Raw genomic sequence first — 56,471 nt, 5'->3', positions numbered from 1 at the left:
GCTGACCGTATGGTGTGGACTGCCCGGCACTGTAGAAGTTGCGCCGGCGCAGCTCCGCCGGATCGAGGCCGAGCAGCGGCGCACAGCGGCCCAGGATGTCCTCGATGACCAGCATGCCCTGCGGTCCGCCGAACCCGCGGAACGCCGTGCTGGACGTCTTGTGGGTGCGCGCGATCCGGCCCGTGAACCGCGCGTGTGGCACCCAGTACGCGTTGTCGGTGTGGCACAGCGCCCGCGCGAGCACCGGCTCGGACAGGTCGAGGCTCCAGCCCCCGTCGGCGGTCAGCGTCGCGTCGAGCGCCCGCAGATGGCCGGAGCCGTCGAAGCCCACCCGCCAGTCGACGTGGAAGCCGTGGCGCTTGCCCGACATCGTCAGGTCCTGCGTGCGGGTGAGGCGTACCCGTACCGGTCGACCGGTGAGCGTGGCACCCAGCGCCGCGATGGCGGCGAAGCCGTGCGGCTGCATCTCCTTGCCGCCGAACCCGCCACCCATGCGCAGGCACTGGACGGTCACCTCGTGCGCGGGCCGGCCGAGCACGTGCGCGACGATCTCCTGCGTCTCGGTCGGATGCTGGGTGCTGCTCTGCACGAAGATCTGCCCGGCCTCGTCCACGGAGGCCAGCGCGCAGTGCGTCTCCAGGTAGAAGTGCTCCTGACCGGCGAACTCGAACTCGCCGCTGAAGACGTGGTCGGCGCCGGCCAGCCCGGCCTCGACGTCGCCCCGCACGATCTGCGGCGTGGCGCCCTGGAAGCTCTCGGCGGCGATCGCGTCGCGCAGGCTGACATGGGACGGCAGCGGCTCCACGTCGACCTCTACGGCCTCCGCACCCAGCCGTGCCGCCTCGAACGTCTCGGCGAGCACCCAGCAGACGGCGTGCCCGAAGAACATCACCTCGTCCGGGAACAGCGGCTCGTCGTGCTTGACCCCGGCGTCGTTGACCCCGGGCACGTCGGCGGCCGTGAGGACGCGGACGACACCCGGCACCCGCAGCGCCGATGCCACGCGCATCCCGGTCACCCGGGCGTGGGCGAACGGCACCTGCACGGGGTGGGCGTGGAGCACGTCCTTGGTGCGGTGGATCAGGTCGTCGGTGTACAGGGCCGCGCCCGTCACGTGCAGCGTCGCGCTCTCGTGCGGAACGGTCCGGCCGACGGCGGGGTTCTCCGGCCGCTCGGACAGCGCGCTCATCCGGGCACCTCCTGCGGGCTCGGGTTCTCGGCGTACAGCTTGCGCAGGCTCTGCCCGAGCATCGCCGCCCGGTATGCCGCGCTGGCGCGGTGGTCGTCCAGCGGCGTGCCCTCCGCGGCCAGCACCCGGGCGGCGGCCTCCGCGGTCTCCGCCGACCAGCGGCGCCCCACCAGCGCCGACTCGGTGTCGCGCGCACGGACCGGTGTGCTCGCCACCCCGCCGAGGCCGATGCGCGCGCGCACGACCGACCCGTCCGCGACATCCAGGGCGAACGCGACGGCGACGCTGGAGATGTCGTCGAAGCGCCGCTTCGCGATCTTGTGGAACGCCGCGAGGCGGGCCAACGGCAGGGGGATCCGGACCGCGGTGATCAGTTCATCGGTACGCCGGACGCTGCTGCGGTAGCCGGTGAAGTACTCCGCCAGGGGCACCCGCCGCTCACCGTCGGCGTCGGCGAGGGTCACGTCGGCGTCGAGCGCGAGCAGGGCCGGCGAGGTGTCGCCGATCGGCGAGCCGGTGCCCAGGTTGCCGCCGATGGTCGCGCTGTTGCGGATCAGGCGGGACGCGAACTGGGGGAACAGCTCGGCCAGCAGCGGCACCCGGCCGGCGAGCCTCCGCTCGATCTCGGTGAGGGTGAGCCCGGCGCCGATCTCGATGTGGTCGCTCCCGATCACCAGGTCGCGCAGCTCGGGTACGCGGTCGACCGCGATGACGCACCGGGCCCGCGCGCCGCGCAGGTTGACGTCGACACCCCAGTCGGTCGAGCCCGCGACGACGGTCGCGGACGGCCGCTGCCGCAGCAGCCCGAGCGCGTCGGCGAGGGTGGCCGGCCGGAGGAACTCGGCTTCTCCCGTACGGACCTGGGTCGGCCGGGCCGGCGCCGCGGGCGCGTCCCGGCGCCGGGCGAGGGGGTCGTCGGGCGACGGCGGCCCGAGCGCGTGGGCAGCGTCGCGGATGGGCCGGTATCCGGTGCACCGGCACAGGTTGCCGCTGAGGGCGTGCAGGTCGAACCCGTCGGGGCCCGCCTCCCGGCCGGGGCGGTAGAACTCGGCGGCCATGCTGCAGACGAAGCCCGGCGTGCAGTACCCGCATTGGGAGCCGCCCCGGACCGCCATCTCGTACTGGACCGGATGCAGCCGCTCGGGGCTGCCCAGCCCCTCGGCCGTCACGATCTCCTGGCCGTCCAGGCCGAGCACGGGCATCAGGCAGGCGTTGACCGCGACCCATTCGGTGCCGGAGTCGGTCCCGGGCCGGGCGACCAGGACGGCGCAGGCGCCGCACTCGCCCTCGGCGCAGCCCTCCTTGCACCCGGTGAGGCCCTGCTCCCGCAGCCATTCGAGCACCGTGGTGTGGGGTGCGACCTCGCCGAACACGACGTCCCGCCCGTTGACCCGAACTCCGGCAGCGCCCATGTCGAGCTCCCGTCAGCCGTCCTCAGCCATACCTGTTTCCACATGGTTGACGGCGACGCAGGGGCGGTTGGTTATCCATGCGAACAACCGCCCGAGCCGGTGACGACTTTACCGCGAACCGGCGTGGCGCACGCCACCCTGGACGTTCTGACATTCTGTGCAATGATTGTCAGCATGTCAGATGAGCGAGTCGAGCGGATCCTGGACGCCGCGTACGCCTGCTTCGCCAAGCACGGGCTGCGCCGCACCACGATGGACGACATCGCGGTCGCCGCGGGGATGTCCCGGCCGGCGGTCTACCAGTACGTGCGCAACAAGGACGACGCGTTCCGCCGCCTCGCCGACCGCATGTTCACCACGGCCCTCACCGCCGCCCGGGACGCGGCCGCCACCCCCGGAGCGCCGGCGACGCGGCTCACGGCGATCTGCACGGTCAAGCTCGAGCTGACGCTCAAGATCTGGGCCGACAGCCCGCACGCCGCGGAACTGCTGGCCACCAACACGCGCCTCGCCGCCGACGCCGCCTTCACCGGCGCCATGCACGACCTGCTCACCGAGGTCCTCACCACCGCGGCCGACGCCGGCGAGCTGGACCTCTCCCCCGTCGGCGGCGACGCCGGCGAGACGGCCGAGCTGCTGCTGGCGCTGACCCGCGGCCTCGAGGCCGACCCCACCCGCCCCGACCTGCCGCACCGGCGGCTCCGTGACGGCATAGCGCTGCTCACCGCCGGTCTCACCCCTCGCTGAACCACCACCTGGAGGCTTCGTCATGTCCGTCGTCCTGATCACCGGCTGCTCGTCCGGCATCGGCCGCGCCACCGCGCTGCGCCTGGTGCGCGGCGGCCACACCGTCTACGCCACCGCCCGCCGCCTCGACGCGATCGCCGACCTCGCCGCGGCCGGCTGCCACACCCTGGCCCTCGACGTCACCGACGAGAGGTCCATGACCGAGGCCGTGACCCTGGTCGAGGACCGCCACGGCGCGATCGACGTGCTGGTCAACAACGCCGGCTACGGCGAGTACGGCGCCATCGAGGAGGCCGACCTCGACCGGGTACGCCGGCAGTTCGAGACCAACGTGTTCGGCCTCGCCCGGCTCACCCAGCTGGTGCTGCCCCGCATGCGCGCCGGCGGGTCGGGGCGCATCATCAACGTCGGCTCCATGGGTGGCCGCCTGGTGTTCCCGGGCGGCGGCTACTACCACGCCTCCAAGTACGCGGTGGAGGCCATCAGCGACGCGCTGCGGTTCGAGGCGGCTCCGTTCGGCGTCCAGGTGAGCGTCATCGAGCCGGGCCTGATCCGTACGGGCTTCGGCGACACCGCGGCCGGCACGCTCGCCGGGTCCGCGGTGCACGCCGGCCCGTACGCGGCTCTCAACCGGGCGGTCGACGAGTCCATGGCCCGCGGCTACGCCAACCGGACGATGTCCGCGACGGCCGACGCCGTCGCCAAGGTCATCGAGCACGCCGCCGTCAGCCGCCGCCCCCGCCCCCGGTACGTCGTCACCCCGGCGGCGAAGCTCCTGGTGCACGCCCGCCGGCTGCTCGGCACCCGGGTGTGGGACCTCGTCCTGCGCACCCAGTTCCGGGTCGCCTGACGCCCAGGCGACGGGAACCGTCCCCGACGACGGCTGCGCCGCGGCCTCGCACGAGACCTTCGGGCAGGTGTGACAGCCGGGGGGACATCCACCGGCGTCGACCGGCTCCGGCGGCCACCGATGGCTGTACGGTCCGGACCATGCGACTGCATCGTCCCGACCCGTCCGGGGTCACGCCGGAGAGCTCCGGCCGGCTGATCAGTCTGGCCGACCACTGCTAGAGCCGGCCCTGCGACCGGGTGACCCACGCTCGCTGGGTGGGTACTCGCTGGTCGAGCGGCTCGGCGAGGGCGGCATGGGCACCGTCTTCCTGGGCCTCGACCGCGACGGCCGGGAGGTCGCCGTCAAGGTGGTCCGGCGGGAGTTCCTGGCGGACGAGGAGGTCCGGAACAGGTTCCGCAGCGAGGTCAGCCGGGCGCGGCAGGTGCCGTCCTTCTCGACGGCGGAGGTGCTCGACGCCGACCCGGACCACGATCCGCCGTACCTGGTCGTCGAGTTCGTCGACGGGCCGTCCCTGGCGTACGTTCTGCGGCGGGAGGGCCCGCTGCCCCCGGCCGCCCTGCACAGCGTCGCGGTCGGGATCGCCACCGCGCTGACCGCCATCCACAGCGCCGGCGTCGTGCACCGGGATCTCAAGCCGGAGAACGTGCTGCTCGCCCGCGGCGGTCCCAAGGTCATCGACTTCGGGATCGCCCGGCCGTTCGAGATGACGAGCCGGCACACCCGTACCAACCACATGGTCGGGACGGTCGCCTACATGGCTCCGGAGCGCTTCGAGGACGACGCGAGTCACCAGGTCACCCCGGCGATGGACATCTTCGCGTGGGGTGCCCTGGTGACGTACGCGGGCACCGGCCGTACCCCGTTCGCGGCGGACTCGGCACCCGCGACGGCCGCCCGCATTCTCACCCAGCCGCCGCAGCTCGGCAGTCTGGCCGAGCCGCTGCGCAGCATCGTCGCGCTGACGCTGGCCAAGGACCCGGCCGCCCGCCCGGACGCGCACGAGCTGTTGTCGATGCTGCTCTCCGGCCGGATGCCACCGTCGCGCCAGACGGCCGAGGAGGCGCCGTGGCGCGAGTCGGGCGACGTCCCGTGGCAGGGGCAGTCCACCGACGCGCCGAAGGGCCGCCGACCGGCCGGCCGGACCCGGATGGCGCTCGTGTCGGCCACGGTGGTCGCCGTCGCCGTCGCCGCCGGGCTCACTGTGCAGCAGAACTTCCGTGGCCGCACGGACTCGCCCCGCCCGACGAGCCTCACGGAGAGCCCGGTGGCGCCGAAGAAGCCGGGCCTGGCCACCGGCATCTTCAGCGGCGAGCGGCGCACGGTCGTCCATCTCGTCGAGGTCGACCGGGAGCTCACCGCCGGCTCGGGTGCGCCGCGCGCCGCGGCGCCCGCCGGGAAGGAGGGCCTGGAGATCACCGGTACGCCGGAGGAGATGTTCGCGCTGGTGCCGTACGGGAACGATCATCTCGTCCGGGCGGTGGGACCGGCCGCCGCGCCCGGTCGTGAATGCCTGCACGTCGAGGAGCCGGTGCTCGGCACGTCGGCGGTGAGCGTGAAGGACTGCACGCCCGGTCCCGCCACCCTGTTCACCCTCGTCCCCACGGGACACAGTGACGGCGGACCCACGTTCCTGATCAGCAGTCAGGGCCGCGGCGAGCTGCAGTGGAGCACCGTCCGCAAGGAGCTCTACGTGCAGCCGGTCGGCAGCGGCCCGATCACCACCACCTTCCGCTTCGTGGACCAGGGGCCCTTGCGATGAGGTTCGCCGCGCTCGCCGTCGTGGTCCTGGCGGTCCTCGGCACCGGCACGGCGGCGTCGGCCCGGCCGCGGGACAAGGAGTCCTTCGAGGTCCACGGCGAGACCACGTGCACCGACGGCAGCGGCCGCTGGATGGTCCGGTGGACCATCGACAACAAGACCACCGAAGAGGCCAGGATCGTGGAGGCCAGGGTGGCGGCGGACGGACGAGACGCCGACGGGGCCGAGCTGCCCGGGTTCACGGACGGCTTCGCCCCCGCCCGGGGAAGCGGGCACATCTTCGACGAGCTGGTGGTGAGCGCCGACCAGGACGCGGCCCGGATCAGCGTGACACTGCGCTGGGAGGAGCCGGAGGCGACGTACGACATCAACCGGCTTTCCGACTACGTCGAACGGCCGGAGCCGTGCACGGTACGCCCTGAGGTGCCCGTACCCGCCGACCGGCCCGCGGGGCTCCTGCCGCTGGCGAAGTCCACCTGCACCGAGCTGCTCATCGCGATCACCACTCCGATCGACTCCGACATCACGGCCGCGGAGCTGCGGTCGAGCGTCACCAGGGCGCGCCAGGTGCTCACCCTGACGCGCGGCCGGGAGTCCATCGCCCGGTTCCCGGGGCGCGACGGTCTCGCCGTGGACGTCACCCTCGTCGGCGGCGCCGGCTGGGCCCGTACGGTGACCTGGCAACCGCCGGTCACCTGCGCCTCCGCGTCGGCATCGGCGCAGGCGCAGGCGCAGACCGGCCGGTCGTCACCGGCCACACGGGACATCCGCGTCACGGTGGCCGCGGTGACGGGCGCTGCTGTGCTGGCTGTGGCCGGCCTCGCCCTGCTCGCCTTCCGGCGTCGAAGCCGTCGCCGCTGAGGTCCGGCGCGGGCGCCACCTCGGCTGACGCCCGCGCGTGAACATGCCGCTATTTGAGGCCGGGGCCCTTCGCCTTGCCCTGCGCCCGGACCCACGGCGGGATCACGTCGGGACCGAGTTTCGTGGGATCGGCCCGGTACGGATTCGCGACGCCCCTGCCCCTGGTCGTCTCGATCCGGGCCGCGGCCGCCGCCCGGCTGTCGCGTACCCGGTGCGCGTGCGCGGCGGCGTATTTCTCCGTGGCCTCCCGGTTCATCGGGATCTTCGTCTTCGCCGCGGCCTCGGCGACCAGCGCGCTGTGCCGCTGCTTGCTCTCCCGCAGCTGCCCGTAGGTCTCCATCATGCCGTCGAAGGTTCTGTCCTTCGGCGGCCGGGGATACGGCGCCGAGAACGCCTCCCCGAGGGAGCCGTAGGTCCGCGGCGCGCTCGTGTGCCCGGACGAGGAGCCGAAGGGCTGACCGCCGCTCCGCGGCGCGTACACCGACGAACGCCGACTCAGCCCCGGGCTCTCGGAATACGAGGACCAGTCGGTGTTCGTGCCGTACGAGTACTGCTGTGCGGGTTGATCGTTCGGCATGGCGTTCTTCCTTTCGCTACCCGCCCGTCCCGGTCGGCCGGACGTCACGCCAGAGGGACGGATGGCGACCCGGCCCCGTTCACGATCAGACCTTTCTCCAGTTGACGCTTGATAAAGCAGATGCTTTAGTAAGGCCATGGGAACCACCCTCGAGGACCAGCGGCTCGACGCTCTGTTCACGGCGCTCAGCGATCGCACCAGGCGCGACATCGTGGCCCGGCTCAGCACCGGCGAGGCGACCGTCAAGGAGCTGGCGGAGCGGTACGCCATGACGATGCAGGCCGTCTCCCAGCACATCCAGGTGCTCGAACGCTCCGGCCTGGTCAGCCGCGGCCGGCACCGGCAGACCCGGCCCTGCCGGCTCGAGCCCGCGGCCCTGGAGGTCGCCGGCTCCTGGATCGAGCAGAGCCGGCGTACGTGGTCCGAGCGCATGGACCGGCTGGAGACGCACCTCGCCCGCCTGCAGGACGAGGCGGGGCGATGAGCGGCGACGAGCTCGTCTACCGCCGGGTCTTCCGCGCGTCCCGCGAGCTGGTCTGGCGCTGCCTCACCGAGCCCGCCGAGCTCGCACAGTTCTGGGGCCCCCGGGGCATGGTCACCCCGGTCGACGGCATCGTCGTCGAGCTCCGGCCCGGCGGCCGCTTCGAGACGTTGATGGTCGGCGGGCACGGCAGCCACCGGATGGTCGCCACGTTCACCGAGGTCGTTCCCCCCGAGCGGCTCGCCTGGGTCGAGCCGGCGAGCGGGATGCACACCACCAGCACCCTCGACGACCTCGGCGACGGCAGCACCGCCGTCGTCATCCGGCAGCGGCACGTGCCCGAGGCGATGCGGACGCCCGAGGCCCGCGCCGGCTTCCTCACCTCCCTCGACAAGCTCGAGGAACACCTCGCTCAGCTCACGCAAGGAGACCGAGAATGACCGACCTGCAGTCCTGGGTGGCGCCGACCTGCAACCGGCTCGCCGACCTGCTCGCCAGCGCGGGCGCCGAGACGTGGGACGCCCCGTCGCTGTGCGACAAGTGGCTGGTGCGCCACGTCGTCGCCCACATGACGATGCCGGCACGGCTGACCCCCGAGCAGTTCGGCGCCGAGATGGCAGCGGCCGGCGGCGACTTCGCCGTCCTCTCCGACACCGTGGCCGCGCGCGACGCCTCGCTGCCGGTCGCCGACCTTCTCGACCAGCTCCGCTCCCCCGCGCTGCACGCGTGGCAGCCGCCGGGCGGCGGTGCGGCCGGCGCGCTGAGCCACGCCGTCATCCACTCATTGGACGTGACGGTCGCGCTCGACCGGCCCGCGGCGGCGCCGGCGGAGGCGGTCATCGCGATCCTCGACCAGCTCACCGCCGCGAACGGCGCCTGGTTCGGGGTCGACCTGACCGATGTCCGGCTCGAGGCCGAGGACACCGCCTGGAGCTGGGGAAGCGGCCGGCCCCTTCGCGCCGGCAGCGGCTCGCTGGTCGCCCTGCTGAGCGGCCGGACACTGCCCGACGGCCGAGCCCTGCCCCGCCGCTGATCCGGTCGCAGGGCGCTCGGGACGGCGGCAGTCGCGCACCGCTGCTACGGTGCCTCCTCGAACATCGATCAAGATCACGGGGAGGCACCATGCGTACACTCAGGGTCGCTCTCGGCGCCGCCATGCTCGCCGCAGTGACCGCCACGGCGGGCTGCGGCGGCGGAAGCGACGACAAGGCCGCCTGCGACGCCATCAAGGCCGAGCTCACGAGCATCACCACCAAGGGCATGCAGCAGATCTCCGACCCGCAAGGGCTCGCCAAGACGTACGCCGACGGCGCGGCCAAGGTCCGCGCGGAGGGCAAGAAGGCCGGCGGCGACGTGCAGAACAACGCCGACGCCCTGGCGACCGTCATGGAGGAGTTCGGCAAGACGCTCACCGCCGGCAACGGTCAGATCCCGGACGCCTCGGCGTTCACCACCGCGAGCGTGAAGGTCAACGAGGCCTGCAGCTGAGACGCCGGCTCAGCGGTTCAGGTACGCGGCCAGACCACCGAGCTCCTCGCTGGCGATGAAGACCGAGCGCACGTTGAGGATGGCCTCCTCGACGTGCGCCGGGCAGCCCCATGCCGCATCGCCCCACGAGTCCGCGACCTTGATCTCGGCCGGTTCCGGACAGCCCAGGGTGCCGCCGAGCTGGCAGCGCTCGGGGTGCGGCGCGGCGGCCTGCGCGGCGGCGGCGGCGCGCATCTTCGCGGCCAGCTCCGCGGCGGCGGTCGCGCGCTGCTCCGCCTCGGCCCGCAGCTCCCGTTCGACGCGCACCAGCTTCTCCAGCTCGTCATGGGCGGACTTGGCGCGTGCCTCGGCCGCCCGTCGCGCCTGCTCACTGTGGTGGCGTTCGATGGCCAGCCCCGCGGTGCCGGTGAAGACCCGGGCGAGCGCGAGGTCGGCGTCCTGCGGCACCCGCGGCGTGCGGTGATACATGGCGAAGGTGCCCAGCAGGCCGCCGTCGCGGGCCAGGATCGGCGTGGACCAGCAGGCGGCCAGCCCGGCCCGCCCGGCCAGGTCCCGGAAGTCGGCCCAGAACGGGTCGGTCGCGATGTCGGTGACGACGACCGGTTCGCGCCGGTGGGCGGCGGTGCCGCAGGAGCCGACCCCCTCACCGGTGGCGATACCGTCGATGGCCTCGTTGTAGAAGCTCGGCAGGCTCGGCGCGGCCCCGTGGCGCAGGTGCAGGCCGTCGGGATCGGCGAGCAGCACCGAGACGAGCACCTCCTGGGGTGCCAGGTTCTCGATGCAGCGCGCCATCCCGTCGAGCACCTCGGCGAGCGGCGCCTGGCGGGCGATCTGCTCCAGCAGGGCGCGGTGCTCGGCCATCAGCCGCTGGGCGTGCTTGACCTGGGTGGTCTCCACGCCGAGCACCCGGATCCCGGTCACGTCGCCGCCGGCGTCGCGGCGCGGCTCGTACGTGAAGTCGAAGAAGGCCTCCCTCGCGTCCGGGCCGGTGCCCAGCACGACCCGGACGTCGCGGCCGGTGTACGGCTCGCCCGTCCGGTAGACGTCGTCCAGCAGCGCGATGAAGCCCTGCCCGGCCAGCTCGGGCATCAGCTCGGCGAGCGCGACCCCGGTGCGCGCCCGGTCCTCGCCGATGGTGGCGAGGAACGCCGGGTTCGCCGTCTCCAGCAGGTGCTCCGGCCCGGCCAGGGACGCGAAGACGGCGGTGGACTGCCCGAACAACGCGCGCAGGTCCTCCTCCGGTCCTTGCCGGCTGGGAGGCGTCGACAGGCCACGCTCGGAGGCTGGAGAGATCTGCACGCCCGCACCCTACGCGGCCGGGCACCTGACCGCACGAGCCACGGTACGCCCCGGTCAGGCGCGTACCATCTCCGGGCCGAACACCTCGTAGGCGATCCGGTCACCCGGCACACCGCGGCGCAGCAGGCCACTGCGGACGTGGTTCATGAACGGCACCGGCCCGCACAGGTGGACGTGCGCGCCGGACGGTACGGGGATCCGGTCGATGTCGACGCGCCCGGTGTTCACCCGGACCCGGTCGTCGCCGGCCGCCTGGTCACCCGAGGCGTGCTCGTACCAGAGCAGAGCTCGGTCCGCAGGGTCGGCAGAGCCCGCCGGAGCCGCGGCAGGTGACGGCGCAACGCGTGGGTGGAGCCCGCCCGGTCGGCGTGCACCAGCACCACCGGCCGGCCGGCGTCGTGTTCGGCGAGGTGTTCCAGGGCCGACATCGCCGGCGTCACCCCGATCCCGGCGCTGACCAGGAGCAGCGGGCCGCTCCCGTGGACGCTGCTCACGTCGCCGAACGGCGCGCTCAGCCGCACCTCGGCGCCGATGCCGACGTGCTCGTGCACGAAGGTCGACACCACGCCGGCGGGGCTGCCCGGGGTGGCGCGTACCCGTTTGACGGTGACCTGCCAGGCGGCGGCGCCCGGCGCTCCGGAGAGGCTGTACTGGCGGATCTGCCGGCCGCGGCCGCCGCCGAGCTCCACCGCGAGGGAGACGTACTGGCCCGGCACGAACGAACCGGCGGCCCGCCCGTCGGCGGGGGTGAGGACCAGGGAGACGACGTCGTCGGTCTCCTGGATCCGGTCCGCCACCCGCCAGGCGCGCCACACCTCGGCCGGATCCGTGACGCCGGCCCGCTGGTAGAGCCGTGCCTCGCGGGCGACGAGCTCGCAGGCGAACAACCAGTAGACCTCGTCCCAGGCCTGGGCCACCTCCGGTGTGACGGCGTCGCCGAGGACCTCGGCCACGGCTGCCAGCAGATGCCGGCCGACCATCGGATACTGCGCCGGGGTGATCCCGAGCGAGGCGTGCTTGTGCGCGATCCGCTCGAAGAGGGGCGCCCAAGCCGCGCCGGACGGGTTCACGAGCTGCTCGGCGTACCCGACGACCGCCCCGGCGAGGGCTTGGCGCTGCCGGCCGGTGGCCTGGTTGCCCCGGTTGAAGAGGTCGAGCAGCTCCGGGTGGGCGGCGAACATCCGCCGGTAGAAGGCACCGGTGATCGCCTCCCCATGGCGGCGGACGGCGGGCAGGGTCGAGGTCACCATGGCTGCCGACGACGGTGTGAGCACGAATCTCCTCCAAGCGGACGCGACGGCGAGGGCTGCCCGCCGGATCCCGACGCTAGGGGTGCACAATCGCCGGTTGAAGGGCCGAAGGTCCCGATGAGACCAGGAGGGCACGTGCGCTTCGCTCTGCCCGCACTCTTCGTCGACCTGCCCCGGGAGCAGGTCGACGAGGCTCGCGGCTTCTACGCGTCGAGAGTGGCCGGTCGTGGCCCCGCGAGCCGGGAGGAGCTGACGGCGGCACGGGCGGGCAGGCCCGCTCCACGGGCGGCCGAGCCGCCCGCCGTCGAAGCGGTGGAAGCGGGGGTGCCGATCCGCATCTTCACCCCCCGGACCGGTCCGCCTCGCGGCGTGTACCTGGACATACCCGGCGGCGGGTTCTATCTGGACTCCGCGGCGCGAGATGACGTCCGCAACCGCGGGCTGGCCGACGCCCTGCAGGTCGCCGTGGTCAGCGTCGACTACCGGCTGGCGCCCGAGCACCCGTGGCCGGCAGCCCCGGACGACTGCGCCGCGGTCGCGCTGTGGCTCGTCGAGGAGGCCGGCGCCCGCTTCGGAACGCCCCGGCTGGCGATCGGCGGCAGCTCCGCCGGAGCGAACCTCGCCCTGACGACCCTGTTGCGGCTGCGTGACCGGGGTGCCGCCGATCGTTTCACCGGCGCCGCCCTCCGGTTCGGCGCCTATGACCTCAGCGCACAGACTCCGGCGGGTCGCCGCATCGCCGACGAGTACTTCATCCAGGCGTACGCCGGCCACGTGGAGGACCGCACGGTTCCCGACATCTCCCCCGTCTTCGCAGACCTCGGCGGGCTTCCGCCGACGCTGGTCGTCGTCGGCGGCGACGACGTGCTGCTGGAGGACAACCTGGCGCTGGCCGGCCGGCTCGCGGCGGCCGGCAACGACGTCGAGGTCCGGATCTACCCCGGGGTGCCCCACGGCTTCACGGGTCACCCCACGGCACTGGCCCGGACGGCGCTCGACGGCATCGGCTCCTGGCTGAGCGACCGCATCAGGGGATGACGGCCTGCTTGCGCCAGGCCTCGGTCACACGGTCGAGGGCGTCGTGGTCGAGGCTCATGCCGCCGAAGTTGGCGAGCGTACTCATCGGCATCGTCCCGATGACCTGGATCAGCTCGTCCTGCAGCACCGCGGCCGGCTGGCCGTTGCGCACCTCCTCCTCGACGAGCCGCCGGCCGGCCGGGTCGCTCATCCACTCCTGCAGAGTGGAGTCGCGATCGAGCGGAGCGGCGAGGGTGGGCGCCTCGACGGTGACCGTCCTCGACACCAGATCGCGGGAGTGGCGGCCGACGGCGATGACGAAGTCGCCCGCCTCGACCACCCACCTGCGGTGCCGGGCCGACCAGAACGCGAAGGCCCGCTGGTCCAGCTCGATGGACACCTCCTGCGACGCTCCCGCGGCCAGGCGTACCTTGGCGAACCCCTTCAGCTCCCGGACCGGGCGCGTCACGCTCGACTCGACGTCCCCGACGTAGACCTGCACCACCTCCGCGCCGTCGACGGTGCCCGTGTTGCTGACGGTGACCGAGACCGTGACGCCGAAGGTTCCCTCGGCGACGGAACCGTGGATGGTCACGGCCGGATCCGAGATCTCGAAGCTGGTGTACGACAGCCCGAAGCCGAACGGGTACGCGACGTCCTGGTGGCACTTGTCGTAGCCCCGGTAGCCGATGAACAGGCCCTCCCCGTAGCGCACCACGTGGGAGTCGCCCGGGAAGTTGAGGTAGGACGAGTTGTCCTCGAGGCGATGCGGGATGCTCTCGGCCAGCCGGCCGGAGGGGTTGACGGTGCCGCGGAGCACGTCGGCGATCGCGCCGCCGGCGGCCTGACCGCCGAGCCAGGCCTCCACCAGCGCCCGGGCGTAAGGGACGACGTCGCCGAGGAGCACCGTCGAGCCGTTGACCAGGACGACCACCACGTCGGGGTTGGCGGCGGCCACCGCTCGCAGCGCCTCGAGCTGGTTGGCCGGCAGGTTCATGTGGGTCCGGTCGAAGCCCTCGGACTCGTCCGCCGCGGGCAGCCCGATCACCATGACGACGGTGTCCGCCGCACCGGCCACCCGCTCGGCCTCGGCGCGCAGGGCGGCGTCGTCGGCGGTCCCGCCGATGCCGTACCCGGCCGCGAAGGGCACGTCGGCGTGGACGGCGCGCAGCTCGTCGAGCAGCGAGTCGACGCGGGTCGGGTTGACCTGCGACGACCCGGCGCCCTGGAAGCGCGGGGTGCGGGCGAACTCGCCGATCACCGCGATCCGGGCATCGGCGGCCAGGGGCAGGACGCCGTCGTTCTTCAGCAGCACGATCGACTCGGCGGCCGCCTCGCGGGCCAGCGCGTGGTGGGCTTCCGCGTCGAACGACTCGTCGAGCTCGAGGACGGGCATGCCCTTGGCGACCAGCTCCAGCACCTTGCGGACCCGCGCGTCGAGCACGTCGGCGGGCACCTCGCCCGCCTCGACCGCCGCGACGACCGACTCGGGGCTGCGGCCCAGGGCGGGCGGCATCTCCAGGTCCAGCCCGGCCAGCAGCGCCGGGACACGGTGGTAGACGGCACCCCAGTCGGAGACGATCACGCCTTCGAACCCGAACTCCTCCCGCAGCACGGTCGTGAGCAGCCACGCGTTCTCCGACGCCGACCGGCCGTTGACCTTGTTGTACGCGCACATCACCGTCCACGGCTGGGCGGCCGTGACGACGCGTTCGAAGGCGGGCAGGTAGATCTCGCGCAGCGTACGCTCGTCGACCTGGGCGTCCACCCGCAACCGGTCGGTCTCCTGGTTGTTGGCGGCGTAGTGCTTCACCGAGGTGCCGACGCCCCCGGACTGGATGCCCTCGACGATGCCGACGGCGAGCTCACCGGCCAGGTACGGGTCCTCGGAGAAGTACTCGAAGTTGCGCCCGCACAGCGGCGACCGCTTCATGTTGATGCCGGGGCCGAGGATCACCGACAGGTGGCAGGCGCGGGCCTCCTGGGCCAGCGCCCGGCCGATGCGGCGCAGCAGCTCCGGGTTCCAGGCGCTCGCGACGGCCGAGGCGGTGGGGAAGCAGGTCGCCGGCACGGATCCGCCCAGGCCGAGGTGGTCGCCCTCCCCCGGCTGGGCGCGCAGCCCGTGCGGGCCGTCGGACACCATGATCCGCGGAATGCCCAGGCGCTCGACGGGCGCGGTGTACCAGAACGAGGAGCCGCTGGTCAGCGCGGCCTTCTCGGCGACGGTGAGCTCGATCAGCAGGCGATCGACGTCCAGCATGGCGGGTCACCGCACCTTCTTGATCGGCAGGACGACCAGGGCGCCGACCAGCGCCGCCACGCCTGCGGTGTAGAGCAGCAGGTTGTAGTTCTGGTTGTCCACGCTGGAGACCGCGAGCAGCGCGGCACCGAACACCGGGGCGACGGTCTGCGGCAGGGCGTTGGCCATGTTGAACACGCCCAGGTCCTTGCCGGAGTCGTCGGGGTTGGGCAGCACGTCGACGACCAGCGCCAGGTCGACGCCGACGTAGATGCCGTACGCGACGCCCATCAACGCCTCGACCAGGTAGAACTGGGTCACCGTGGTGACGTGCGCCAGCGCGACGATGCCGATCCCGAACAGCAGGGTCGAGCCGGCCACCAGGAACTTCCGGCGGCCCGTACGGTCGGAGATCTTGCCGGCGACCCAGCCGGACGCGATCAGGGCGACCGTGTAGACCAGCACGCCGATGGTGACCGCCGCGGGTGCGTCGTCCTCGGACAGGCCCAGCTCGTCCTGGAGGAAGAACAGCCGGAACGTGGTGAACATGAAGGTGGCCAGCGTGATCAGGAACCGCGACCACCAGGCGAGCGCGAAGTCGGGATACTTGCGCGGGCTGAGCCAGAACGTGGTGACCCACTCGTGGAGATCCATCCGGGGCGGCCGGGTCCGCAGGTGCTGGTCCGGCAGGATGACCGCGAACAGCAGCATCGCGCCGATCGACAGGATGGACGGGACCACGAACAGGATCACCATGTGGTGCTGGAACAGCTGCGCGACGTAGGTGCCACCGAGGATGCCGACGTTCTGCGCGATGCCCAGCAGCGACGACACGCTGCCGCGCTGGAACTTGGGAACCTGGTCGGAGATGGTGGCGATGAACGGCGCCAGGGTCGCGTTCGCGCCCAGCTGCGCGAGGCACCAGCCGGCGGTGACGGTGGCGACGTTCTGGCCCAGGGCCATCACGAGGAACGCCAGGGTCATGACGACGGTGCCGCCGACGATCCACGGGCGGCGCCGGCCCCAGCGTGAGGTGGTGCGGTCGGAGAACCGGCCGAACAGCACGTTGCCGATCACGGCGAACAGCGCGCCGAAGCCGGCCACGGTGCCCAGCGCCGAGGTCTTCTGGTCGTCGGGGACGATCTGCTGGACCTTCACGCCGATCCCGATGATCGCCGGACCCAGCAGCGCGACGAAGAAGACGAACTGGGCGAAGACCAGGCCCGTCACGTACTTCCAGGTGACCGGCTCGGTGGGTTCGGCGAACCAGTGGTGTTCGTGCGGATCCTTGACGTCGAGTGCGACGGCCGCCTCATCGGTCGGCGGCAGTTCGCCGTACGGGCTACCCGGAGTGCTCATCGCCACCTCACGCGGATGATCGCTAAATCGATTACCTTCTCTCTCTTCGCTGTCTACTGCGCCTTCCCCGGGTACACCCGGCCGGGGCGCCAAAACAGTCGATATCTGACTTCACGCTCATGAGGAGCGCGGCCGAACGGCTACCATCAAGCCCATGCCACGTCCCGAAGCAGCGGAGGCGCTCGCGCAGCAGCATGCGGACATGCTGCGGCTGGCCCGCACCCTGCACGACCTCGCATCGAACGCCGACCGCAGCGACGTGGTGGGTCTCGCCGACGAGATCATCCTCGCGCTCGACGGCGCCCCGGAAGCCGCCGGCTCACCCGACACGGACCGCGAGGACCGGGGCCCCGCCGCCCTGCGGCTCATCGACCGGGTGCTGCAGGGCATTCCCCTCTGATCCCGGCCTGGTTCGGCTACCCGGTCCCGACGGTACGCAGGGTGGCCAGCACCAGCGTCCGCGTCACGGCGATGACGTCGCTGAAGCGGACCTGCTCCTGAGGGCCGTGGGCGTGGCGTACATCGCCGGGGCCGTACTGCAGGGTCGGGATGCCCGCACCGGCATACAGCCGCAGGTCGCTGCCGTAGGGGGCGCCTCGCTCGAGCGGCCGGGCACTTCCGGTGGCGTCCGCGTGCGCGGCGCCGACCAGGGCTGCCAGCGGGTGCCCGGCCGGGAGCCGTCCGCTGGCGAACTGTCCTCCCGGCCACGTGACGGTGGCAGGGTGGGCGCGCAGCCAAGGGTCGTCCGCGCAGGCTTCAGCCACGCACTGCTCCAGGTCGGCGCGGGCCAGGGCGGGATCCTCACCGAGCCGGACGCCCAGCCGCCCCTCGGCCACCAGCAGGTCCGGCACGCTGCTGGCCCAGTCGCCGGCCCGGACCGTGCCGACCGACAGCGGGTACGGCACGGGGTACTCGGACATGAGCGGATCGGCGTCGGCGTTCCGCCGGGCTTCCAGGCGCGCCAGGGCGCGGTGGATGGGCAGGTACGCGTCGATCGCGCTCACGCCCGCGTACCGGGTGCTGCCGTGGGTGGCCTTGCCCGGAACGTCGATGCGGAAGGTGAGGGCGCCGGCGTTCGCCACCATGAGCGCGCCGCTGGTCGGCTCGGGGATGATGCAGGCGTCACCGGTGTGGCCGCGCGCCAGGGTGCCGAACGCGCCGAGCCCGCCGTCCTCCTCGCTGACGACGAAGTGGGCGGCCACCCGGCCGCGCAGCCGCACGCCGGCCGCCCGCACCGCGGCCAGCGCGGCGAGGATCGCCACCACGCCGGCTTTCATGTCGCACGCTCCTCGGGCGTGCACCACGTCGCCGTCGACCCGGGGGCGGAACGGGTCCCCTCGCCACTGAGCGGGGTCGCCGGGCGGGACGACGTCGACGTGGCCCTGAAGGATCAGGGCCGGCCCGTCGTCGCGGTGCGCGGTGCCGCCGACCAGGCCCCACGCCTCGGTACGTGGGGCCTCGCCGCCGGGGAAGCCGGGGTCCGCGTGCAGCTCGGGCAGGTTCATCGACCACAGGTCGACGTCGAGGCCCATCCGCTCCAGGCGCCGCGCAAGGTCGTGCTGCAGCTCGGACTCCGCGGCGCTGCCCGTGACGCTCGGCACCTCGAGAAGCTCGAGCAGCATCCGGGAGGCGGCCGCCTCGTCCACGGCGGCCAGCGCGGACGCTTCGACATCACTGAGGTTCGCGGGCATGGGCGGAGACTACGGTCGCCCGGACACCGCAACAATCACCGTTTCGTTCAGGCGCCCCGCCTGGCTGCCGGATAGAGCGCGAAGCGCAGCAGCTGCGAGACGTCCACGGCGCCGCCCATCGCGAGGAAGCCCGCGCGGTTCGGGTGCAGGTGGTCGCCCGGCCCGCCGACGCTGCTGTTCGTGTCGTACGCCGGCAGCAGGTGCCCGGGGTTGGCCGGGTCCTCGGTCACCGCGGCGAAGTCGGCGACCCCGTCGAACCTCCCGCTCGTCCGGATGAAGTCGTTGATCGCCCGCCGTTCGGCGTCGGTCTCCGGGGTGCCGTACAGGCCGAAAGCCGTGCCCGCGGAGGGCGTCAGCGTGGCACCGATGATCTTGATGCCGCGGGCGTGCACCCGGCGGATGATCTCCTGGTAGCCGGCGATGACCTGCTCCGCGGTGGCCCCGCCGCCGCCCAGGTCGTTGATGCCCTCCAGGAGGATGACGACCCGTACGCCGGGCCGGTCGAGGACGTCGCGCTCCAGCCGGTCGACGGCGGGCGGCCCGTCGCAGGGCGTGCAGCCGCCGGGCAGGCGCCCGATCCGGGTGACCATGTTGCCGCCGATCGCCTCCGTGACGACGGAGACCTCGCGGCCGGTCGGTGTGCGCTCGTCCAGCCGGCGCTGCACGACGTCGGGCCACCGGTCCCGGCCGTTGATGGTGGAGAAGAAGCCGTCCGTGATGGAGTCGCCGAAGGCCACCACCGTGGCGCCGCCGGAGCGCTGGACCCGGACCTCCGAGACGAAGAACCACGAGGTGGTCGAGTGCGGGTACGCCGTCTCGGCGACATCGCCGGTGTGGTCGCCGGCGTTCGGGGCGGACGCGTACGAGGTGGTGAACGCGGCCGCGTGCCAGGTCATCGGCCCGCTGTCGCCGGCGACGTACAGGCTAACGGCGAGGTTCTGGGACGGGGCGTCGGTGACCTTGACCGACACCGGGTCGCTCAGGGCCGTCCGCCCGGCCGGGACGGTGACCGACCGCCGGCCGGAGAAGGTGAGCGCCCGGTTCGTGCCCGGGACGAGGTTCCCGCCGATGCGCTGCAGGCCCACGGACGCCCGGCCGAAGGTCACCGGCCGGGTGCCGAACTCGTTGGTCACCCGGACCCGCCAGCTCGTGCCCTCGGCGCCGGGCGGGACGATCATCCGTACCGTCTGGTTGTGGGCCTGGTTGTCCGGGAAGGCCGCGGTCAGCAGCGGCGCCGTGTTCCCGGGGCCGGCCGGCCCGGTCGGCCCGGGCTGACCGACGGAGTAACCGACCGGATAGACACCTTGCGCGGACCCGGTCCATCCGTCGATCCAGGCGTGCGACGCCCCGGTCGCGGCCGCGACGGGTTCCTGCGACACGGCGACCGCCGGCGCCAGCAGTACCCAAGTGAACGCCGCGACGGCGGCTCGGCTCGGACGTGTGACTCGCATGTCGGCTCCTTTGCGGACGTGGAGGTCACGATGCGGCTATTCATCGATAGTCATCGTCACCACGCGCAAGGTGCGCGTGTCACCGGCTGCGCGGCACCCGGCCGGTGACCCGCTGCCACAGCCAGCCCGAGGGGACGGTCCGGCCGGTGAGGACGTACTCGCTGACGGCGAGGTGGGTGGTGGTGTCGAGCAGGGCCCGGCGCGCCGACGGGCGGCCGGCGAACAGGAGCTGGTCGCCGGGCGCCAGGGTGACGTCCTCGTCCGGGCCGAGGATGTCCTCGGTCTCCCGGTGCAGCAGCAGGGGCACGGCGGCGATGGCCTGCCCCCGGTCCTGCGGGCTGCGCAGGAGGTCGCCGACGGTGGCGTCACCGGTTCGCAGGTACGGCTGGAGAGCCGGCGCGTCGCGACGGGTCAGCTCGATCTTCCACACGCTGCCCAGGCGGTGGCCGCAGTGCCGGGTCAGACGGTCGATCATACCGGCGGCCCAGGCGTCGCCCCGGCCCGGCATGTCCTGCAGGAACCGCCACAGCAGCGGTGTGCTCAGCTGCGCGTAGATCTCGCGCGCCACCGTCTCCGCGGGCACCAGGAGACGGTCGGTCTCCATTGCCGCGAACAGGGGCGCACTGGCCGGACCATTCTGCCGTGAGGCGATGAACAACGAAGGGTTGATCCTGCGGGCGGCGGCGATGAGGGACAGGTTCGTCGTGTCGTTGTCGGTGCCGGCGACGAAACCGACCGCGTGCTCCAGCCCCGCGCGGGCCATCACGGCCGGCTCGGAGGCGTCCCCCACGACGACCCCCGGCTCGGGCCCGGCGTCCGGCCGCAGGTCGATGATGACGACGTCCAGGCCCTCCGCGCGCAGGTCCTCCGCGAGTTTCCGGCCGAAGCGGCCATAGCCGCAGATGACCCAGCGCCCGGCGGTCGGCGGCCGGCCCTGGGCCGGCAGCTCCGCGCCCGGGCCGCTCTCCAGCCAGGACATCAGCTGGTACGAGGCGGGTGCGCGCAGGGCGAGCCGCAGATGGTCGCCGAAGCGGTCGAAGGGGTTGACCACGGCCGGGGCGCCGAAGTCCCGCATCCGCTGCTCGATCGCCGGGGACACGGTGCGGGCGATGACCGGCAGGCCGGGCCGCAGCAGCGCGGCCGTCATCGCGACGATCAGGTTGACCTCGTCGTCGTCGGTCAGCGCCAGGACACCCTCGCAGCGCGGATGCTCGAGGCCGGCCACGCCCAGGGTGTGCGGGTCGCTGCCGTCGGCGGCCAGGCCCGGGACGTCGGCGTGGTACGAGTCGATGTCCAGCACGTCGACGCGCTCCCCCGCGACGTCCAGCACGACGAAGCGCCGGCCGATGGCGTCCAGCGAGCGGCCGAGCAGCTGTCCCGTCTGCCCGTACCCGACGACCAGCAGGAACGGCTCCCGCAGCCGGGCCACCGTGCGGGTGAAGCGTTGCAGGCCGAGGGCCTGCCGGAACGCGCGGTCCTGCAACAGGGTGAGCAGCGACCCGATCGCGTACGCCCACCCGATGACCGTCAGGTAGATGGTCGCCGTCACCCACAGCCGCTGGGCGCCGGTGAACGGCTGCGGGATCTCGCCGTACCCGATGGTGGTCGCCGTGTAGCTCATGAAGTAGAACGCGTCGAAGAAGCCCATCCGGGTGGCCTGCCCGGCCTCGTCCCGACCGGGGATCAGCGTCAGTCCCAGCACGCTGACCGCGAAGATCGTGATGAGGACGATCAGGGGCGCCCGCATCCGGCGGAGGATCAGGAAGATCGTGGAGGACGTCTCCGCCGACCGGGCGCGCCACGCCCGCAGTGCCGAACCAGCCACGGCCCCTCCCTGTCAGCGGCGGTGGAAGGACACGGTCTCGATCACCAGCAGCACGACGGACACGAGGTTGGCCAGCAGCGCACCGCCGGACAGCGACACCACGCTGGCCATCTCCGCCCCCTCCAGGCCGCCCGACGAGATCTGCGTGGCGTACGCCCACGTCAGCGCGGCGGCGATGAGCTGCAGGTCGGCGACGAGGCTGGTGGCCAGGTGCACCGCGCCGATCTGGGTACGGTCGCCGAACTTCAGCACGGTCGCGATGAGACTCACCACCACGGCGGCGAACAGCTCGTAGACGTTGTGCAGCGAGGGGTCGGACAGGTCGCCGATGAAGAACCCGAAGTTGAGCGTCGCCGCCAGCAGCACGAAGAAGCCGAAGATCACCTTCTCGAGACTCATGAGCCCAGTATTTCGACGTAGCCGGCGTTTCCGTGCACCCGGATGCGCTGACCGTCGCGGATCCGGGTGGTGGCGTCCGGCACGCCGATGACAGCCGGCAGGCCGTACTCACGGGCGACGACCGCCCCGTGCGTCATCAGGCCGCCCACCTCCGTCACCAGTCCCGCGATGGCGACGAACAGCGGCGACCAGCTGGGATCGGTGTAGGCGGTGACGAGGATGTCGCCGGGTTCCAGGTCGGCGTCGGCCATGTCGAGCACGACGCGCGCCCGCCCCTCCACGGTGCCGGCCGAGACCGGGAGCCCGACCAGCGCGCCGGGCGGCGCGTCGTCGCGGTGGTACGCCCCGGAGATGCACTCGCCGTCCGACGTGAGCAGCCGGGGCGGCGTGAGCGCCTGGTAGGCCCGGAACTCGTCCTTGCGCCGGCGGATGAGCCGGTCGTCGGCCCGCTGCGTCAGCACGGCCTCGCGCAGCTCCTCGAACGTGAGGTAGAAGGCGTCCTCCCGATCCCCCAGCACGCCGGCCCGCACGAGCTGGTCGGCCTCCTCGAGCAGCGCCCGCTTGTAGACGAAGTACCGGCTGATGATGGCGTACTTCGGGTACTCCCGGTAGCCGATGAAGGTCCGGACCCGGTCGATCATCCGCTTGATCTCGTCGGCCTTGCGCTCGCCGTCCGGCAGCGCCCGCAGGCGCTCCAGGACGTCGCGTTCCTTCTCCTCCGCCCGCTGCCTGCCCTGCTCGAAGCGCAGCCGCCCGGCGCCGGGCCCGAAGTTCCGGACGTGGTCGAGGATCACGGGTACGAGCGTGGCCGGCTCCTCGCTCCACCGTGGCCTCGTGATGTCGATCTCGCCAGGGCAGCGCATGCCGTACGTGTCGAGGTACGCCCCGATGGCGTCGCGCGCCTCCGGACCGCCCGGCAGCTTGGCCAGCTCGTCCAGGAAGTCGTCGTCGCGTACGGTCCGCAGGAAGGCGACCACCTCCGGATGCGGGCGGACCACGTCCGCGACGTCCAGCAGCGCCAGCCCCATCTCCGAGGTGACGTTGCCGGGCGCGGACAGGGTGAGCGTGTCGGCAGCGTTCTTCTCCCCCAGCCACTCCTGCAGCCGCTCGTTGAGCCACCACGTGGCTTCCATCCCGGCCATGATCGCCTGCATGCTGAGCGGCTCGGCCAGGAACCGCTTGTGCTCCTGGAACGCCGCCTCGAGGAACTCGAACCGGGCCGGTCCCGACGTCTTCCAGATGTCGCGCTGCAGGGCGGCGATGGACGCCCGGCTGCGATCGACCAGGTCGGTCACGATCGCCGGATCGGTCTCGATCGGACTCGGCGCGCCGCCCGGCAGATGAGGGGCCGCAGCCTCGTCCGTCGGGGCCGGCAGGAAGTCGCTCGCGAGGACCGTCTCCAGCGCGTCCCTGGTCAGCGGATCGGACCGCCCCGACAGGGCGAGCAGACCCGCGCGGCCCGACGACGACGCCAGATGCCGGGTGGCGTCGACGAACAGCCGCCCACCGGCGTGGCACATCGGCGCGAGCGCGGTCAGCTGCCACACGGACAGCCCCAGCGGCTTCATGGCGTCCGTCATCATCTGCTGATGGCCGACGGAGAGGTACACGTGGTTCCCGCCGTCGTGCGACTCCGGCACGGGGAACAGCGTCGTGATCGGCCGGCTCTGGACGATCGAGAAATCGTCACCGGCCAGGCACCACTCGATGTCCTGCGGCCGGCCGAAGTGCGCCTCGATCCGCCGGCCCAGCCCCACCAGCCGGAGAACCTGGGTCTCCGTCAGCACCGGCCGCCCCGGCGCCCGTTCCACGATCTCACCGTCGCGAACCTTGAACCCGTCGGCGTTCACGAGACCCGAGACCAGCGCCTCGCCGAGGCCGGCGGTGGCCTCCACGGCCGCGACCTTCCGGTTGCCCGTGACGGGATCGGCCGTGAACAGCACGCCGGACGCCTCCGGAACCACCATCCGCTGCACGACGACGGCCATGCTCACCGCCCGGTGGTCGATGCCGTGGCGCCGGCGGTACGCGACGGCCCGCTCGGTGAACAGCGAGGCCCAGCACCGGCTGACGGCCGTCAGCACCGCCTCGGCACCGATGACGTTCAGGAAGCTGTCCTGCTGGCCCGCGAAGGAGGCGGTGGGCAGGTCCTCGGCCGTCGCGCTGGACCGGACGGCGTAGGCGGCCTGATCGCTCTCACCGAGCTGCGTGAGGGCCCCGGTGATCGCCGCCGCGACGTCATCCGGAATGGCGGTCTCTTCGATGATCCGGCGGATCTGTGCGCTGACCTTGTCGCCGGATTCCGCTCGCGACAGCTCCTCGAGCAGGTCGTCGATCCCCGCCGCTTCCGCGAGAATCCGCCGGAAGGCATCCGTCGTCACGCAGAAGCCGGCCGGCACGGTGACGCCGTCCATTCGTGACAGCACCCCCAGGTTCGCACCCTTGCCACCGACGAGCGCCACGTCCTCCTCGCCGGCTTCCACGAGGTCGCACACGTACGTCTCACTCATCCGACACCCTCGTCCCTCGGTCCGACCGACGATTCTGCGGGACGACCCGGGCCTTGCGGCAAGCCCTCCAGCTCGATATACATTCAAGTGGGCGAGGAGAGCGATCTCCTTGCCTTTCGTCTTCTGGCCCCCCTTCGCGTAGCCGACCGCCCCGTCGCACTCACTCTTCGGGGGCGTCTCCCGTTCGCACCAAGCGCTCGCGACTCAGATACCGAACCGGCAGCTGGTCGAGCCGCAGCGTGACAACTTTCGCCTCCCCGGCCGACTGCGGCGCCTGCTGTTCCACGTGCGTCAGCCCGGCTCCAACTGGCCGTACCTCTTCGACGGCCCTGCTCGACACCGTCCACTTGGCGCCCGGCCTGGTTCCCCGGGGGCGACGATCGAGTACGGCCAGCCCTGATCATGCGGTGTTCGTCCTTGCCGCGGCCGCAAGGGGGCGGAAGGAGCGTTGCGGGCTGTAGTTCCAGTGCGGGCGCAGACACGGCAAGACGTCCACGTCGAGCACCAGCCGAGATGAGTTCACCATCAACAGTCCCACGGAGGGTCTCGTTCACCTTTCCGCCGTGATCGGCGGCAGCCATTTCGCTGGTTCGACAGGACCATGGCCGCTGCTTCGATGACGCCGCCGTATTCGCGCGCAGGGAAGCGGCGGTCAGGTTTTGATCGAGCCCGTTTTCGGGTCGCAAGAATTACCCGGCACGATGCGCGGCTGTCGCGTCCGGCGGGAGGTGGCGGGCCGGCGGCCAGCACCCGCTGCGCGACCACCGCCTCGAGTCGGTGGTCTGCTGCGCCGGTGCTTCGCGCACTGCCGTTCTCAGGTGCGGCGCGTCGCCCCCGCTCGTCGTCTTGTGCCGGGCTGTCCGGCTGGTCCGGGTGATCAGTTGGGTCACCCGAATCCGTCAGGCTGCTCGGCGCTCCGGGGCGCCGATCACCGGGGCGGGAGTCACCGGGGCGGAGGTGATGAGGGCCGAGCTGCGGCTTCGTGGACTGGTCCGCGGTCTCGCGCGGCCGGCGCAAGCGCCGGGAATGACGTCGCACCAAGCCCCACGAGCGGTGCCGCTCATGCTCGCGCCGGAACTCCTCAGCGGCCGGCGAGTAATTGCGACGCAGCGTCCGGTCCCGCACATTCTTCGTGGGGAACAATGCGAGCTGCGCCATTCCCCTATTGTCTCAGACGCCCCACACGCTGCACGAAGACGACCGCCCGTATTTCATATCAAGAAATCATCCGCGGTCACCTGGATGATCCGCTGATCCACCCTCCGCCCGCCCTCCACGCACTCTCGAACTCGGCTTCCGTGATCTCGAAGTCGCTCCACTCATCGCCAGAGTCGTAGAGGCTTGCTTCGCCCAGACCGCCGTAGCGGTCCTTTTGATGACTGGGGCCGTAGCGCAGGATGCGGCCGGCGTCGTACACCTCGATCTGCCGAACGGGCCAGCCGTCATCACCGACCTCGAAGTACCAGACTGAATGGCCCCAGCCGTCGAATCCATCGCCTCGGGACTCGTTCCAGCGACGGCGATAGAAGCGATTCGGCACAGCGGAAGGGTACCTTTGCGTGACGCCGTCTTCTGCCGGGTGTCCGAGCAGCGACGGATCAGGCATCCGCTCCTCTACGAGCAGGGTCCACCCCCCAGGTCGGTACCTCCTGCGGCGCCGGGCGTCCGGCCGCTTCTTCCAAAGCGAGGACCAGACGACGACATCCGGCTCGCCGACGTCGACCAGCTTCGGTGACTGCTCATCGTCCACGAGCAACAGCCGTCGTCGAGCTGAATCCCGGCCGGGTTCGGGCAACACCTCGAAGGCGACACGGGGTGGTGCCGGCTGATGACGCTGCCGGCTGCCCGCTACAAGCATCCCTCCAAGGGGGGGCGCTCTCTCATGCCACCGACAAGGCGTGGCCGACCCTCGCACATCACATGGCAAGAACTGTCGCGCATCACCTGCCCCGGCGGGTATCTTCCCCACCCGCACGGGCCGGTCCATCGGCGCTCACCGTGGCCGGCAGCGACGCAGCGTTCGAGCCGGAGATTGAATCACAAGCTAAGACCGGTCGGCCGGGGTGATCAGCTCCACATTGTTCGCGGCGAGGGCCTTCCTCAGGCCGGGCGGGGGCGCGGCGTCGGTCACCAGGTAGTCCGCGCTGCTCAGGTCCGACACCTGGGCGAAGAGCCGGCGGCCGAACTTCGAGGAGTCGGCGAGGATGGCGACGCGGGTGGCGCGCGAGATCATCTCTTTCATCATCGCGGCCTCGGCGAGGTTGCTCGTCGTGTAGCCGGCGTCCTCGGCGACCGCGCCGACGCCGATCAGTGCCAGGTCGCAGCTGATGTCCAGGTCGGCGCCGCCGGTGACCCGGAAGCTGACGGGCCCGACCGTGGCGAGGGTGAGTGAGCGGACGGCGCCGCCGAAGAGGTAGATGTCGCGGATCGCCGTGGGCGCCAGCGCACCGGGGACCAGCAGGTTGTTCGTCGCCACCGTGAGATCGCGGTGCCGGCGGAGCTCGCGGGCCAGAGCGAGGGTCGTCGTCCCGCCGTTGATCATGATCGTCGAGCCGTCCTGGACCAGCGCCGCGGCGAGCGCCGCGATCTTCTCCTTCTCCTGCTCCTGGATGGTGAGCCGCTGGTCGACGGCGCGGTCGGTGCGGGAGATCGTCGCGAGGCTGACGGCGCCGCCGTACGTCCGCACGAGAACACCCTCGGCGCTCAGCTGGTCGAGATCGCGCCGGACCGTGTCGATGGAGACGCCGAACCGGTCGGCCAGCTCGCCGACCGTGACCTGCCCGGCCTCGGCGACGTACGCGGCCAGCTGGGCCTTGCGCCCCGCGGGCAGGTGGCGCGGCCGCTCCTCCTTGTCGACGCTCACGTATCCCCCTCCGTAGGTGCGGCAGTATGCCACGACCTCGCGAAGAGCCGCATCACACGCACCGGTGTATTGCTCCCTTCTTCCGGATGCCGCAAGAGTCTGCCGTACTGCACAGCTCTTTGCTGTTCTTTGCTGCTAGCGTGACGCGACCACGGCAGAGAACAGGTGAATGTGTCGATAGAAGGAGCTCGCCATGGCGGTGCAAGCAACTCGACGGAGACGACTGACAGGGGCCGTGACAGCGGCCGCGATGGCTGCGGTCGTGGCGGCCTGCGGCTCGGGTGACTCGGGTGGCGCCGCTTCGGACGGCACCGTGACGCTCGAGTTCGCCCAGTGGTGGGGAGCCGAGCTCCCGGCCGGGGACTTCGACAAGATGATCTCCGACTTCACGGCCCAGAACCCGAAGATCAAGGTCAAGCTGCTCAGTGCGCCGTACGCCTCGACCAAGCAGCAGCTCGTGACCGGCGCGGCGTCCAAGACCCTGCCCGACGTGGTGGGCCTGGACGGCGCCTGGGTCAACGACTTCGCCAAGCAGGGTGCCATCACCGACCTGTCGCAGCTGATGAGCGACGCCAAGTACGACACCAGCCAGCTCGCCAGCCAGGTGCAGGTCAAGGGCAAGACGTACATGATCCCCGTGGTCAATTTCGTCTACCCGCTCTTCGTCAACAAGGACCTGCTGACCAAGGCGGGCGTCGGCAGCGTGCCGGCCACGCGTACCGAGTTCCTCGACGCCGCCAAGAAGATCAGCGCGTCCGGCGGCGACGTCAAGGGCTGGGCCCTTCCGCTCGACACCGCCGTGCCCAACGGCATCCAGAACGACGTCATGTCGTGGCTCTGGGCGTCCGGCGGCAGCATGCTCGCCGACGGCAGGCCCAACCTCACCAGCCCGCAGGTGAAGAGCACGGTCGAGTACGTGAAGAGCCTGAACGACGCCGGCGTCGTCGCGCCCGGCTCGCTCACCATGAAGGAGCAGGACAAGGTCGAGAAGTTCACCAACGGCCAGGTCGGCATGATGATCGACTCGCTCGCGCACATCAACCTCATCAAGAAGAGCAAGCCCGACCTGAAGTTCGAGGTGGCGGCCATCCCGGCCGAGGACGGCTACACCGGCAAGCGCGGCCTGCCGTACGCGTCCTGGGGCATCGGCATCTCCAACTCCACGAAGCACAAGGCCGAGGCCTTCAAGCTCGTGCAGTACCTGATGAGCCAGGAGACCAACGCCAAGCTGAGCACGATCGCGAACGGCTTCCCCGGCAACAAGAACGCGAAGCCGGACTTCAGCAAGAGCGACCCGCTGTTCAAGACCGCGTTCGACATCTACTCCAAGGGCTACCCGGCCAACGAGTTCGTCGGCCTGCCCAAGTCCGAGGACCTGATGCGCAGCTTCGACGAGCAGCTGCAGCTGGTGCTGACCGGCAAGGCGACCGTCGACGAAGCCCTGGCCAAGGCGCAGGAGTCCTGGTCCTCGGTGATCGAGTAGGCAAGCGATGACCTCCCTGCTCGCCTCGAAGACCGCCACGCCGGTGAAGCACGCGGCGCCGCCGCGGAGATCGCCGGCCCGGCACCTGGTCCCGTTCGGCTACCTGTCCCCCACGGTGCTGCTCATCGTCGTCCTGATGGTCGTCCCGATCGTCATGGTCATCGGCTACTCGTTCCGGGACAACGTGATCGTGCAGGAGAACTCGGTGTTCGCCGGGTTCGCCAACTACACGAAGGTGCTCACCGACGCGGACTTCCTGGCCGCGCTGAAGAACACCGCCGTCTTCATCTCGGTCAGCACCGCGGCCCACCTGGTCCTCGGCCTCGCGTTCGCGATGATGCTCAACACCCGGCTGCTGAGCGGGGTCACCAAGGCCGTCTTCCGGATCGTGTACATCCTCCCGTGGCTGTTCACGATCGCGGTGATCGCCGTCATCTGGCGGCTGCTGCTCGACCCGTCCGGAGTCGTCAACTACGTGCTGCACACCCTGGGCCTCATCCAGGACGGCGTGAACTGGCTCGGCGACCCGGGCACCGCGCTCTGGGCGGTGACCTTCGCCAACATCTGGTCCGGCTACCCGTTCTTCATGATCAGCCTGCTGGCCGGGCTGCAGGGCATCTCCGCGGACCTGTACGAGGCGGCCGCCGTGGACGGGGCGAACCCGGTCCAGCGGTTCCTGCACGTGACCCTGCCCCAGCTGCGGCCGGTGATCGTCAGCATGGCGGTGCTGGACCTCATCTGGACGTCCCAGCAGTTCGCGCTGATCTGGATGATGACCGGCGGCGGGCCGCTGAACACCACCGAGATGCTCAGCACCTTCACCTACAAGCAGGCGTTCAGCGAGTACGAGTTCGCGACCGCCTCCGCCGCCGCCGTGATCGTCCTGCTCATCACGATGGTCCTGGCCTTCTTCTACGTACGCCAGCAAAGGGAACGCGCATGACCACCGTCAGGACGCGACACCGTCTCGCGAAGGCCGGCGTCCTCACCGGGCTGGCCCTCGGTGCGCTCTTCGCCGGCCTGCCGGTCGTGTGGATGCTCTCCACCTCGTTCAAGAGCAACGGGGAGGTGTTCCAGAACCCGCCGAGGCTCATCACCGGCAGCTTCTCGTTCGACGCCTACCGCGAGATCCTGGGCAATGCCGCCCAGCTGCGGTTCTTCCTCAACAGCTACATCGTCGCCTTCGCGGTGACCATCCTGACGCTGCTGGTGGCACTGCTGGCCGCGTACGCGTTCAGCCGCTTCACGTTCCCGCTGCAGCGCACCATCAACGCCGTGATCGTCAGCGTGCAGGCCGTGCCGCCGATCACGCTCGTCATCCCGTACTTCGGGCTCGTCGTCGCGCTCGGCCTGTACAACACCTATCCCGGCCTGATCCTCACGCACATGGTGTTCACCCTCCCGTACGCGATCATCATGACCACCGCCTACCTGAACACGCTCCCGCGGGAGCTGGACGAGTCCGTCAAGGTCGACGGCGGTACGAGCTGGACCGCGCTGTGGCGGATCCTCGTGCCGATCTCGGTGCCCGGCCTCATCGCGGTCGGGGTCTACACGTTCATGATCTCGTGGAACGAGTACCTGTTCGCGCTCACGCTGACCCGCACCGACGACATGCGCATGGTGCCCATCGGCATCCAGCTGCTCATGGGCCAGCACTCGTACGAGTGGAACCAGATGATGGCGATGAGCATCCTCGGATCCATCCCCGTCCTGGTCCTCTTCCTGCTCTTCCAGCGACGGTTCATCGGCGGCCTGACGGCCGGCGCCGTCAAAGCCTGAAACCCAAGGAGAAACACCGACATGCTGACGACCGGCAAGGCGATCCTGGACGTCGCCAACGAACACAGCTTCGCCGTGCCCGCCTTCAACATCAGTGACTGGGCGATGTTCAAGGGCATCGTGGAGATCAGCGAGGAGACGAACGCGCCGCTCATGGTGGCGATCCACCCGGACGAGGTCCGGCACATCGGCCCCGAGATGATCACCGGGATCATCGAGCGGTCGCACCGCTCGAGCGTCCCGATCGCGATCCACTGGGACCACGGCGCCGGCTACGACCAGGTCCTGCAGGGAATCCGGTACGGCTTCACGTCCGTGATGATCGACGCCTCGATGCAGCCGTTCGAGGAGAACGTGGCGATCTCCAGGCGGGTCAGCGACTCCGCCCACGTCGTCGGCGTCTCGGTGGAGGGCGAGCTGGGCACCATCGGCGCGAACGACAGCTACGCGGAGGCGGGCGCCGCCGAGATCATCTACACCGACCCCGACGACGCGGTCACCTTCGTCGAGCAGACCGGTGTGGACAGCCTCGCCATCGCGATCGGCACCTTCCACGGCTTCTACCCGGCTCACCTGAAGCCGGAGCTGAAGCTCGACCTGCTCAAGGAGATCAAGAGCCGAGTGCAGATCCCGCTGGTGCTGCACGGCGGGTCCAACAACCCGGACGACGAGATCGCCGAGGCATCGCGGACCGGCATCAACAAGATCAATATCTCCACCGACATCAAGGTGGCGTACCACAACAAGATGCGCGAGGTGCTGGGCAGTGACCCGAAGGTGCGCGAGCCCAACGCCATCCAGCCGGCCTGCATCGAGGCCATGCAGGTGGTCGCGGCGCAGAAGATCGAGCTGTTCGGCGCTGCCGGCAAGGCGTCGCTCTACTGACATGGGGGACGCGTCCCGTGTCGTCCTGGGCCTCGGCGGCTGCGTCGACTACGAGCTGAAGCTCACCGCCACCGCCGCCGTGCTGGAGAAGCTCGTCACCGCGTACCGGATCCGGGCCGCCGAACTGACCACGCCGGCGGCGGTGACGAGCGAGCGAGACCTCGTGGTGTCGATCCTCGCGTACGTGGCCCGGGGCGGTGGCGGCGAGCACTTCGTCGCCGGCGCCCCGGCGCTGGAGACCTTCGCCGGCCGGTTCCCGCACCGGACGGCCCTGGGCGGCACCTCCGTGCGGGCCGGCATCATGATGAGCCGGCTGGGCGTGCCGTCCACCCTGCACCTGGTCAGCGTGAACGACACCGTACGCCGGTTGCTGCCACCGGACGGCGACTACATCTCCAGCGGCGCCGAGGACACGCTCTACCCGCACCTGATCGTCCAGTACGACCGGGGCCTGCGGGTACGGGCCGGCGACATCGACGTCACCGCGCCGTTCCCCAACCGGCTGATCTACGTCAACGACCCTGCCAACGGCGCCATGGTCCTCACCGGCGACCTCGGCGAGCGGCTGAGCAAGGCGGCGGTGTTCCTGATCTCGGGTTTCAACGCCATGCGTTCGCGGGACCAGCTCGACCGGCGCCTCGCCGACCTGCGGTCGCACCTGCGCCAGCTACCGGCCGAGGCCCTGGTGTACTTCGAGGACGCGGCCTACCACGTGCCGGCCTTCAGCTTCCGGGTCCGCGACGCGCTTCTCGACGAGATCGACGTGTACGGGCTCAACGAGGACGAGATGCAGGCGTACGTCGGACACCAGGTCGACCTGCTCTCGCCACGTGAGGTCGCGGACGCCCTCACGGCGCTGCGGGTGCTGATCCCGGCGCCGACGCTGGTGCTGCACACGAAGTACTGGGCCGCGGCGCTCGGCGAGGGTGCCGGACGATACGCCGACGCCCTCGGCACGGGCACCCTGATGGCCGCCACCCGCTACTGCCACGGCGACGACTTCACCGATCAGGACGTCGACCGCATGCGCCGGCGACCGCGACGGGCCGAATCCGTCACCTTCGCCGCGGCCCTGGGCCGTCGGATGGGTGATGTGGTCTGCTGTGTTCCCGGCTTCGCGCTGGACGTCGAGGACCCCACCACCGTGGGGCTCGGTGACACCTTCGTCGGCGGCTTCCTCGCCGAGATAGCGCACGAGGACCAACCATGACCGTCCAAGCTCTGCCCGCCAACCAGCCCGAGACGTTCTACCGTGGCGCCGGCCGGATCGCCGAGTTCCGCACCGTGGCGGCGCTGCCGGACCGCCCCGAGGACTGGGTCGCCTCCGTGACGAGCCGGTTCGAGCTCGCCCCGTCCGGACTGTCCACCCTGCCCGACGGCCGCGAGCTGGCCGAGGCCGTCGCCGCCGACCCGCACTGGTGGCTCGGTCCCGAGCGCACCGACACCGGCGTCCTCGTGAAGCTGCTCGACGCCGGCCAGCGGCTGCCGTTGCACGTGCACCCGGACCGCCGCTTCGCGACCGCACACCTGGCCTCGCCGTACGGAAAGACCGAGGCCTGGGTGATCGTCTCGGCCCGCCCCGGCGCGTACGTCCATCTCGGCTTCTCCCGGGACGTGGCGGCCGACGAGCTGTCCGGGTGGGTCGCCGGGCAGCGGACGGAGGAGATGCTGGCGGCCACCAACAGGATCCCGGTGGCGGCCGGCGACGGCATCCTCTGCCCGGCCGGCCTGCCGCACGCGATCGGCGACGGGATCCTGCTGGTCGAGGTCCAGGAGCCGACCGACTTCTCCGTGCTGCTCGAGTACGAGGGCTTCGGCCTGCCCGACGGCCACCTGGGGCTCGGCTACGACCTCGCCCTGCAGTGCGTCGACCGCGCGGCCTGGACGCCGGAGCGCCTCGACGGGTTGCGGGGCTCCGGGCGGCTCCTGCCCGCCGCCGCGGACGAGTTCTTCTCCGCCCACCGCCTGCACGGCGACGACCGTCTGCCGGAGGGCTTCAGCGTCCTCGTCGTGGTGGCCGGCGAGGGCCGGCTGGTCGGCGAGCGGGACGACCTGTCCGTGCGGCGGGGCGACACGCTGCTGATCCCGTACGCCGCCGGCCCGCTCCGCCTGCTCGGTGCCGTCGAGGCGATCCGCCTGGCCGGTCAGGGCCAGGCGGTGTCCTCCTGGTCGAAGAGCTCCTGCTCGGCCAGCGCCCGGTAGTCGACGTACATCTGCCGGTAGCGTGCCGACGCGCCTCGCGTGTCGCCGGCGTCGAGCAGGCGCAGGATGTCGTCGTGGGCCTCGATCACGGTGTTCCACAGGCTGTCCGCGATGATCGGCGTGATCCGCATGGTGCGCGACACCACGAGGTCGATCATCGACTGCAGCTCGCGGTTGCCGCTCGCCAGGACCACGATGGTGCCGAAGTCGGCCCCCGCCGCCCCGGCGGCCAGCACGTTGTCGGCGCGCACGGCGTCGACGAACTCCCGCTGGCGCTGCCGCATCAGCTCGATGTTCGCGGGCGTGAGGTTGCCGACGCCCCGGTCGAAGCCGGCGCAGGCGAGAACGCTCATCACGTCGATCAGCTCGAGCGCCTTCTTCTGCGTCACCCGGGTGACCTGACGGGTACGGTTGGGCGCGATGTCGATGAGGCCCTCGACGGAGAGCTGCGCGATCGCCTCACGGACCGGGGTGATGCTGACCCCCAGCCGGGCGGCCAGCTCCGCATCCTTGATCAGCGTCCCGGGGGGCAGCTCACCGGTGACGATCTCGGAGCGCAGCTGGCGGACGACCGCCGCCGTCCGGTTGGGCGGGACTGCGTGCGACATACCGGAAGCGTACTCAGGGTCACCGATGCTGTCCCCGCGCTCACCCCGGCGTGCGACGGCGGCGGGTACCGTGGGCGGGTGTTCTCCCCTCAAGGTCCGTCCCTGCGCGAACTGTGCGTCCAGGCGCTGTCCTCGGTCGAACGCGGCTACGACCTGCTCGCTCCCAAGTTCGACCACACGCCTTTCCGGACGCCGGACACCATCCTCGACGCGACCGCCCAGGCACTGGCCGAGCAGGGCCCTTTCGACCGGGGACTCGACGTGTGCTGCGGCACCGGGGCTGGCCTCACGGTCCTCCGGCGAGTGTGTGAGCAGGGGATCACCGGCGTCGACTTCAGTGCGGGCATGCTCGAGCAGGCGCGCCGGGCGGACCCGCAGGCCACGCTGGTGCGGGCGGACGCGCGCGCTCTCCCCTTCACCGGTGACTTCGACCTGGCAGTGACGCTCGGAGCCCTCGGGCACTTCCTTCCCGCGGAACGGCCGGCCCTCTTCGAGGGGGTGCACCGGGCGCTGCGCCCCGGCGGGCTCTTCGCCCTGCCGATCGGCGCGCCGGCGCCCCTGACCTCGCTCTGGCACTGGGCCGAGCTCGGGTTCGACCTGGCGATGGTGGTCCGCAACGCCGTGCTGCGGCCCCCGTTCGTCATGTACTACCGCACGGCCCCGCTGCCCGCCCTCCGGCGCGACCTGACGGCGGCCGGGTTCACCGTGGACACCGTGCCCCTGACCGCCGTCGGCCGGCACCGGGACGGCAGCGCCCGGTGCTGGCTGGTCCTCGCGCGCAAGCCCTACTGAGCGCGGAGCTTGCCCCAGACGTGCCAGCGTTCGATCTCGACCTGGGCGCTCACCCGGGGACGCTCCCGGTTCGGGTACTCCTTGCCGGTGTAGTGCCGTGCCAGGCGGTCGATGTCCCGCAGGCCGACGTCGTCGGTGAGGGAGACGACCCGGCCCTGCAGGCTCACGTGGGTGTACCAGTCGTCGTTTGCCAGCACGGTCAGCGAGACGCGCGGGTCGGCGTGCAGGTGCTTGAGCCGGGCTCGCTTCGCGTCGAGGCCCAGCAGCACGTGGCCGTCGTCCTCGAACAGGTACCAGGTGGCCACGGTGACCGGGCGGCCATCGGCGGCGACGGTGGCCATCACGGCGGGGTTCGGGCGCCGCAGCAGCTCGGCGACCTGCTCGGGCAGGGGCGTTGTGGGCATGCGGGAAGCCTAGTGGACCCTCCTTTTACTTGACACGATAGGTGTTCGTGTAAAGCATTGCGGCATGGACGTTGCCGCACCCGTATGGCGGGACACCAAGCGCCCGCTCTGGCCGCTCGCCCTCGTGGTGCCGGCCCTCCCGTTCGCCGCCCTCGCCCTGGCCGCCGCGACCGGCTCCGGCTGGGCCTGGTGGCTCACCCCCGTCGTCGTCCTCGGCGTCGTCCCGCTCATCGACGTGCTCGTCGGCGAGGACCGGGAGAACCCACCGGAGGAGGCCGTGCCGGCGCTGCAGGCGTCGTCGTACTACCGGTGGATCACCTACCTGTTCCTGCCCGCCCAGTTCGCGGCACTGGTGGTGGCCTGCGCGGTCTGGAACGGCGGGCCCGGGCCGGTCGGCGGTGCGGGCCTGGTCCTGACCGCCGGCCTCGTCAACGGGATCGCCATCAACACGGCCCACGAGCTGGGCCACAAGCGCGAGAGCGTGGAACGGTGGCTGTCCAAGATCGCCCTGGCGCCCACCGGGTACGGACACTTCTTCGTCGAGCACAACCGCGGTCATCACGTACGGGTCGCCACGCCCGAGGACCCGGCCAGCTCCCGGCTCGGCGAGTCGTACTACCGGTTCTGGCCGCGTACCGTCGTCGGCAGCCTCCGGTCGGCGTGGCGGCTGGAGACCTCCCGGCACCGGTTGCGCGGTCGCACGCCGTGGACCGTACGCAACGAGATCCTGCACGCGTGGGCCATGACGGCCGCGCTCTTCGCGATCCTGACGCTGGTCTTCGGTCCCGAGGTCCTGCCGTTCCTGGCCCTGCAGGCCGTCGTCGGCTTCTCGGTCCTCGAGGCCGTCAACTACCTCGAGCACTACGGCCTGCTGCGGCAGCGCAACCCGGCCGGCCGGTACGAGAAGGTCGACGCCCGGCACAGCTGGAACAGCGACCGGCTGACCACCAACGTCCTCCTCTTCCAGCTGCAGCGGCACAGCGACCACCACGCGAACCCGCTGCGGCGCTACCAGACCCTGCGCAGCTTCGACGTCTCACCGCAGCTCCCCGCCGGGTACGCCACGATGCTGCTGCTCGCGTTCATCCCACCCCTGTGGCGGCGGGTGATGGACCACCGCGTGCTCGCCCACTACGGCGGCGACGCGACGCTGGCCAACACCGCGCCCGGCCGATACCCCCGCACCGGCGGCATCTCCTCCCCCTAAGCGCCGGCACGGCCGGCGAACGTGCCGCCACATAGGCGCCGACAGGTCCGGACTACGCTGGCCCTGCCATGACATCCGCACCGTCGTCGCGCGAGGCCAACCGGGCCCGGCTCCGCGACTCGCTCATCGCCGCGGCCCGCGAGCTGACCATCGCGCACGGGTGGGACCAGGTGCGCATGGTGGACGTCGCCAAGGCCGTGGGTGTCAGCCGGCAGACCGTCTACAACGAGTTCGAGGGACGCTCGGGCCTGGGCGAGGCGCTCGCCTCCGCCGAGATCGAGCAGTTCGTCGCCGCGGTGCGCAAGGAGCTGTTCGCCCACGGCGCCGACGTCCGCGCGGCGGCGTACGCCGCGATCCTGCACACGCTGCAAGAGGCGGCCGGGAACCCGCTGGTCCGCGCCATCCTCACCAGCGCGCGCGGCGGTGCGGACGAGCTGCTGCCATATCTGACCACCCGCTCGGACCTCGTCCTGCAGGCCGCCGGCGCGGTGGTGCAGGAGTGGGCCGAGGCTCATCTCCCGGACACCGGTCCCGGCGTGATCGAGCTGGCGAGCGAGTCGATCGTCCGCCTCACGGTGAGCCACGTCGTGTTCCCGCTCGCCTCCCCCGCCACGTCGGCCACGGCGCTGGCGGAGGTCTTCGTCCGGCTCCTGCGCTGAGCCGACTGCTCAATCGGCCTCGAGCAGCTTGGCGCGTTCGGCGGCCACGTCGAAGTCCGGCTGGGGATACTGCGGGTCGATGTCGGCGAAGGCATGGCGCAGCAGGGTGGCGACGGCCCAGTTGCGATACCACTTGCGGTCCGCGGGCACGACGTACCAGGGCGCGGCGGCGGTGCTGCACCTGTTCAGGGCGTCCTCGTACGCCTGCTGGTACTCGTCCCACAGGCTGCGCTCGGTCAGGTCCCCGGGGTTGTACTTCCAGTGCTTGGTGGGGTCGTCCAGCCGGGCCAGCAGGCGCTCCTTCTGCTCTGCCCGGGAGATGTGCAGCATTACCTTGACGATGGTCAGGCCGTCGGCCGCCTGTTCGGCCTCGAACTCGTTGATGAGGTCGTAACGCTGCGACCAGACGTCCTCGCCCACGAGGTTGTGGACCCGTACGACGAGCACGTCCTCGTAGTGCGAACGGTTGAAGACACCCACATAGCCGGCGCCCGGCAGGGCCCTGCGGATGCGCCACAGGAAGTCGTGGCTGCGTTCCTCGTCGGTGGGCGGGCCGAAGCTGACCGCCTTGATCCCCGCCGGGCTCAGACCCTGGGTGACGGCCCGGACGGTGCCGTCCTTGCCGCCGCAGTCCATGGCCTGCAGCAGCAGCAGGACACGCTTGGTGGTGGCTCCCTCCTTGGCCGAGGCGAACAGCTTCTCCTGGTACGCGGCCAGCTCCTGCGAGATGGCGGCGACCTCGTCCCTCGACCACTGCTTCGCGTGCTTGCCGGCCCGGCCCTCGGGCAGCCCCGGCGTGCTGCGCGGGTCGACGTCGGCCAGCCGGGTGTCTCCGGGCCGCACCCGGAGCACGTCACGAAGATCCGTCATGGCTCGTCTCTTACCCCCTGAGCGGGTCGCGCATCCCTTCATCCGTCCCCGGCGGCCGCCATCGCGAGGGCCACGGCGCCGAGGAGCGGGGCGTCGTCGACGAACCGGGCCGCGGACAGCTCCGGCGGGAACGGCACGGTGCGGCGAAGCGCCGTCGCCACCCGCGGCATGACATAGGCGGCGGCGCCCATCATGCCGCCGCCGAGGACCACCCGCTCCGGGTCGAGAGTGACGCACAGGTTGGCGATGGTCCGAGCCAGGGTGTCCACGACCTCGTCGAGCAGGTCGGCGACGCCCGGCTCGGCACTCAGCGCGAACAGCTCCGCGGCGGTCACCGGCCGGCCGAGCAGAGCGGAGCCGCGCCTGGCCAGTGCGCTGCCGGACACCGCCTCCTCCAGCGGCGCCCGGCCGTCGGCGAAGTACCCGTCGCCGGCGCTGTCGCGCAGGTAGCCGATCTCCCCGGCCGCGCCGTGGGCGCCGGTCAGCACACGCCCGCCGGCCACCAGCGCCGCCGCCAGGCCGGTCCCCAGGTTGACGTAGAGCCCCACGTCGACGCCCCGGAGGGCACCCCACCGCACCTCAGCGGCGGCCCCCGCGTTGACGTCGTTGTCGATGGCGACGGGAGCGTCGCCGAACTCCGCGCGCAACAGCTCCGGAAGCGCCATGCCGTCCCATCCCGGCACGTTGGGCGCGAGCCGCACCCGGCCGCCGCGGAGCACACCGAAGGTCGACACCCCGACCGCCGCCGGGGCGGCCAGCAGCTCGCGAGCGGCGTCGAAGGTCCGCCGCACGGCCTGGAGGGCGCCCGCACCGCCGAGGGTCCGCAGCCGCAGCGTGGAGTCCGGGCGGCCGTCGGACACGCCGACGGCCGCCCGGGCGACCGCGATCTTGGTTCCCCCGAAGTCGATCGCCAGGATGTGCCTCGCCGTCATCAAGGCCGGCCCCGGCGAGCCACCGAGTCGAAGGCCACGGCCACCGCGAGAACCGCGGCGGTCACCATGTAGCGGACGGACGAGTCCACGTTGAGCAGCAGCATCCCGTTCGTGATCGACTGGATGACCAGGATGCCGAGCAGGGCGGCGTAGGGGCGTCCCCGGCCGCCGAAGAGCGACGCGCCGCCGATCACCGCGGCCGCGATGGCCATGAGGAGCGTGTCGCTGCTTCCGGAGCTCTGGTTGACGGCGGCGAGACGGCTGGCGGCCAGGATGCCACCGCACGCCGCCAGGGTGGACGCGGCCGCGAAGGCGATCAGCCGGATCCGGCGCACGTTGATGCCGGCGCGGCGGGCCGCTTCCGCGTTGCCGCCCACCGCGTACATGTGCCGGCCGAACACGGTGTGCCGCAGCACCAGGTCGAGGGCGACCACCAGGGTGGCGAAGATGACCAGGAGCAGCGGGACCCCGCGGTCCGCCGAGAGCACCGACACGACCGCCGCCAGGGCCACGGCCAGCCCGCCCACCTGGAGGGCGACGCCGAGACCGGAACCGACCGGCAGCTCGGCGGCGCGCCGCAACCGGCGGGTGAGCAGGGCGTCCGCCGCCCGGACGGCGACGACGAGCGCCGCGATCAGCCAGGCCGCCCACGCCGGCAGCCAGGTGTCGCTGAGGCCGGCCACGAACCCGTCGAACGGCAGGTTGATCGTCCCGCCGCTGCCGAGCAGGTACAGCATGAGGCCCTGCCAGCCGATGAGCCCGGCGAGGGTCACGACGAACGACGGCATGCCCAGTCTCGTGAACATCCACCCGTGCAGCAGGCCGATCAGGGCGGCTCCGGCGAGCGCCACCGCGATCGCGAAGACCGGGTTCCAGCCGTGGTGGACGTATAGGATGGTCATGACCACCGCGGCGAGCCCGCTCACCGAGCCCGCCGACAGGTCGATCTCGCCGAGCAGGACCACCATGATGATGCCCAGCGAGATGGTGCCGGTCGCCGCCATCTGCAGGGCCAGGTTGGTCAGGTTCTCGGCGGACAGGAAGCGGTCGTTCAGGGAGCCGAAGACCACGGCGATCAGCACGAGGCCGGCGACCACGGGCCAGACCCCGACATCGGTACGCCCGGAGCCCCGCAACGGCCTCAGGGGTCTGCGCAGGAGCATGGTCAGCGCCGTCATCGGATCCCCTCCTTGATGACGCCTCCGGTGATGGCGGCCACGACCGCCTCGGGCGTCGAGTCCGCCGTACGGAAGTCGCCGGCGTTGCGTCCGAGCCGCAGCACGACGATCCGGTCGCTGACCGCACGCACGTCAGCGAGATTGTGGGAGATGACCAGGACGGCGAGCCCGCGGTCGCGCAGCCGCCGGATGAGGCCGAGCACCTGGGCGGTCTGCTCGACGCCGAGCGCGGCCGTCGGCTCGTCGAGGATGACCACGCGGGGTTCCCCGACGAGCGCGCGGGCGATGGCGACCGACTGGCGCTGACCGCCGGAGAGCATCGCCACCGGCACCCGGATGTCGCGGATCCGGACGTCGAGCGACCCGAGCAGGTCACGGGCCGACCGTTCCATCCGGATGTGGCGCAGGACGGACCAGCGCTGCCGCTCACCGCCGAGGAACAGGTTGGCGACGACGTCGAGGTTCTCGCAGAGGGCGAGGTCCTGGTGGACGGTCGAGATGCCCAGCCGCTGCGCCTCGTGCGGCGTGGTGATGCGGACCGGCCGGCCGTCCTGCGTGATCTCGCCGTCGTCCGGGGTGACGACGCCGGAGAGCACCTTCACCAGCGTGGACTTGCCCGCACCGTTGTCGCCGACGAGGGCGACGACCTCGCCGGGTACGAGGTCGATGTGCACGCCGTCGAGGGCCTGCACCGCGCCGTATCTCTTGGAGATGGCCTGGGCGGAGAGCACTACTGGATCCCCGCCTTGGCGCAGGCCGCCGCGACGGGGGCCGTACAGATGTCCGCGGCCTTGTAGAAGCCGTCCTTGACGATCGTGTCCTTGATCTTGTCGGCGGTCACCGGGATCGGGTCCAGCAGGAAGGCGGGGATCTTCGCCGTGCCGTTGTCGGCGGTGGCCGGCGCGGCCGGCTTCTCGCCGCGGCCGAGCGCGACCGCGAGCTCCCCCGCCTTCTCCGCCTCCCGCCGGATGTCCAGGTAGATCGTCATGTACTGCTCGCCGGTCAGGATGCGTTGCACCGCCGCCAGTTCGGCGTCCTGGCCGGTGATCGGCGGGAGGGTGGCGTAGCCGGCCCGCTTCATCGCCGCGATCGCCCCGCCGGCCATGCCGTCGTTGGCGGACAGCACGCCGACGACGGCGTCCCGGCCCAGCGCGGTGATCGACTGTTCCATCTCCTGCTGAGCCTTGTCGGGGCTCCAGTCCGGGGTGTCGAACTCCCGGCCGATGCGCACCTTGCCGTCCAGGACGTGGTGCGCGCCCGTCTTGTAGTCGGCCGAGCTGGGGTCGGTGGGCGAGCCGTTGATCATCACGATCTGGCCCTTGCCCGCGGTGCCGGCCTTGGTGAGCGCGTCGAGCAGGGCCTGACCCTGCATCTCGCCGACGCGGACGTTGTTGAAGGAGACGTAGTACTCGTAGGAGATGCCGGAGATCAGCCGGTCGTACGCGATCACCGGGATCTTCTTCTGCTTGGCCTGGTTGACCAGGGGCGCGACGGCACCCGCGTCGACCGCGTCGAGGACGAGCACGTCGGCGCCCTGGGTGAGGGCGGCCTCGACCTGCTGTTGCTGCTTGGCGGCGTCCTGGTCGGCGTTGGAGTAGAGCAGCTTGCACTGCGCGCAGAGCGCCTTCACCTTGGCCTCGAACAGCGGGCGGTCGAACGCCTCGTAGCGGGTGGTCTTGGACTCGGGGAGGAAGAGCGCGATCGTCGGCGACTCTTTCTCGCTGGGCTGGTCATCGGCGTCGGTGGTGCCACAGCCGCCGACCAGGACGGCGGCGGTGGCGGCGACTGCGACGAAGGCTCTGGCTCTCACGGCGCACCCTTTCCTCGCGGGTTCTGCCCAGCATCGTCGGTCACCTGCCCGAGTTTGGCAATGACCTTTACGAAATTGATTAATGACCTTTCCGAACGGGTGTGGCAGCCTGAGAGACGTGCAGACCAGTGCGACGGCCAGTACGACCAGCGTCCTTCGGGTCATGAACGAGCGGGCCGTGTTCGCGGAGGTCTTCCGGCTGGGCAAGGTCTCCCGGCCCGAGCTGGCCCGTGCCACCGGCTTGTCCAAGCCGACCGTCGCCGTGGCGCTGAACAACCTGGAGAGCGCCGGCCTGCTGCGTCAGGTCGGGCTGCGCGCCGGGCCGGCCGGTCGCTCCGCCCTGCTGTACGAGGTCCGCCCGGAAGCCGGCCACGTGCTCGCCGTCGACATCGGGCGCGCCTTCGTGCGGGTGGCCCTGGCCGACCTGGTCGGCGAGATCGTGGCCCGGCGCGAGGAGCCCTCCCGCGGCTCGCACACCGGCGACCTCGTCACCCAGCTCACGCGGCTCGCCGAGGAGGTCACCGGCGCGACGGGCATCGCCCGCGGCGACGTCACGCTGGCCGTCTTCGGCACGCCGGGCATCCACGACAAGGCGACCGGCTCGCTGCACCTGGCGCCCAACCTGCCGGGCTGGGAGCAGCGCGACAGCGTGGCCCGGCTGGCCGACGTCACGGGGTCGGCGTACGTGGTCGAGAACGACGTCGACCTGGCGGCCGTCGGCGAGGCCACGTACGGGCTGGGCCGCGGCGTCCGGCACTTCGTCTACTTCTCGATCGGCACCGGCACGGGCATGGGCGTCGTGATCGACGGCAAGCTCTACCGGGGCTCCCGTGGCGCGGCCGGCGAGATCGGCTACCTGCCGATCGGGGACGGGGACCCGCTCCTGGAGCAGCCCGAGTCCCGCCGTCGCGGCATGTTCGAGTCGGTCGCCTCGGCGGCGGGCGTGGTCGCGACGGCGCAGCGGCTCGGCATGACGGGCGCGGCCACCGCGAAGGACGTGCTGGAAGCGGCCCGCGCGGGCGACCCAGCCGCGCGGCAGGCGGTGGACCGGCAGGTGGACCACGTGAGCCGGGCCCTGGCCGGTGTCGCCGCCGTGCTGGACCCGGAGCTGGTCGTGCTCGGCGGAGGCGTCGGCGGCCATGCCGGCGACCTGCTGACCCGGCCGGTCGTCGACCGGCTCCGGCACCTCGTCGCGCTCCACCCGCCGCGCATCGAGGTCTCCACCCTGGACACCGACGCGGTGCTGCTCGGCGCCCTCGCCGTCGGCCTGACCGGCGCCCGGGACCTCGTGCTCGACCGCACGGGGGCCCCGGGCTCCCGGTGAACCGTCAGCTGTTGACGAAGGCGGTCGCCGCCGCGGCCCCCTTGCTGTCGATCGCGCTGTTCGACTCGACCGGGCTCGGCACGCTGCCGGGGAACAGGATGTATGTGACGCCGGAGTCGACGCCACCGTTCTCCGGATCCGGGTTGATGCCCAGCGCCCGCGCGGTCGCGTACGACGCCTCGCCGATGATATTGCTCGGGCCCTCGTCGGCGAAGACCGCGTAGACGACCTTGTTGTTGTAGATGACCGCCGCCACACTGCCCGGCCTGATGCCGTTGCGGGAGTAGTCGAACCGCGAGCTCGGCAGCGGGATCACGAAGTAGCGGGTGCTGTCGGCCTGGAACGGTGTGCCCCTCGACGTCTGGAACGAGGTCTGGTCCTGGTACCACGGATCGGTGTCCTCGTTGCAGTTCGAGGTCCGCACGCCGTCGCAGTCGATGTCCATGTCGGCCTTCCAGAAGAACGCCGATCCCTGCTTGCAGATGTCGACGGTCGACGACCAGCCGTCGTCGGTGGCGTACCTGCCGTGCGAGACGACGGTGCAGCTGCTCACCTTCGCCAGCAGCTGGCCGGCGCTGGGACCGGCCGCCGCCCGGGCCGGACTTGCCGTGAGCACCGCGGAGAGCAGGCCCAGTGAGACGATCGCGGCCTTCAGTCTTCGTTGCACGCGCTCCTCCAAGGGAAGTAGCAGAGGGGGGATGAAGAGCTGGCTATGTTCAGCGGCCGACGACGGTCGTGGCCACGTTCCAGCCGGACAGACGCACGGAGGGGACGGCGCCGGCGAGGTCGGCGGTGCGGTAGGTGGCGGTGAGGGTGGCGCTCTCCCCCGGCCAGAGGCTCACGTCGTTGTCGCTCCAGCGCACGGGCAGCACCGGGGCGCCGTTCGCCCCGAGCACGTGGGCGTCCACCATCAGCGCCACGCTCCCGCCGGTGTTCCGCAGCGTCACCGAGGTCGTGGTCGTGCCGTCGGTGCCGGCCGCCGACGTGGTAGTGGCGCTCAGGGTGGCCCGCGGCATGCCGGACAGCCCGCCGAGGTCGGCGTAGCTGGACGTCGGCACGTAGTACCAGTCGTTGTTCGCCCAGTCGATGACGTCGTCCTTGGTGGACAGCCAGTACACGTTCCGGCCGATCTCGCGGCCGGATCCGTCCTTGAGCACCAGGCGGGCCAGGTAGGTGCCCGACAGCCCGCCGACCGACGGTACGGTCAGAGCCACCGTCCTGCCGCCGTCACCGGGAACGGTGAGTCCCGGGACGCTGCGAAGGTATTTCTGGGTGCCGTCCATGGCGTACAGCGCCGTCTCGACGGTCAGTCCGGTCGCCGAGCCGTGCCGCGAGTTGACCACGACCACGCTGCGGTCGTCGTAGGAGTACTGCACGTGGAGCGGCTCGTTGGCCTTCTTCGCGCCGTAGTAGGCGCCGCCCTGGTCGAGGTAGTAGTCGAACAGCTGCCAGTGCAGCGAGGTCCAGCCGCTGTTCAGCATCCAGTACACGAGGCCGGTCGACGGGTCGCTCGCATCGCGGAAGTTCCGCCCGTACGCCTCGAACTGCGCCCGGACGGCTTCGTACTGGGCCAGCTGGGCTTTGCGCACGTAGTCCTCGAGGCTCGTGGGTGCGCCGTACCGGCCGGCGAGGGCGTTGTCGAAGATCGCGAGGGTGCCGAAGGTCTGCGACGGAGACCGGTGGTACTGCGGCGCGTCGAAGTTCCGCCACAACGTGTCCAGCTCGGCGGGCGACATCATCCGGCGCAGGGTGTCGAGCGTCGGGATGTCCGGGCCCGCGCTGGTCTCGGAGTTGAAGCCGGTCGCGCCGCCCTCCCGCTTCGCGTACCAGTAGGCCGGCGGCACCCAGTCGTACGGCCCGGTCATCTTCAATCCGGAGGATCCCGTGATCGGCGAGGAGGCGTCGGAAGCCGCGGCCACCACGGGCGTCGGCCAGTCGGCGGTACGCAGCGCGTCGACGTACCCCTTCTCGATCCTCGCCGAGGGCGGGAAGTCGCTGCCGATGAGGAAGGAGATGACGCTGGGATGGTCGCGCAGGCGCTCGGCCTCGGCGGCCATCGACTTCTGCGCGACGGCGAAGTCGGCCTCGGACCATCGCTCGCCCGGCTCGTCGCCGTTGACGTCGCCCTCCCACTTGTCGCAGCACTCCCAGCCGGGCAGCGTGAGGATGCCGAGCCGGTCGGTGAGCGTGAAGAACTCGTCGGCTTCGACGTGTCCCTCCAGGCGGATGGTGTTCAGCCCGAGGTCGCGAACGTAGCGGACCTTGTCCTCGACGTACCGCGCGTCCCAGCGCAGGAAGAGATCCGGCGACCAGCCGGCACCGCGGATCAGCAGCGGCCTGCCGTTGATGCTGTAGGCACGCGCACCGCCGGAGTTGAGCGGCGCCTTGACGTCCCGGATGCCGAAGCTCTCCTTCGCGAGGTCGGAGACCGCACCGGCGACGTCGACCGAGACGTCCAGCGCGTACAGCGGTTGCGCGCCCATGCCGGCCGGCCACCAGACGGACGGGTCCGCCACGCCCACAGGTGTGAGCGCGACCGTCTTGGTCTCGTGCGCGGCGAGGCTGACCGACCGGCTGAGCGTCGTGCCGGCGAGCGTCGCCCGCACCGTCGCCTGCGCGGGGGCCGCCGTCTGGTTGCGCACGTCGACCTTCGCCGTCAGGTCGGCGTGGTCGAGCGCCGGTACGGCCAGGCCGGTGACGACGTGCGCGCTGTGCACGGCGACCGCACCCGTACGCCGCACCACCACGTCGCGGACGATCCCCATGTTGCGGTCGGGCGGCGTCTGGGTCCAGTCGATCCAGCCGGATGTCAGCTGCCGGTTCGGGTCATTCGGGTACACCTTGACGGCGATGCTGTTCAGCCCCGCGTGCACGAGCCCGGTGATGTCGAGCTCGTGCCGGGTGTACTGCCCCGCGACCTGGTCCTTGGTGGCGACCCGCGTGCCGTCCACCCAGACGTCGGCCTGGGAGACGACGCCGGTGAGGTCGACGATGGTGCGCAGCCCCGTCTCCCCGCCGACGGACAGGTCGGCCCGGTACCACCACGGCACCTTGAAGTCGGCCGTGTTCACCGACTTCATGGTGGTGGAGTAGAAGGGGTCCGGGTACCGGCCGGCGGCCAGCAGCCCGGCGAACACGGTCGACCGGGATGCGACCGGAGTCCAGCCGGCCGTCGGGAAGCCGGGTCGCGAGACGGCCGCCTCGTCGCCGACCTTCGCCGACGACTGGATCAGGAAGCCGGGGATCACGGCGGACGCCCCGGCCGTTTCCGGGAGGGCCAGCACCGTGCCGGTCGGCGAGGTCCGGGTTACCTCGCGCGTCGCGGTGCCGGAGTCACAGCCGGCCAGGGCGACGGCGAGCACGAGCGCGCAGACGCCGCCTTTTCGCAGCTTCACCAGGACCTCCCGGGGGCAGGAGAACTATTAGGCAACTTGCCTGATAATTATCTGGAGACCGTAGTCACCCCGGGCCCGGCGCGCAAGGCATTGGAGCTTGTCGATTCGAGGGGCCGGGCACCCCCGTGGCGCCCGGTCCCGCCCGTCGGCGTCTACGCTGCGGGCTGAATCGCCGGTTCGCGGCTGTCCCCGGCGGTGCGGGTTGACTACGGTCAACCCATGGCGGACACCACCCGGCGACCCCGGCCCCTGCTGCGCACCGTCGTCGGAGAGGTGCTGCGGCGCCGCCGGCAGGAGCAGCGGCGCACGCTCGCCGAGGTCGCCCGGGAGGCGTGCGTCTCCGTCCAGTACCTCTCGGAGGTCGAACGCGGCCGCAAGGAGCCGAGCTCGGAGATCCTGGCCTCCGTCTGCGACGCGCTGCACCTCGACCTTGCCGACGTCGTGGCCGAGGTGGGGCGCGATCTCGTGGTCCACCGGGCCCCCGTGCTGCGGCTCGACAGCGCCCGCCTGCGCCGCGCGCAGCCGCCACGAGCCTCGCGTCCCGGCGACGTCGTCCTGCTGGCCGCCTGATCAAGCGGCGTCCCGCCGGTGGGCGCGGGCGTCGCGCCGGGTGATCACCCGGTCGGCCAGGCCGTAGGCCACCGCGTCCGGCGCCGACAGGGTCATGCTCCGGTCGGTGTCCGCCCGGATCTTGGCGACCGGGTGCCCGGTGTGCTCGGCGAGGATCCGGTCCATCTCGGCGCGGACCTTCGCCACTTCCTTGGCCTCCACGGCGAGGTCCGGCAGCGCGCCGCGGGCCTGGCTGGACGGCTGGTGCAGGGTCACCTTCGCGTGCCGCAGCACCGAGCGCTTGCCCGGAGTGCCGGCCGCGAGCAGGGCCGCCGCCGCGGACGCCGCCTGCCCGACGCAGATCGTGGCGATGTCACACCGTACGAAATGCATGGTGTCGTAGATCGCCGTCAGCGCGCTGAAGGACCCGCCCGGGGAGTTGATGTACAGCCCGATCTCGTCCTCGCCGGAGGACTCCAGGTGGATCAGCTGGGCTATCACCACGTTGGCGACCCCGTCGTCGATCTCGGTGCCGAGGAAGATGATCCGGTCCGACAGCAGCCGCGAGTAAATGTCGAAGGCGCGCTCCCCGTTCGGCGTCTTCTCCACCACGGTCGGGATCGTGTACTGGCTCATGCGCTCAGTCCCATCAGCTGCCGGGCCATCGCCGGGCGCACGTCCTCCACGCTGTCGAGGATGTGGTCGATGAGGCCGTACGCGAGCGCCTCCTCGGCGGTGAACCACCGATCGCGCCGGCTGTCCCGCTCGACCGCCTCGACCGGCTGCCCGGTGTGCTCGGCCGTCAGCCGCAGCAGCGTCCGGCCGAGCCGCTCCAGCTGGTTGGCGTAGATCTCGACGTCGGCCGCCGTGCCGCCGAAGCCGGCCGAGCCCTGGTGCATCAGGACCTGCGCGTGGGGCAGCGCGAACCGCTTGCCCGGCGCTCCGGCGGTGAGCAGGAACTGCCCCATGCTGCCGGCCAGCCCGAGAGCCAGGGTGCTCACGTCGTTGGGGATCAGGCGCATGGTGTCGTAGATCGCCAGCCCGGCGGTGACGGACCCGCCCGGCGAGTTGATGTAGAGGCTGATGACGCCTTTCGGGTCCTCGGCGGACAACAGCAACAGCTGACCGCAGATCCGGTTGGCGATCTGGTCGTCGACCTCGGCGCCGAGCACGATGATGCGCTGGTGCAGCAGCCGGGCGGCGACCTGGTCGTCGATGGACCCCGCGCTCCACGGGGTCGCTGCGGTGGAAAGGTGCATGGCTCACTCCTCGGGCTCGGCCGGATGTGCTGAGCTCCCACCATCGAGCCAGGGCGGGCCACCGGCCAAGCCGATCTGCTGTCAGCAGATGAGAGTCAGCCCTTGGGCCCGCCGTCGTCGACGCACATGATGTTGCCCTCGCTGTCCTTGAACCACGCGGCCTTACCCATTCCCGGCATGGTGGCGACCTGGCCGTTCCACTCGACGCCCGGCATGTCCTCGTAGACCTCGAAGACGACGCCCCGGGCGACCAGGTCCCGCACCTCCGCGTCGACGTCGTCGACGTGCCACTGGGCGATCGTGTGGCCGGCCTGGCCCGCGAAGTCGGTCCGGTAGAGATTGAAGAAGGTCCCGCCATCGGTTCGGTAGCGCAACGCCTGCTCGCCGTATTCGGCGACGGGAGTCAGACCGAGCTTCTCGGAGTAGTAGCTGCGGGCGCGCTCGAGGTCGGCTGCCGGAATGTTGGCTTCCACTGCGCTGAAGTTCAGCATGGTTTCCTCCTGCCTCGGAGACCACCTCACGCTACGCCCGACGGCTGCCGACCGGCGTCACCCGAAAAGCTGCAGGCTGTAGGGTCTTTCACCTTACGAGCGAAGCACGGGGAGGCGTCAGGGTGGATGGGGCGAGCGCCGTCATGGTGGCGGAGTCCAGCGGCGATGCGGCGTACAGCGCCGGCTACTTGGTGGGCAGGCTCTTCTGCTGCCTCCTGGTCATCGGTGGCATCGTGGCAGCCGTCCTGTTGGCGACGGCCCGTGGCCGAGCCGCGCGCCGGAATGCGAAACAGGCGCCGTATCCCCCGCCGCCCGGCTATTACCCGCCAACCGGCTATTACCCGCCGCCGCCCGGCCACCAGCCGCCGCCGGGCTATCAGCCGCCGCCCGGCTATCACGCGCCGCCGGGCAGCCCGCCCGCTCCCCCGCCGCCTTCCTCGGACCCCTGGGGGCCGTCCACCCCCTAGCACCGGAGGGCTATCGATGGTGATCGAAGGTGATTAGCATCGATGGATCTACGTGCAACCGTGGGGGAAGCATTGAAGAAGACACCACTCGTGCTCGCATCCGTCCTGGTCACCAGCCTCGCGACGGCCCTGTCGGCACCTGCCGCCGCCGCACCGGCCGCCGTACCCGGCGACCTGCGGCAGATCCAGACCCGCCAGAGCCTGCTCGGCACCCACACCTGGTACCAGCAGACCTACCGGGGCATCCCGGTCTTCGGCGGCTACTACGCCGTCCACAAGACCACCGACGGCGCCGTGAGCACCGCGGACGGCCGCAAGAAGATCACGGGGCTGGCCGGCACCGCCGCGGGCCTCACCGAGCAGCGGGCCCGGTCCGCGGTGGCCGGCCGGCTCGGCAGGCAGCCCGCCCGGTCGCAGCTCGTCATCGTCCCGGGGGCGACCGCCAAGCTGGCCTGGCAGACCCTCACCCCGACGGCGCGCGGCACCGTCCGGTCGCTCGTCGACGCGGGCAGCGGTGCCGTGCTGCGGGAGGAGAACACGGTCCGCGAGGCCAACGGCACCGGTCAGGTCTTCGACCCGAACCCGGTCGTCGCCCTGCAGGACGAGTCGCTCACCGACCAGGACGACACCGCCTACCCCGAGCTGAAAGCGGCCTACCGGCGGGTGGTCCTGCGCCACCTCGACCCGGGCAAGGACACGCTGCAGGGCGCGTACGCGAACAACCTCAGCGAACCCGCCGTCACCTCGGCCCGGCGCCGCTACGTCTACGAACGGTCGGATCCCGGCTTCGAGCAGGTGATGACCTACTACAGCATGACCAGGGCCGAGGACTACATCCACCGGCTCGGGTTCGTCGACGTCAACAACGAACCGCAGGACTACCTCACGACCGGCTTCACCGAGGACAACTCGTACTACGACCCCTCGGTGGACGCGATCACCCTCGGCACGGGCGGCGTCGACGACGCCGAGGACAACGAGGTGATCTGGCACGAGTACGGCCATGCGATCCAGGACGACCAGGTGCCGGGCTTCGGGAGCACGGAGGAGGCCGGCGCGATCGGCGAGGGCTTCGGCGACTACTGGGCCGTGACGATGTCCCAGGCGACCAGCCCCGACACCGCCGTCACTCCGCTGGCGTGCGTCATGGACTGGGACGCGACCGCGTACACCGAGGACGAACCGCACTGCCTGCGGCGTACCGACACAGCGAAGCTCTACCCGGGCGACCTGGAGGGTGAGGTGCACGCCGACGGTGAGATCTGGTCCCACGCCCTCTGGGACGTCAACCGGGCGCTCGGCCGCACGAAGGCGAATCGGATCGTCCTCGAAGCGCAGTTCCGGTTCACCCCGGACGTGACCATGCCGCAGGCGGCCGAGGCGACCGTCGCCACCGCCCGCGTCCTCTACGGGGTCCGTGCGGCTGCTCAGACCCGCAAGGCCTTCCAGGACCGCGGCATCCTCTGACCTTCTGCCGGTTTTGCGTACTATGACCTAATGTCAGGATGCGAGAGCGGCAGCGTGGAATACCGTTCGCTGTTCCGGGCCGTACCCACGCCGCTGCTCGTCCTGAACCCCGACCTGCTCATCGTGGACGCCAACGATGCCTACCTGGCGTCCACGATGCGCCGTCGCGATGATCTGATGGGCCGGCTGGTCTTCGAGGCGTTCCCCGACAATCCCCACGATCCCGCGGCGAGCGGGGTCGAGATGCTGGGCGCGTCGTTGCGGCGGGTGCTGCGCGAACGGGTCACCGACGTCATGGCCATTCAGAAGTACGACATTCCGCGGCCCGGCGGTGGCTACGAAACCCGCTACTGGGCCCCGGCCAACGCACCGGTGTTCGCATCGGATGGTGAGCTGCGGTGGATCGTGCACCGCGTCGAGGACGTCACCCCCTTCATGCGAGCACACCGGGACGACCCGCGAGGGCTGGAGGAGCTCAGCGAGCTGCGTACCCGCACCGAGCAGATGGCCGCCGAGGTGTTCGCGCGGCGAGAGCTGCAGGAACGCAACGAGGTGCTGCACGCGCTGCTCGACAGCCTGGACACCGCCGTGGTCGGCTGCGACACCGACGGCCGGCCGGCTCTGCACAACGAGGCCGCGCGCCGGCTGCTCGGCGACCTGCTCGACGGAGTGCCGGTCCAGGAGTGGCCCCGGCACCGGTACATGTTCCACCCCGACGGGCGGCGCATGCAGGGCGAGGACGTGCCCCTCTCGCGTGTCCTGCGAGGCGAGCGCGTCCGCGACGTCGAAGTCGTGGTCCGGCCTCCCACCGCACCACAGCGGATCTTCAGCGCGAACGGCCGGCCGGTCCCGGACCGGCCCGGACTGGCGGCGGTGGTAGCGCTGCACGAAGTGACATTGCTCCGCCGCGCCGCACTCTACAAGGAGTGCGAGCTGGAGATCTCCCGGCTGACGTCCCGATCCGGCCGGCCCGAGGAGGTCCTCGCCGAGGTGATGGGGGTCATCGGCGCGAAGATCGGCTGGTCAGCGGTGGAGTTCTGGAGCGTCGACGACGTGGCCGAGGTGCTCCGCCGCAGCAGCCGGTGGGATGAGCCGGGCCACCGCCTGCCTCGCCCGCTGACCGACCCGTTGCTGTGCGGCCAAGAACTCCCCGGCCGGGCCTGGCAGACCGCCGAGCCGGTATGGGCACAGGCCGCCCTCGCCGTCCCCGTCCCCAGCGGTTCGGCCGTCCTCGGAGTCGTGGCGTGCTACAGCGACATCACCGAGGTCCCGGACGACGCCCGCACCCTGATCATGACCGGCATCGGGGCGCAGATCGGCGGATTCCTGGAACGCGGGCGCGCCGAGCGGCTCGCCGCCGAGCTCGACCGCACCCGCGACGAGTACATCTCCCTGGTCGGTCACGAGCTGCGCACGCCCCTGACGAGCATCCAGTCCACGGCGGAGATGATGCTCGAGGAACCCGGCGCGTCAGGCGAGCACCGCGTCATGCTGCAGGTCATCCAGCGCAACACCGCCACCCTGCACACCATCGTGCGAAAGCTGCTCGACGTGGCCGGGCTCCGCTCCGGACACCTCGACCTCCATCCCCAGCTCATGGACCTCACGACCGTCGTGCGCGCGAGCGTGGAAGCCGCCCGTGCCACCGCACCGGGAGAGACCGCCATCGAGGTGGACGCGCCGCCCGCCGCGCCCCTGCACGGTGATCCCGGACGACTGCGCCAGGTCGTCGACGAGCTCCTGGCCAACGCGCTCACCTGGGCCATCCCCGGCAGCACCGTCGGCGTCAGCGTGCACACCGCCCCCCGGGCCGTCACCCTCGCCGTCTCCAACACGGGCAACCCGATCCCCGCCGAGGAACGCGACCAGCTCTTCGACCCGTTCTTCCGCTCGGACACCGTTCGCCACGGCGGCATACCCGGCGCCGGGCTCGGCCTCACGGTGGCCCGCGCCATCGTCGAACAGCACAGCGGCACCATCACCGTCAGGGAACCCGGTGAGACGACCACCACCTTCACCGTACGGCTACCGACCGGCGTGCCCTCGTAGGGTGGGATCATGGCTGATCGCTCCCTGACGTTGATGGCGGTACACGCGCACCCCGACGACGAGGCCTCGAGCACCGGTGGCGTCCTCGCCCGCTACGCGGACGAGGGGATCACCACCGTGCTCGTCACCTGTACCGACGGTCGGTGCGGTGACGGGCCTGGCGGCGTCAAGCCCGGCGACCCCGGACACGACCCGCTGGCGGTGACCGCCCTGCGCCGCGCGGAGCTCGAGGCCGCCTGCGCCACGCTGAAGGTCACCCACCTGGAGATGCTCGACTACGCCGACTCCGGGATGATGGGCTGGCCGACCAACGACGCGCCGGACAGCTTCTGGCGGACGCCTGTCCCCGAAGCCGCGGAACGGCTGGCCGAGCTGATCCGGCGCTACGAGCCGGACGTGATCGTCACGTACGACGAGAACGGCTTCTACGGCCACCCGGACCACATCCAAGCGCACCGCGTCACCATGGAGGCCGTCGCCCGGACGGACATCCCGGCCAAGGTGTACTGGACGACCGCACCGCACTCGGGCATGGCCGAGTTCGGCAAGGTGCTGCGCGAGCTCGGCGTCGGCTGGGAGGAGGCCGAGGTCGGCGAGGGTGCCGCCCCGCCGGAGATCGGCCTGCCCGACGACGAGATCAGCACCTGGGTGGACACCCGGGCGTACGGCGGGCAGAAGTTCGACGCGCTGGCCGCGCACGCCAGCCAGGCGGAGAACACCATGTTCCTCCGCCTCGGCAGGGAGCGGTTCACCGAGCTGATGGGCATCGAGACCTTCGTCCGGGTGCACGACAGGACCGGGGCGCCGCTGCCCGAGGACGACCTGTTCGCCGGGCTGCGCTGACTCACGCCCTCGGCAGGAAGCACGCCTGGTTGCGCCCGCGCTGCTTGGCCTCGTAGAGCGCGGCGTCGGCCCGTGCGACCAGGTCGCCGGGGGTGGCCGCCAAGCTGGGCACGATCGTCGACACCCCCACGCTCACCGTCACGTGTCCGGCCGGGGCGGCCTCGTGCGGGTGCCGGACCGCGCTCACCGCGTCACGGAAGCGCTCGCCGATGCGCCAGGCGGTCATCTCGTCCACGGTGGGCAGGATGACCACGAACTCCTCCCCGCCGTAGCGGCACAGCAGGTCGCTGCCGCGTACGCACCCGCCCAGGGCGGCGGCGACCATGCGCAGGCACTGGTCCCCCTCGGGGTGGCCGTACCGGTCGTTGAACAGCTTGAAGTGGTCCACGTCGATCATGACCAGGCCCAGCGACGTGCCCCGCCGGCCCGCGTCGTCCCAGGCGGCCGCCAGCGCCCTGGTGAACCGGCGGCGGTTCGCCAGGCCGGTCAGCGCGTCCGTGTTGCTCAGCGTCTCGAGCTGCCGGTTCGCCGCCGCCAGCTCCCTGGTCCGGTCGGCGACGCGGGCCTCCAGCGAGTCGTACAGCAGGGCGTTGCGCAGGGAGACGGCGAGCTGGCCGACGATCAGCATGATCGTGTCGAGGCGGTCGGCGGTGAACGCGCCACTGCTCAGCCGGTTGCTCAGCACGAGCATGGCCCGGATGGCGCCCTGGTGCTGCACCGGCACCACGAGCAGCGAGCAGCGGTCCAGGGCCGCCACATACGCGTCACGGGCGAACCGGTTGTCCCGCACGGCGTCCTCCACCAGCAGGGGCTGGCGGGTGCGCTCGGCGTACCGGAATGCCGTCGCGGGCAGCTGCCCGGCCTGCGCGGCCTCCTCGACCGGCATCGGGGCGTCGTCGCGCCCGGCTCCGGGCACCAGCCACCGGCCGGTGCCGTCCTCCTTGACCACCACCACGATGTCGGTGGCGCCGGTCAGCGCGGTCAGCTGGTCGACGATGGCCGCCCGCAGCCGGCGCAGGTTCGTCTCGGAGCTGAGCGCCTGGGACGCCCGCAGGATGGCGAGCATGTCGAGCGCCTCGCCGGACACCACGGTGCTGTGCGTCGACTGCCGCGCCGCGTCGCCGGCGCGCAGCCGATCGACGGTCCGCAGGAACGGGTACGCGGCATCGAGTGCTGCCACCTTGGCGCCGGCACCCCAGGCGTCGTACTCGCGACGCGCCTCCAACAGGGCGCGCCGGGCCGCCTGCGACAGGTCCTGGGCGAAGCAGAAATGCGCGGTCCGCTCGGCGATCAGGGCGCGGTGCCACGGCCGTTGCCGCGCTTGCGCCTCCCGGGCGGCCGCGTCGTACCGGGCCAGCGCCGTCTGAGCCGCCCCGTCGCTCCACGCGCGTTCGGCGTCGACGAGCAGCAGCAGGTGGCCGAAGTTCTCGGGTTGATCGGCGGCACGCCCGGCCAGCCAGTCCCGGCACTCGTCCAGCTCGGCCCGCACCTGTGCCGCGTCGGCGCCGGGATCGCCGCGCAGCTGCGCCGCCAGCGCCAAAGCCCGGAACAGCTGGGCGAGCATGCCCGGGTAGCCGGCGAGAAACCGGCGCAGCGTCATCGCCTGCCGACTGTGGTGCAGCAACGCCGCCTGCTCATCGAACAGGACGGCCTTGAGCGCCCGGTACGCGTGGAAGTGGGCCCCGGCGATGCCGTCCCCGTCCGGCCGATCGTCGAAGGCCGTCGAGTCGCTGCGCAGCGAGCGCTCGAGCCGGCGGAACGTGTCGACGAGGGCGAGCGAATGGTGGCTGCCGGTCCGCGTCGCGAACGTGTGGGCGGCCTCGACGTCGGCGGCGTACGTGCTCAGCGACTCGCCGGTCTCCAGCCGGGCGGGCAGCAGCGTCTCGTAGGTGTGGCAGGCCATCTGCAGGTCACCGCCCTGCAGGAGACCTTCGCGGGCCATCTGGCACTGCACGACCGCGTTCTGCAGCGGCTCCATCCAGGGCAGCAGGAGCAGGGCGTACCGGTGCCGGAGCACCGACGTCTCCGGCTCCCAGCCCCGGGTCTCCCCGACGGCCATGGCGTGCCGGGCCGCTTCGTAACCGACCCAGTAGTCGCCCAGCGCCGGGACCACGGCGAGCCCCACGCAGCCGAAGTTCGATGCCAGGCGGGGCGCGGGGCCGAACTCCTGCCACATCCGCTGGCTCTCCAGGACGATCCACACCAGGAGCGCCGGATCACCGACGAAGAAGGCGTTGGGAAGCAGGCGGTCGAACAGCCGCTGGACCGCGAGCACCGCCCGGTCGGTGACCTCCGGCCGCTCGAGGTCCGCGGCCAGGTCAAGCTCGGCGACCCAGGCCAGCAGGCCCACGAAGTCGTCCGGGCCGGGAGGCGTCTCCGGACGCGGGTATCCGAGGTCGCGGGCGAGGCGGAGGCCGAGGTCCACTGCGGCTCGGTGGTGGGCGCGCTGGCTCAGGCTGCTCATCTGGACGGTGCCCGCGACGGCGAGCGTCACCGGGTCGGCGCAGCGCCGCTGCAGCGACTCGAAGGCCGCATCCGCCTCGTCG

General features: G+C 71.5%; 50 protein-coding genes and 1 pseudogene (2 of these 51 cut by a window edge). 24 read left to right on the top strand and 27 right to left on the bottom strand.

The features are described from left to right. Positions 1–1,189, bottom strand: the 5' end (the start) of a protein-coding gene (gene xdhB / locus AB0J80_RS28625) for a xanthine dehydrogenase molybdopterin binding subunit (protein WP_364710882.1). Its footprint begins 1,247 nt before the window's first position; only the first 1,189 of its 2,436 coding nucleotides appear in the window; its start codon is at positions 1,187–1,189; its stop codon lies off the left edge, out of view. Then, a complete protein-coding gene (locus AB0J80_RS28620) occupies positions 1,186–2,601 on the bottom strand; it encodes an FAD binding domain-containing protein (RefSeq protein ID WP_364710879.1) in 1,416 nt (471 codons plus the stop codon). Before AB0J80_RS28620 ends, xdhB begins: the two co-directional genes overlap by 4 nt. Before the next feature lie 174 nt (positions 2,602–2,775). Here AB0J80_RS28620 and AB0J80_RS28615 point away from each other — a divergent pair, with 174 nt between their 5' ends. From AB0J80_RS28615 to AB0J80_RS28600, 4 genes are all read left to right on the top strand, one after another. Continuing rightward, entirely contained in the window at positions 2,776–3,348 is a 573-nt protein-coding gene (locus AB0J80_RS28615) for a helix-turn-helix domain-containing protein (RefSeq protein ID WP_364710877.1), read from the top strand. A 22-nt stretch (positions 3,349–3,370) separates the two neighbouring features. Next, positions 3,371–4,198 (top strand): oxidoreductase, encoded by an 828-nt coding sequence (locus tag AB0J80_RS28610; protein WP_364710875.1) that lies wholly within the window; start codon positions 3,371–3,373, stop codon positions 4,196–4,198. A gap of 214 nt (positions 4,199–4,412) precedes the next feature. Then, on the top strand, positions 4,413–5,960 hold the full coding sequence (locus tag AB0J80_RS28605) for a serine/threonine-protein kinase (protein ID WP_364710958.1): 1,548 nt from the start codon (positions 4,413–4,415) through the stop codon (positions 5,958–5,960). Next, positions 5,957–6,820, top strand: coding sequence for a hypothetical protein (locus AB0J80_RS28600; RefSeq protein ID WP_364710873.1), 864 nt, complete (start codon positions 5,957–5,959; stop codon positions 6,818–6,820). Before AB0J80_RS28605 ends, AB0J80_RS28600 begins: the two co-directional genes overlap by 4 nt. 49 nt (positions 6,821–6,869) lie before the next feature. Here AB0J80_RS28600 and AB0J80_RS28595 read toward each other — a convergent pair whose 3' ends face one another. Then, positions 6,870–7,397: a hypothetical protein gene (locus AB0J80_RS28595; protein WP_364710870.1), complete on the bottom strand. Its 528-nt coding sequence runs from the start codon at positions 7,395–7,397 to the stop codon at positions 6,870–6,872. A gap of 136 nt (positions 7,398–7,533) precedes the next feature. On the opposite strand from AB0J80_RS28595, the gene AB0J80_RS28590 reads away from it, so the two are divergent. From AB0J80_RS28590 to AB0J80_RS28575, 4 genes are all read left to right on the top strand, one after another. Beyond that, positions 7,534–7,881 carry a metalloregulator ArsR/SmtB family transcription factor gene (locus AB0J80_RS28590; RefSeq protein WP_364710868.1) on the top strand — a complete coding sequence of 116 codons (348 nt, stop codon included), beginning with the start codon at positions 7,534–7,536 and terminating at the stop codon, positions 7,879–7,881. Then, positions 7,878–8,318 (top strand): SRPBCC domain-containing protein, encoded by a 441-nt coding sequence (locus AB0J80_RS28585; RefSeq protein WP_364710866.1) that lies wholly within the window; start codon positions 7,878–7,880, stop codon positions 8,316–8,318. Before AB0J80_RS28590 ends, AB0J80_RS28585 begins: the two co-directional genes overlap by 4 nt. Then, positions 8,315–8,911 carry a maleylpyruvate isomerase family mycothiol-dependent enzyme gene (locus AB0J80_RS28580; protein WP_364710864.1) on the top strand — a complete coding sequence of 199 codons (597 nt, stop codon included), beginning with the start codon at positions 8,315–8,317 and terminating at the stop codon, positions 8,909–8,911. The genes AB0J80_RS28585 and AB0J80_RS28580 overlap by 4 nt, the downstream gene beginning before the upstream one ends. Positions 8,912–9,000: 89 nt before the next feature. After that, positions 9,001–9,366, top strand: coding sequence for a hypothetical protein (locus AB0J80_RS28575; RefSeq protein WP_364710862.1), 366 nt, complete (start codon positions 9,001–9,003; stop codon positions 9,364–9,366). Positions 9,367–9,375: 9 nt separating this feature from the next. Here AB0J80_RS28575 and AB0J80_RS28570 read toward each other — a convergent pair whose 3' ends face one another. Both AB0J80_RS28570 and AB0J80_RS28565 read right to left on the bottom strand, forming a co-directional pair. Continuing rightward, a complete protein-coding gene (locus AB0J80_RS28570) occupies positions 9,376–10,665 on the bottom strand; it encodes a GAF domain-containing protein (RefSeq protein WP_364710860.1) in 1,290 nt (429 codons plus the stop codon). Between the two features lie 54 nt (positions 10,666–10,719). Then, a pseudogene (locus AB0J80_RS28565) lies at positions 10,720–11,915 on the bottom strand (globin domain-containing protein). Positions 11,916–12,050: 135 nt separating this feature from the next. Here AB0J80_RS28565 and AB0J80_RS28560 point away from each other — a divergent pair. Continuing rightward, positions 12,051–12,953: an alpha/beta hydrolase fold domain-containing protein gene (locus AB0J80_RS28560; RefSeq protein ID WP_364710857.1), complete on the top strand. Its 903-nt coding sequence runs from the start codon at positions 12,051–12,053 to the stop codon at positions 12,951–12,953. Here AB0J80_RS28560 and AB0J80_RS28555 read toward each other — a convergent pair. Both AB0J80_RS28555 and AB0J80_RS28550 read right to left on the bottom strand, forming a co-directional pair. Next, positions 12,943–15,192: a glycoside hydrolase family 3 C-terminal domain-containing protein gene (locus tag AB0J80_RS28555; protein ID WP_364710855.1), complete on the bottom strand. Its 2,250-nt coding sequence runs from the start codon at positions 15,190–15,192 to the stop codon at positions 12,943–12,945. The two genes, AB0J80_RS28560 and AB0J80_RS28555, sit on opposite strands and share 11 nt — an antisense overlap. 6 nt (positions 15,193–15,198) lie before the next feature. Continuing rightward, on the bottom strand, positions 15,199–16,530 hold the full coding sequence (locus AB0J80_RS28550) for an MFS transporter (RefSeq protein ID WP_364710852.1): 1,332 nt from the start codon (positions 16,528–16,530) through the stop codon (positions 15,199–15,201). A gap of 154 nt (positions 16,531–16,684) precedes the next feature. On the opposite strand from AB0J80_RS28550, the gene AB0J80_RS28545 reads away from it, so the two are divergent. Beyond that, entirely contained in the window at positions 16,685–16,930 is a 246-nt protein-coding gene (locus tag AB0J80_RS28545; RefSeq protein ID WP_364710850.1) for a hypothetical protein, read from the top strand. 16 nt (positions 16,931–16,946) lie between these two features. Here the strand turns inward: AB0J80_RS28545 and AB0J80_RS28540 are convergent, their stop codons facing one another. From AB0J80_RS28540 to AB0J80_RS28510, 7 genes are all read right to left on the bottom strand, one after another. Continuing rightward, the gene (locus AB0J80_RS28540; protein WP_364710847.1) at positions 16,947–18,221 is read right to left on the bottom strand and encodes an ArgE/DapE family deacylase; all 1,275 of its coding nucleotides are present in this window, start codon (positions 18,219–18,221) and stop codon (positions 16,947–16,949) included. Between the two features lie 47 nt (positions 18,222–18,268). Beyond that, positions 18,269–19,672: an SGNH/GDSL hydrolase family protein gene (locus AB0J80_RS28535; protein WP_364710846.1), complete on the bottom strand. Its 1,404-nt coding sequence runs from the start codon at positions 19,670–19,672 to the stop codon at positions 18,269–18,271. 79 nt (positions 19,673–19,751) lie between these two features. Beyond that, positions 19,752–21,497 (bottom strand): NAD-binding protein, encoded by a 1,746-nt coding sequence (locus tag AB0J80_RS28530; RefSeq protein WP_364710845.1) that lies wholly within the window; start codon positions 21,495–21,497, stop codon positions 19,752–19,754. Positions 21,498–21,509: 12 nt separating this feature from the next. After that, entirely contained in the window at positions 21,510–21,896 is a 387-nt protein-coding gene (locus AB0J80_RS28525) for a DUF6394 family protein (protein ID WP_364710842.1), read from the bottom strand. Further along, positions 21,893–24,406, bottom strand: a complete 2,514-nt coding sequence (gene rph, locus AB0J80_RS28520; protein WP_364710840.1) for a rifamycin-inactivating phosphotransferase — start codon at positions 24,404–24,406, stop codon at positions 21,893–21,895. The genes AB0J80_RS28525 and rph overlap by 4 nt, the downstream gene beginning before the upstream one ends. A 1,234-nt stretch (positions 24,407–25,640) precedes the next feature. After that, positions 25,641–26,156, bottom strand: a complete 516-nt coding sequence (locus AB0J80_RS28515) for a hypothetical protein (protein WP_364710838.1) — start codon at positions 26,154–26,156, stop codon at positions 25,641–25,643. A 294-nt stretch (positions 26,157–26,450) separates the two neighbouring features. After that, positions 26,451–27,269 (bottom strand): DeoR/GlpR family DNA-binding transcription regulator, encoded by an 819-nt coding sequence (locus AB0J80_RS28510; RefSeq protein ID WP_364710835.1) that lies wholly within the window; start codon positions 27,267–27,269, stop codon positions 26,451–26,453. 250 nt (positions 27,270–27,519) lie between these two features. On the opposite strand from AB0J80_RS28510, the gene AB0J80_RS28505 reads away from it, so the two are divergent. Genes AB0J80_RS28505 through AB0J80_RS28480 form a run of 6 tightly spaced genes read left to right on the top strand, consistent with a single transcriptional unit; the run spans position 27,520 to position 33,621 of the window. Next, on the top strand, positions 27,520–28,752 hold the full coding sequence (locus AB0J80_RS28505; protein ID WP_364710832.1) for a sugar ABC transporter substrate-binding protein: 1,233 nt from the start codon (positions 27,520–27,522) through the stop codon (positions 28,750–28,752). 7 nt (positions 28,753–28,759) lie between these two features. After that, on the top strand, positions 28,760–29,695 hold the full coding sequence (locus AB0J80_RS28500; protein ID WP_364710830.1) for a sugar ABC transporter permease: 936 nt from the start codon (positions 28,760–28,762) through the stop codon (positions 29,693–29,695). Further along, a complete protein-coding gene (locus AB0J80_RS28495; RefSeq protein ID WP_364710827.1) occupies positions 29,692–30,534 on the top strand; it encodes a carbohydrate ABC transporter permease in 843 nt (280 codons plus the stop codon). Before AB0J80_RS28500 ends, AB0J80_RS28495 begins: the two co-directional genes overlap by 4 nt. Positions 30,535–30,555: 21 nt before the next feature. Next, positions 30,556–31,419 carry a ketose-bisphosphate aldolase gene (locus AB0J80_RS28490; RefSeq protein WP_364710824.1) on the top strand — a complete coding sequence of 288 codons (864 nt, stop codon included), beginning with the start codon at positions 30,556–30,558 and terminating at the stop codon, positions 31,417–31,419. A 1-nt stretch (position 31,420) separates the two neighbouring features. Continuing rightward, entirely contained in the window at positions 31,421–32,629 is a 1,209-nt protein-coding gene (locus AB0J80_RS28485) for an ADP-dependent glucokinase/phosphofructokinase (protein ID WP_364710822.1), read from the top strand. Next, entirely contained in the window at positions 32,626–33,621 is a 996-nt protein-coding gene (locus AB0J80_RS28480; RefSeq protein ID WP_364710819.1) for a class I mannose-6-phosphate isomerase, read from the top strand. The genes AB0J80_RS28485 and AB0J80_RS28480 overlap by 4 nt, the downstream gene beginning before the upstream one ends. Here AB0J80_RS28480 and AB0J80_RS28475 read toward each other — a convergent pair. Continuing rightward, a complete protein-coding gene (locus tag AB0J80_RS28475) occupies positions 33,564–34,229 on the bottom strand; it encodes a GntR family transcriptional regulator (protein ID WP_364710817.1) in 666 nt (221 codons plus the stop codon). The genes AB0J80_RS28480 and AB0J80_RS28475 overlap by 58 nt on opposite strands. Before the next feature lie 78 nt (positions 34,230–34,307). On the opposite strand from AB0J80_RS28475, the gene AB0J80_RS28470 reads away from it, so the two are divergent. Beyond that, positions 34,308–35,021 (top strand): methyltransferase domain-containing protein, encoded by a 714-nt coding sequence (locus tag AB0J80_RS28470; RefSeq protein WP_364710814.1) that lies wholly within the window; start codon positions 34,308–34,310, stop codon positions 35,019–35,021. Here AB0J80_RS28470 and AB0J80_RS28465 read toward each other — a convergent pair. Continuing rightward, complete coding sequence (locus tag AB0J80_RS28465; protein WP_364710813.1) at positions 35,015–35,425, bottom strand: PPOX class F420-dependent oxidoreductase; 411 nt, start codon at positions 35,423–35,425, stop codon at positions 35,015–35,017. The genes AB0J80_RS28470 and AB0J80_RS28465 overlap by 7 nt on opposite strands. A gap of 64 nt (positions 35,426–35,489) precedes the next feature. Between AB0J80_RS28465 and AB0J80_RS28460 the strand changes: the two genes are divergently transcribed. Continuing rightward, positions 35,490–36,632 carry an alkane 1-monooxygenase gene (locus AB0J80_RS28460; protein ID WP_364710811.1) on the top strand — a complete coding sequence of 381 codons (1,143 nt, stop codon included), beginning with the start codon at positions 35,490–35,492 and terminating at the stop codon, positions 36,630–36,632. 68 nt (positions 36,633–36,700) lie between these two features. Continuing rightward, positions 36,701–37,291, top strand: coding sequence for a TetR family transcriptional regulator (locus tag AB0J80_RS28455; RefSeq protein WP_364710809.1), 591 nt, complete (start codon positions 36,701–36,703; stop codon positions 37,289–37,291). Between the two features lie 9 nt (positions 37,292–37,300). Here the strand turns inward: AB0J80_RS28455 and AB0J80_RS28450 are convergent, their stop codons facing one another. The 5 genes from AB0J80_RS28450 to AB0J80_RS28430 are packed head-to-tail and all read right to left on the bottom strand — an operon-like array spanning position 37,301 to position 42,081. After that, a complete protein-coding gene (locus tag AB0J80_RS28450) occupies positions 37,301–38,161 on the bottom strand; it encodes a PPK2 family polyphosphate kinase (protein WP_364710806.1) in 861 nt (286 codons plus the stop codon). 38 nt (positions 38,162–38,199) lie between these two features. After that, complete coding sequence (locus AB0J80_RS28445) at positions 38,200–39,093, bottom strand: ROK family protein (protein ID WP_364710804.1); 894 nt, start codon at positions 39,091–39,093, stop codon at positions 38,200–38,202. Beyond that, a complete protein-coding gene (locus AB0J80_RS28440) occupies positions 39,093–40,271 on the bottom strand; it encodes a sugar ABC transporter permease (protein WP_364710801.1) in 1,179 nt (392 codons plus the stop codon). The genes AB0J80_RS28445 and AB0J80_RS28440 overlap by 1 nt, the downstream gene beginning before the upstream one ends. After that, positions 40,268–41,002: an ATP-binding cassette domain-containing protein gene (locus AB0J80_RS28435; protein WP_364710798.1), complete on the bottom strand. Its 735-nt coding sequence runs from the start codon at positions 41,000–41,002 to the stop codon at positions 40,268–40,270. The genes AB0J80_RS28440 and AB0J80_RS28435 overlap by 4 nt, the downstream gene beginning before the upstream one ends. Next, on the bottom strand, positions 41,002–42,081 hold the full coding sequence (locus AB0J80_RS28430) for a sugar ABC transporter substrate-binding protein (RefSeq protein ID WP_364710795.1): 1,080 nt from the start codon (positions 42,079–42,081) through the stop codon (positions 41,002–41,004). Before AB0J80_RS28430 ends, AB0J80_RS28435 begins: the two co-directional genes overlap by 1 nt. Before the next feature lie 118 nt (positions 42,082–42,199). Here AB0J80_RS28430 and AB0J80_RS28425 point away from each other — a divergent pair, with 118 nt between their 5' ends. After that, positions 42,200–43,405, top strand: coding sequence for an ROK family transcriptional regulator (locus AB0J80_RS28425; RefSeq protein ID WP_364710793.1), 1,206 nt, complete (start codon positions 42,200–42,202; stop codon positions 43,403–43,405). A 4-nt stretch (positions 43,406–43,409) separates the two neighbouring features. Here the strand turns inward: AB0J80_RS28425 and AB0J80_RS28420 are convergent, their stop codons facing one another. Together AB0J80_RS28420 and AB0J80_RS28415 are read right to left on the bottom strand one after the other, a co-directional pair. Continuing rightward, the gene (locus AB0J80_RS28420; protein ID WP_364710791.1) at positions 43,410–44,072 is read right to left on the bottom strand and encodes a glycoside hydrolase family 75 protein; all 663 of its coding nucleotides are present in this window, start codon (positions 44,070–44,072) and stop codon (positions 43,410–43,412) included. 49 nt (positions 44,073–44,121) lie between these two features. Then, entirely contained in the window at positions 44,122–46,800 is a 2,679-nt protein-coding gene (locus AB0J80_RS28415) for a hypothetical protein (protein ID WP_364710788.1), read from the bottom strand. Positions 46,801–47,019: 219 nt separating this feature from the next. On the opposite strand from AB0J80_RS28415, the gene AB0J80_RS28410 reads away from it, so the two are divergent. Further along, on the top strand, positions 47,020–47,370 hold the full coding sequence (locus tag AB0J80_RS28410) for a helix-turn-helix transcriptional regulator (RefSeq protein ID WP_364710785.1): 351 nt from the start codon (positions 47,020–47,022) through the stop codon (positions 47,368–47,370). Here the strand turns inward: AB0J80_RS28410 and AB0J80_RS28405 are convergent, their stop codons facing one another. From AB0J80_RS28405 to AB0J80_RS28395, 3 genes are all read right to left on the bottom strand, one after another. Beyond that, the gene (locus AB0J80_RS28405) at positions 47,371–47,985 is read right to left on the bottom strand and encodes an ATP-dependent Clp protease proteolytic subunit (protein ID WP_364710782.1); all 615 of its coding nucleotides are present in this window, start codon (positions 47,983–47,985) and stop codon (positions 47,371–47,373) included. Beyond that, positions 47,982–48,608, bottom strand: coding sequence for an ATP-dependent Clp protease proteolytic subunit (locus tag AB0J80_RS28400; protein WP_364710781.1), 627 nt, complete (start codon positions 48,606–48,608; stop codon positions 47,982–47,984). The genes AB0J80_RS28405 and AB0J80_RS28400 overlap by 4 nt, the downstream gene beginning before the upstream one ends. Positions 48,609–48,703: 95 nt before the next feature. Beyond that, entirely contained in the window at positions 48,704–49,099 is a 396-nt protein-coding gene (locus tag AB0J80_RS28395) for a VOC family protein (RefSeq protein WP_364710779.1), read from the bottom strand. Between the two features lie 509 nt (positions 49,100–49,608). On the opposite strand from AB0J80_RS28395, the gene AB0J80_RS28390 reads away from it, so the two are divergent. The 3 genes from AB0J80_RS28390 to AB0J80_RS28380 are packed head-to-tail and all read left to right on the top strand — an operon-like array spanning position 49,609 to position 53,925. Next, complete coding sequence (locus AB0J80_RS28390) at positions 49,609–51,033, top strand: M36 family metallopeptidase (protein ID WP_364710777.1); 1,425 nt, start codon at positions 49,609–49,611, stop codon at positions 51,031–51,033. Between the two features lie 54 nt (positions 51,034–51,087). Further along, complete coding sequence (locus tag AB0J80_RS28385) at positions 51,088–53,082, top strand: ATP-binding protein (RefSeq protein ID WP_364710775.1); 1,995 nt, start codon at positions 51,088–51,090, stop codon at positions 53,080–53,082. Between the two features lie 9 nt (positions 53,083–53,091). Continuing rightward, positions 53,092–53,925 (top strand): PIG-L family deacetylase, encoded by an 834-nt coding sequence (locus tag AB0J80_RS28380; protein ID WP_364710772.1) that lies wholly within the window; start codon positions 53,092–53,094, stop codon positions 53,923–53,925. Between the two features lies 1 nt (position 53,926). On the opposite strand, the gene AB0J80_RS28375 is transcribed toward AB0J80_RS28380, so the two are convergent. After that, positions 53,927–56,471, bottom strand: partial view of a diguanylate cyclase gene (locus AB0J80_RS28375; RefSeq protein WP_364710770.1) — the 3' portion only. 2,333 nt of this gene lie beyond the right edge of the window; the window shows 2,545 of its 4,878 coding nt (coding positions 2,334–4,878); the start codon falls outside the window, past its right edge; the stop codon is at positions 53,927–53,929.

This window comes from Actinoplanes sp. NPDC049548, from assembly GCF_040676695.1.
Taxonomy (GTDB): domain Bacteria; phylum Actinomycetota; class Actinomycetes; order Mycobacteriales; family Micromonosporaceae; genus Actinoplanes.
This window is presented reverse-complemented; position numbering and strand designations above follow the sequence as displayed.

Coding starts and splice junctions, on each gene's coding strand:
- AB0J80_RS28620 (WP_364710879.1), bottom strand. CDS start 2,601: ATGGGCGCTGCCGGAGTTCGGGTCAACGGGCGGGACGTCGTGTTCGGC.
- AB0J80_RS28615 (WP_364710877.1), top strand. CDS start 2,776: ATGTCAGATGAGCGAGTCGAGCGGATCCTGGACGCCGCGTACGCCTGC.
- AB0J80_RS28610 (WP_364710875.1), top strand. CDS start 3,371: ATGTCCGTCGTCCTGATCACCGGCTGCTCGTCCGGCATCGGCCGCGCC.
- AB0J80_RS28600 (WP_364710873.1), top strand. CDS start 5,957: ATGAGGTTCGCCGCGCTCGCCGTCGTGGTCCTGGCGGTCCTCGGCACC.
- AB0J80_RS28595 (WP_364710870.1), bottom strand. CDS start 7,397: ATGCCGAACGATCAACCCGCACAGCAGTACTCGTACGGCACGAACACC.
- AB0J80_RS28590 (WP_364710868.1), top strand. CDS start 7,534: ATGGGAACCACCCTCGAGGACCAGCGGCTCGACGCTCTGTTCACGGCG.
- AB0J80_RS28585 (WP_364710866.1), top strand. CDS start 7,878: ATGAGCGGCGACGAGCTCGTCTACCGCCGGGTCTTCCGCGCGTCCCGC.
- AB0J80_RS28580 (WP_364710864.1), top strand. CDS start 8,315: ATGACCGACCTGCAGTCCTGGGTGGCGCCGACCTGCAACCGGCTCGCC.
- AB0J80_RS28575 (WP_364710862.1), top strand. CDS start 9,001: ATGCGTACACTCAGGGTCGCTCTCGGCGCCGCCATGCTCGCCGCAGTG.
- AB0J80_RS28555 (WP_364710855.1), bottom strand. CDS start 15,192: ATGCTGGACGTCGATCGCCTGCTGATCGAGCTCACCGTCGCCGAGAAG.
- AB0J80_RS28550 (WP_364710852.1), bottom strand. CDS start 16,530: ATGAGCACTCCGGGTAGCCCGTACGGCGAACTGCCGCCGACCGATGAG.
- AB0J80_RS28545 (WP_364710850.1), top strand. CDS start 16,685: ATGCCACGTCCCGAAGCAGCGGAGGCGCTCGCGCAGCAGCATGCGGAC.
- AB0J80_RS28540 (WP_364710847.1), bottom strand. CDS start 18,221: ATGCCCGCGAACCTCAGTGATGTCGAAGCGTCCGCGCTGGCCGCCGTG.
- AB0J80_RS28535 (WP_364710846.1), bottom strand. CDS start 19,672: ATGCGAGTCACACGTCCGAGCCGAGCCGCCGTCGCGGCGTTCACTTGG.
- AB0J80_RS28525 (WP_364710842.1), bottom strand. CDS start 21,896: ATGAGTCTCGAGAAGGTGATCTTCGGCTTCTTCGTGCTGCTGGCGGCG.
- rph (WP_364710840.1), bottom strand. CDS start 24,406: ATGAGTGAGACGTACGTGTGCGACCTCGTGGAAGCCGGCGAGGAGGAC.
- AB0J80_RS28505 (WP_364710832.1), top strand. CDS start 27,520: ATGGCTGCGGTCGTGGCGGCCTGCGGCTCGGGTGACTCGGGTGGCGCC.
- AB0J80_RS28500 (WP_364710830.1), top strand. CDS start 28,760: ATGACCTCCCTGCTCGCCTCGAAGACCGCCACGCCGGTGAAGCACGCG.
- AB0J80_RS28495 (WP_364710827.1), top strand. CDS start 29,692: ATGACCACCGTCAGGACGCGACACCGTCTCGCGAAGGCCGGCGTCCTC.
- AB0J80_RS28490 (WP_364710824.1), top strand. CDS start 30,556: ATGCTGACGACCGGCAAGGCGATCCTGGACGTCGCCAACGAACACAGC.
- AB0J80_RS28485 (WP_364710822.1), top strand. CDS start 31,421: ATGGGGGACGCGTCCCGTGTCGTCCTGGGCCTCGGCGGCTGCGTCGAC.
- AB0J80_RS28480 (WP_364710819.1), top strand. CDS start 32,626: ATGACCGTCCAAGCTCTGCCCGCCAACCAGCCCGAGACGTTCTACCGT.
- AB0J80_RS28475 (WP_364710817.1), bottom strand. CDS start 34,229: ATGTCGCACGCAGTCCCGCCCAACCGGACGGCGGCGGTCGTCCGCCAG.
- AB0J80_RS28465 (WP_364710813.1), bottom strand. CDS start 35,425: ATGCCCACAACGCCCCTGCCCGAGCAGGTCGCCGAGCTGCTGCGGCGC.
- AB0J80_RS28460 (WP_364710811.1), top strand. CDS start 35,490: ATGGACGTTGCCGCACCCGTATGGCGGGACACCAAGCGCCCGCTCTGG.
- AB0J80_RS28455 (WP_364710809.1), top strand. CDS start 36,701: ATGACATCCGCACCGTCGTCGCGCGAGGCCAACCGGGCCCGGCTCCGC.
- AB0J80_RS28450 (WP_364710806.1), bottom strand. CDS start 38,161: ATGACGGATCTTCGTGACGTGCTCCGGGTGCGGCCCGGAGACACCCGG.
- AB0J80_RS28445 (WP_364710804.1), bottom strand. CDS start 39,093: ATGACGGCGAGGCACATCCTGGCGATCGACTTCGGGGGAACCAAGATC.
- AB0J80_RS28440 (WP_364710801.1), bottom strand. CDS start 40,271: ATGACGGCGCTGACCATGCTCCTGCGCAGACCCCTGAGGCCGTTGCGG.
- AB0J80_RS28410 (WP_364710785.1), top strand. CDS start 47,020: ATGGCGGACACCACCCGGCGACCCCGGCCCCTGCTGCGCACCGTCGTC.
- AB0J80_RS28405 (WP_364710782.1), bottom strand. CDS start 47,985: ATGAGCCAGTACACGATCCCGACCGTGGTGGAGAAGACGCCGAACGGG.
- AB0J80_RS28400 (WP_364710781.1), bottom strand. CDS start 48,608: ATGCACCTTTCCACCGCAGCGACCCCGTGGAGCGCGGGGTCCATCGAC.
- AB0J80_RS28395 (WP_364710779.1), bottom strand. CDS start 49,099: ATGCTGAACTTCAGCGCAGTGGAAGCCAACATTCCGGCAGCCGACCTC.
- AB0J80_RS28390 (WP_364710777.1), top strand. CDS start 49,609: ATGGATCTACGTGCAACCGTGGGGGAAGCATTGAAGAAGACACCACTC.
- AB0J80_RS28380 (WP_364710772.1), top strand. CDS start 53,092: ATGGCTGATCGCTCCCTGACGTTGATGGCGGTACACGCGCACCCCGAC.